The following is a 42,232-nucleotide window of genomic DNA, read 5'->3' as shown; positions in this document are numbered from 1 at the left end:
GGATCCCACCCCGCCGCAGGATCCCATCCCGCATCAGAACCCGATGGCCGGCCAGCGCTGAGGCGCGCGGCTTTCCATTGATCCCGATTGCCATCGCGCAGGAGGCCCGTTTGAACCAGTCCTTGCATACCCCGCAGGAAATACCGCCCGTCAACGAACCCAACATGCCGCCGCCAACGCTGCCCGAAGATGAACCGGTGCCGGTGGAGGATCCGCCGGCCAGTCCTGTGCCGACGGACAAGCCGCTGCGGATGTAAGCAGGTTGCGGCCCCGCAGGCTTGCCTTGCCTGATGGCTACATGCCCAGCCCATGCTGCGCGTGTAGCCATTTTCTTCATCTCTGAAAAACTGCCTTTTCTTACCGCCCGCATTTCTCGTGGCCCAGCGCCGCGCTGCCAGCTTTTTCCTTCATTTCAGCATCAAACCTGCCTTCTCCAGCGCGGGTTCGGCCGGAAAACCTCGCCCCAATCTCCTCTGCTGATTGAGACTTTTCCGGTTCAACTCCGCTTGCATTTGTGGAACCATTCGGTTTTTTTGGCCGCAGTAGGTCGATGGAGCCAGTCCCGCCCGGGCCTCCATCCCGCTGTGGTCGAACAAGGAGTGGCGCCGTGTTCCCCTATCCCCCGCAGCCTTCCGGTTTTCCGCCCGCGCGCCGTCCTGTGGTGCAGGCGGCGCTGCCTCTTTTCGTGCTGGTGCGGCATGGGGCCGGCAGCGCCTGGCCGCAGCAGGTCTTGTGCGAACCCGTGACCAGCGGGGAGGCCGCAGGCACCGATGCCATGGTGCTCTATTTTTCTCCCCTGGAAGCCAGTATCGACGCGCTCTGGCAGGACTTGCCGCCGGAGCGCTACCAGGTTCTCCCGGTCTCGGCCTTTACGCCCGATGACCTGCTGAGGCGCCACCACGGACGCCTGCCGGTCTGCCTGCACCTGGCCTGGGGCGCGCAGGACGGCTGCCTGGCGGTACGCGCGCAGGGCGGCCCGGTGCGGATTTCGTCAGCCAGCGTGGCCCAGGTGTCTGCAATGACGGACACCATCCCGCTGGCCATCAGCCACGCCGAACTGGCCGGATATGCCCGGCTCTGGGAGGATGCCGGGCTCTTCGCCCATAGCGAGACCCATGCCCGCCTGCTCGCCTTGTCCCCGCAGGAACGCCATCGCCACGCCGAGCGCGCCCTGATGCGCATACCGGGCAAGGCGCTCCCCGGGCAACAGATCAACCAGCTGGCGCTGTACGACGCCGAATCGGCGCAATGGCACTTCATCGCGCTGGATCTGCTTGCCGGGCAGGACTGACTTCCTGCCGTGCATTGAGAGTTTTCTGATATTCACGGCCTGCTCCTTCTGCAACCATGGCTGACAAGTGTGTCGCCACGCCGCCGTCCTGACCCGTCGTCCGTAGAAGGAGCTCTCCATGATTCGCTTCCTTGCCCTTGCCTCTGCCTGGAAAGCAAGCGCATTGCGCTGCCTGCCGCTGGTGCTGCTCTTTGTCTGTTTCGCGGCATTGCCGGGTTCACCCGAGCCGCCGGAAGAGGTGTTGGACAGCTGCCTGGCGGTCGACCGGATTCCCCTGAGTGCGGTCAGCATCGATCCCGTGGCGGGGCGGGTGGAGGTCATGGAAGGCGGCCCCGCTTCACCTTACCGGCTGTATCTGCCCGATGGCGACAACCGCACGCTGCGTATCGGCTATGCCAGCGGCAAGCCGCCCGGCCGTGATTACCTCTTCGTGAACTCGCACCGCGGCTACCTCGACCGTGCCATCGGGCTGGCGCCGGACGCCCCAGCCCGGCTGGAGCGCCCGCAAAAAGCCTCCTTTGCCATGCTGGGCTACTTGGGCGAGCGCTACCTCTGCCTGATGGAAATGCACGGGCAGGGCAGCCGCAATCGGAAACGCTCGGCCTATGTGGCCCGCATTCCCATGCGCATGGGCGTGGAAATGAGCCTCTACTACAAGCTGGCGACTTTGCCGGCCTCGCCACAGCTGCCTGCTTTGCCATCCCCTTCGTCCTCTTCGCCGGCGCCGGCCGCGTTGCCACGCTGAGGGCGCTTGCGGCTGACTGCCTTTCATACGTGACAATGCAGGTTGCCCAAGCCTGCCCCCGCCTTTATACTTCGCCCCTTAGCATTGCTTCTGGTATCCCGTGCGCAGCCGCGCCCGGGATTGAAACGGGAAGCCGGTGCGGCCGGTGCCACAGCATCGTGCCAAAGCCGGCGCTGCCCCCGCAACGGTAAGCGAGGAAGGACACGCACTACGCCACTGTGCCCCGCGCATGGGAAGGCGCCTGTCCCGAAGCCCAGGCTTCCCCTCGCCAGCCCGGAGACCGGCCCGAAGCAAGTTCTTGAATGCATCGCGGAGGGCGATCATGCGGAAAGCTTCCATCATTTCCCGCTGGTGTGAACCGGCGCCGTCAGCCGACGGCGGGATCGTGCTTGGGCGCTTGCCGTGTGGTTTCCTTCGTTTCATCCACCCGTCCAAGGAAATCGCATGTCCACTCCCTCCGGCCTCAATGCCCGTCACACCGCTGATTCTTCCTCTTCCAGCCACACCGGCAGCCAGGTCTGGCGCGACCGCATTGCGCCCTCGCTGCTGGCCTTCGCGCTGGGCGTGGCGCTGATCTACGGGGCCGGCTTCGCCTCCAAGGTGGAGCTGCACAATGCCGCCCATGACGGCCGCCACTCGGCCGGTTTCCCCTGCCACTGAGGAGCGGACGATGAACTGGACCGTATTCCGGCGCATGGCGTCGGCAGTGGTGGTGGCAGGCGCCTTGTCGGGCGTGCTGCTGTCGGGCGTGCAGCAATTCCAGGTCGAAAAGATCATCCTCAAGGCCGAGGAATATGAAAAGGCCGGCGAATCTGCGGCCCCGGCAGCCGATGACCATGCCCACGAGCCGGGTGCACCGGCGGCTGCACACGAGCACACCCACGCCAACGCGCATGAGCACGAACACGCGCATGACGCCAATGCCTGGGAGCCGGCTGACGGCGCCGAGCGCACCGGCTATACCGTGCTGGCCAACGTGAGCATGGCGGTCGGTTTCGCCCTGATGCTGGTGGCGGCCTTTGCCCTGAGCGGACGCCGCATCACCTGGCGCAGCGGCCTGCTGTGGGGCCTGGCCGGCTATGGTGTGTTTTTCGTCGCGCCCTCGCTGGGCCTGCCGCCGGAAGTGCCGGGTACCTTGGCCGCGCCGCTGCAGGCGCGCCAGCTGTGGTGGGTGATGACGGCGGTAGCGACGGCGGCCAGCCTGGGCTTGTTCGTCTTCACCCGTGGCTGGCCGTGGAAGCTGGTGGGCGTACTGCTGCTGGTGGCGCCGCACTTCATCGGCGCGCCCCAGCCGGAAGTCCACGGCAGCGTGGCCCCGGAAGAGCTGGCACAGGCCTTCATCCGCGCCACCGCAGCAGCCAATGCCGTGTTCTGGCTGGCCCTGGGCGGGCTGACCGGTTTCTTCTATCGCCGTTTCGCCTGATTGGCGGGTCTGGCGGGCCCAGGCGGGCCCCTGTCCGGCGTTGCGGCGCCGGGGAAAGCAAAGCATCAAAGCCATGAGAACTCATCATCGTCACGTGCTCATGTGCGTGGGTCCGCGTTGTACCGAAAACGGCGTGCTGGCCGAAGCCATGTTCGGCGTGCTGGGCGAACAGATCGACGCCCGTCCCGAGCTGCGCGTCAAGCGTACCCGCACCCACTGCATGGTGGCCTGCAAGGCGCAGGCGCCGGTGGTGGTGGTCTATCCCGAGGGCGTGTGGTATCGCTGCGCGGATGCCGCCGCCATCGAGCGCGTGGTGGTGGAGCACCTGGAAGGCGGGCGCGAAGTGAGTGACCTGGTCTTCCATCGGCTGGGGAGCGGCGACGTACTGCCGGAAGCGGAGGTCACCGATGCATGAATCCATGGCCCGTATCGTCCTGCTGACGCACGCCCCGACCGACCTGGCGCTGCTGGCCGCGGCACGCGCGCAGCTGCCGGCGGATTTTCCCACCGTGGCGGGATACGACCTGCAAGCCCTGCAATCGGGCAGCGATGAGCAGGGCCAGCCGCTGCGCACGCTGGCCACACTGCTGCGCGCGGAGCTGGCCAGCGCGCAGGTGATCGTGCTGCGGGTACTCGGACGGCTGGGGGCAGTGGCCGGTTTTCCTGAATTGCTGCGGGCCGCGCGCGCCGAAGGGCGGCACCTGATCGTGCTCTCCGGCACCGGCGAGCCCGATGCCGAACTGGCCGCGGCTTCCACTGCCGCACCGGATGTGCAACAGCAGGCGCTGGCGTATTTCAACGGCGGCGGCAGCGTCAACCTGGCGCAGCTGCTGCGCTGCCTGTCCGACCGCCTGCTGCTCAGTGGCTACGGCTACGAGCCCGCGCAAGCCTTGCCCGAACACGGCCTCTACCATCCCGACCTGGAACAGGATGCCGGCCTCGACGACTGGCTGGCCCTGCGTGCGCAGGCCCCGGCGGGCAAGCCGGCGGTGGGCATCATCTTTTACCGGGCGCACTGGCTCTCGGGCAATACCGCCTTCATCGATGCGTTGGTAGCGGCACTGGAGGCGCGCGGCATGGATGTGCTGCCGGTCTTCACGTCCTCGCTGCGCGTGTCGGCCAGCACTGGCGCGGCCTTGCCCCCGGCGCTGGCGTATTTCGCCGAGGGCCGGGTCGATCTCATCATCAACACCACCAGCTTCGCCATGGGCGAGATCACGGCTGGCGGCGTTACACCCGCAGGCTGGTCGGTCTCGGTGCTGGAGCAGCTCGACAGGCCGGTGCTGCAGGCCATCACCAGCGGCATGACGCTGGACCAGTGGCAGCATTCCACGCGCGGCATGAATCCGCTGGATGCGGCCATGAACGTGGTCCTGCCCGAATTCGACGGCCGCGTCATCGGTGTGCCGCTATCCTTCAAGCACACCAGCCAAGCCGGCGTGGTGCAGTACCAGGCCCTGCCGGACCGTGTGCGCCGCATCGCCGGGCTGGCGCAGCGCCTGGTGCGCCTGCGCTGCACGCCCAATGCGCAAAAGCGCATCGCCTTCATCTTCACCAATTCCAGCAGCAAGGCCGCACAGATCGGCAATGCCGTGGGACTGGATGCGCCCGAGTCGCTCATGGCCGTGCTGCGCGCGCTGGCGGCCGATGGCTACGGCATCGGCGACCTGCCCGACACCGGCACGGCGCTGATCCACGAGCTGGTGGATCGTTGCTCCTACGACGACATCCTGCTCACCGAAGACCAGCTGCGCCGTGCTGCCGCACGCATCCCGGCGGCGCGCTATGCGCAATGGTTCGACGCCTTGCCGGTTGCCTTGCAGGCCAGGATGCAGCGCCAGTGGGGCGCCGCACCTGGTGAGGCTTACGTGCACGACCAGCACCTGGTCATCGCCGGCCTCGACCTGGGCAACGCCTTCGTGGCGCTGCAACCGCCGCGCGGCTACGGCATGGACCCGGACGCCATCTACCACCAGCCCGACCTGCCGCCCACGCATCACTACTACGCGCTGTACCGCTGGCTGGATGAAGAATGGGGCGCGGATGCCATCGTCCACGTCGGCAAGCACGGCACCCTGGAGTGGCTGCCGGGCAAGGGCGTGGGCCTGTCTGAAGAATGCTTCCCGGATGCCTTGCTGGGCGACGTGCCGCTGTTCTATCCCTTCATCATCAACGATCCCGGCGAAGGTTCGCAGGCCAAGCGCCGCGCCCATGCCGTGGTGGTGGACCACCTGACACCGCCCATGACGACCGCCGACAGCTACGGCGCGCTGGCGCAGCTGACGCAGCTGGTGGACGAGTATTACCAGGTCGAGGTGCTCGATCCCGCCAAGCTGCCGCTGTTGCAGCAGCAGATCTGGGAGCTGGTGCGGCAGACCAATCTGGATACGGACCTGCAATACAAGCTGCTGCATCATGACCACGATCATGACCATGGGCACGGTCACGGTCACGACCACGCGCATCACCATCATCACGGCCATCATCATCACGATGACCATCATCACCATCACGGTCACGACCATGACCACGCGCACGACGACGGCGCGCTGCCGCACGCCCTGAGCGAACTGGATGGTGCCGGTGTGGCCCACCTGATCGAGGATCTCGACGGCTACCTGTGCGAACTGGGCGCAGCCCAGATCCGTGACGGCCTGCACATCCTCGGCCGCATGCCCGATACGCAGCAGCTGCCGGACATGCTGGTAGCCCTCACGCGCCTGCCCAACCAGGACCTGCCGGGCCTGCAGGAGGAAGTGGCGCGGCTCTTCGGCCTGTCGCTGGACATGCTGCTGGAGCACAAGGGCCGCCGCCTCAACATCGACGATGCGCTGTCCCGCACGGCCGGACGCGCCATCGTCACCCGCGCCGATGCGCTGGAGGCCATCGATGCGCTGTGCCTGTCGCTGATGCAGGCCCTGCAGCAGCAAGGCTTTGCGGTGCAGGCCATCGAGGGCGTCATCCAGACCTTGTTCGCCCCGCTGTTCAATGCTCCCAACGAAGAAAAGCCGCGCCTGCAACCCACGCAGCAGAAAAGCGCAGGCAGCGTTCTGGGTGGCATGCGCGCCATGGCGCGACCGGCCGCACCGCTCAAGCGCGCAGTACCGGCCGCTTCCATCAAGGCCACCGACACCAGCGCCGTGCGCCGCATCCTGGCCTTCGCCTGCGAGCAGCTGGTGCCGCGCCTGCAGCGTACCGAGGAGGAAATCAGCAACCTGCTCAACGGCCTGCGCGGTGGCTACATTCCGGCCGGACCCAGCGGATCGCCCACACGCGGCATGGCCCATATCCTGCCGACGGGACGCAATTTCTACTCGGTCGATCCGCGCAGCGTGCCCTCGCAATCGGCCTGGCGCGTGGGCCAGCAACTGGCGCGCGAAGTGCTGGAGCGCCATCACCGCGAGAGCGGTGACTATCCCGAGAGCGTGGCCATCAGCATCTGGGGCACCAGCGCCATGCGTACCCATGGCGACGATGTGGCGCAGATCCTGTCATTGATGGGCGCGCAGCCGGTCTGGCGCGAGGGCAACCGGCAGGTGGCCGGGGTCGAGCTGATCCCGCTGGATCAGCTGCAGCGTCCGCGCATTGACGTGACCACGCGCATCAGCGGCTTCTTCCGCGATGCCTTCCCGCAGTTGATCGAACTCATCGACGATGCCGTCCAGCTTGCCATCGCCGCGGATGAGCCCGAACACCTGAACTTCGTACGCAAGCACTACCTGCGCGATCTGCAGGAGGCCATGCAGGGCGGACTGGGCCAGGCCGAGGCGGCTGCACAGGCGTCTTATCGCGTCTTCGGCGCCAAGCCGGGCAGCTATGGCGCAGGCATCCTGCCCCTGATCCAGGAAAAGAACTGGCAGGACCAAGCCGACTTCGCCGAGGCCTACATCAACTGGGGCGGCTATGCCTACGGCCGCAAGGTGCAGGGTGCGGACCAGCGCGAGGCCTTCCGCCAGCGTCTCTCTGGCGTGCAGGTGGCCTTGCACAACCAGGACAACCGCGAACACGACATCTTCGACAGCGATGACTACCTGCAGTATCACGGCGGCATGATCGCCACCATTCGCGCCTTGTCGGGCCAGCAGCCGCGCCATTATTTCGGCGACAGCCACGACCCGCAGCGCGCCGCCGTGCGCGACCTGAAGGAAGAAACCCTGCGCGTCTTCCGCGCCCGCGTGGTCAATCCCAAGTGGCTGGCCAGCATCCGCCGCCACGGCTACAAGGGCGGATTGGAACTGACGGCCACCGTCGATTACCTGTTCGGCTACGATGCCACCGCGCAAGTGATGGAAGACTGGATGTACCAGCAATTGGCCGAAACCTACGGTTTCGATCCGGCCATGCGCGAGTTCCTGGAACAGGCCAACCCCTGGGCCCAGAACGCCATCGCCGAGCGCCTGCTGGAAGCCGCCAGCCGGGGCATGTGGCAGACACCTGCAGTACAGACCATCGAACAGTTGCGCTCACTGTACCTGCACAGTGAAGCCCTGCTGGAAGCGCGCGGTGAAACCGTGCGCGGCAGTGAACATACCAAGGACATGCAATGACGGCGCTCCATGCCTATCCCTTCGCGGCCATCGTCGGCCAGCCGCTGCTGAAGCAGGCGCTGCTGCTGTGTGCAGTCGATCCCGGCATCGGCGGCGTGCTGGTGCGTGGCGACAAGGGCACGGCCAAGAGTACCGCCGCCCGTGGCCTGACCCAGGTACTGCCACCGATTACCCTGAACGAGGGCTGCGCTTTCCATTGCGCGCCGGGCCAGCCAGCCAGTGCCTGTACAGTTTGCAATACAGACCCGGTACAGCGCCAGGACACCGTCCCCTTCGTGACCTTGCCACTGGGCGCCACCGAAGACCGCGTACTCGGTTCGCTCGACCTGCAGCAGGCGCTGCAAGGTGGCCAGCGCGCATTCCAGCCGGGCCTGCTGGCGGCGGCGCATCGCGGCATCCTCTACATCGATGAAGTCAACCTGTTGGCCGATCACCTGGTCGATGTGCTGCTGGACGTGGCCGCCATGGGCGTGAACTCGGTCCAGCGCGAGGGCATCTCCATCAGCCATCCCGCGCGCTTCACGCTGATCGGCACCATGAACCTGGAAGAGGGCGATCTGCGGCCGCAATTGCTGGACCGCTTCGGTCTCATGGTGGAGGTGAGCGCACCCACCGACAAGACCGTGCGCGCCGAGGTGGTCCGTCGCCGTATCGCCTTCGAGACCGATCCTGCCGCCTTCGGGCAGCGCTGGCAGCCGCAACAGGATGACTTGCGCGCGCAGGTGGCCGAGGCCCAGCGCCTGCTGCCGGAGGTGGTGCTGGACGATGCCATGCTGGAGCTGATCAGCCATCTCTGCTGCGAATTCGAGGTGGCCAGCCTGCGTGCCGACATCGTCATGCACAAGACCGCGCGCGCCATCGCCGCCTTGCAGGCGCGCACGCAGGTCACGCCGGATGATGTGCGCGAAGCGGCCTTGCTGGTGCTGCCGCATCGCCGCCGCCGCAAGCCCTTCGAGCAGACCGGCATGGATGAGGACAAGCTGGACGACCTGGTTGACCAGGCGCGCCAGCCAGAGCCGCCGCAGCCGCAAGACGCGCACGACGACGCCCCGGGTGAGCAAGCCACAGGGTCGCCATCTTCAGATGAGCCTCAGCAGGAGCAAGAGCAGGAGCACGAACAGGAAGGTGAGGGCGGGCAACAGACCTTCGCCGTTGCGGCAGCAGGTACGGCCCGCGCGATCAGCGTGGCCGCCACGCCGCAGTCTGCGCCCCATACCGCCAGCGGCCGCCGCAGTGCAGTCGCTGATGCCAACCGGGGCAGCGCCGTGCGAGCCGTCCCCGACGTGAATCCCGACCGCTTGGCCATCGGTGCCACCCTGCGCAGTGCCGCCGTGCGCGGCGCGCTGGCGGGTGAGGCTGGCGGGCCACTGACGGTTACGCGCGATGACCTGCACCGCCAGGTCCGCAGCGGGCGCGGTGCCAACCTGATCGTCTTCGTGGTCGATGCCTCCGGCTCCATGGCCGCGCAACGGCGCATGGAAGCGGTCAAGGGGGCGGTGCTCGCGCTGCTGACCGATGCTTATCAGCGCCGTGATCAACTGGCCGTGATCGCCTTCCGTGGCGAGCAGGCGCAATTGCTGCTGGCTCCCACGCGCAGTGCCGACCTGGCCGAGCAGGGCTTGCGCGAACTGCCGACCGGCGGCCGCACGCCGTTGCCGCATGCCCTGCAACTGGCAGCGCAAGTGCTGCAACAGGCGGCGCAACACACTGCGCAGCAAGCACCGCCGCTGCTGGTGATCCTCTCCGACGGCAAGGCCAACGTCAGCCTGCCCGGCAGCAGCGGCGACCCCTGGAGCGAAACCCTGCAAGCCGCACAGACGCTGGCCGCACAGGGTGTGCCGGCGCTGGTGCTTGACACCGAAGCCGGCTACCTGCGCCTGGGCCGTGCAGCCCAATTGGCCGAGGCGCTGGGTGCGCCTTGCCTGACCCTCGAACAACTGACCGGCGACGCCCTGGCGTTGACCGTGCGTGCGCAACTGGGCGCGCGCTGAACAAGGAACACACATGATCATCTGCATCGGTGCCGGACCCGGCGACCATTCCTACCTGACCCTGCGCGGCGCGGACTTGATCCGCAATGCCGACGTCGTGGCCGGCTTCAACGCTGTGGTCGATGTGGTCAAGGACCTCATCCCCGCCAGCGCCCAGGTCGTGCTGATGGGTTACCGCGACCAGGTCGCCAAGCTCGACGAAGTCGCGGCCCTGCATCACGCAGGCAAGCGCTGCGTGGTGGTGTTCATGGGCGATATCCACTTCAGTGGTTTCCAGTACCTGGAGCGCGTGGAGCGCGCCTGCGGCCATCGCGTGGAAACCCTGCCGGGCATTTCCTCGGCGCAGATCCTCGCGTCCAAGGCGCGCGTGTGCTTTGATGAAACTACCTTCATCACCTTCCACCGGCGCGGCGACCTGGAGCCCTTCAAGCGCCACCTGGTGAACGTATTGAACGATGGGCGCAATGCCATCGTCATCCCTTGTCCGTGGGATGCGGCGCGCTCCTTCATGCCGCGCCACATTGCGACTTACCTGCTGCAGCAGGGCGTCAATCCGGACCACCCCACCGAAGTCTGGGAAAACCTGACCCGGGGCGATGCCGAGTGGCACGGCAAGCTCTCCGATTGTGCCGACAAGGAATTCAGCGACATGAGCATCATGCTCATCCGCACCTTGACGCCCATGGACAGCCAGATCGAACCGCCGCCGGAGAAGCTGGCAGCGGGAGCCCCGGCATGAGCGCCGCGCGCCAATCGGCCGTCGTGATCGCCGGCCATGGCAGCCGCGATCCCGATGCCCTGCGAGAATTCGAGGCACTGGTCGCGCTGGTGCGGGAACGCGCGCAAGGCCGCATCGTGCGCCATGGCTACCTGGAATTCGCGGCGCCCACGATTTCGGAAGCGGCCGCTGCCTGCGTGGCCGATGGCGCCACCGAAGTGGCGGTCGTGCCCGGAGTGCTGCTGGGCGCGCGCCACGCCAAGAACGACATGCCGGCCGAACTGCTGGCACTGGCCCGCGATTATCCGCAGGTCGATTTCCATTTCGGCGCGCCCATGGACCTGCACCCGCTGCTGCTGCAACTGGTGCAGCAGCGCGTGGTGGAAGCCGAGGCGGGCTCCGAAGAAATCATCCATCGCCAGGATGCCTGCCTGGTGCTGGTCGGCCGTGGCACCACCGACCCGGACGCCAATGGCGAGATCGCCAAGCTGGCACGCATGGTGCAGGAGGGCATGGGCTTTGGCGGCGTCAAGGTGTGCTTCTCGGGCACGGCCACGCCGCTGGTGCGGGACGGCTTGTCCCAGGCCGCAGGCGAAGGCTGGCAGCGCCTGGTGGTGTTGCCGTTCTTCCTCTTCGATGGCGTGCTGGTCAAGCGCATCTACGCCGCTGCCGATGAACTGGCCCAGCGCGAGCCGGGCGTGGAAGTGCTGAAAGCCGCCTATCTGGGCGTGCATGCGCACGTGGCCGACGTGATGCTGGAGCGCGCCCGCGATGCCGCTGAAGGCCGTGCCGCCATGAACTGCACGCTTTGCAAGTACCGCGTGCAGATCGTCGGTTTCGAACAGCAGGTCGGCGAGCCGCAGCGTGCGCACCACCTGCAGGTGCGCGATCTTTCCGCGCGCGAGCAGCCGGCCACGGCAGGCACGGCGCCTTACGTGCCCCATCCCATCGAAGCCGAAAGCATGGAGATCATCCAGGCCGGACGCGACTGGAGCAGCTTCCCGCCCGAACACCTGACGGTCCTGCAGCGCCTGGTCCATACCAGCGGCGACTTCGCCGTGGCCGATGAAATCTATTTTTCTGCCGGTGCCGTGCAGGCCGGCATGAAGGCCTTGCTGCGTACCAAGCGGGTAGTCACGGATGTGACCATGGTACAGACCGGCCTCAAGCGCGCGGTTCTGGAACAGCTGGGTGTGGAGACCTGGTGCGGCGTGCACGATCCCGAATCGCACCTGATGGCGCAGAACCTGGGCATGACGCGTTCGGCCGCCGGTATCCGCCGCGCCTGGCAGAAGTTCGGCAATGACATGGTGCTGGCCATCGGTGATGCGCCAACGGCCATCACCGAGGCGGTACGCCTGATCCGCGAACATGGCTGGCGGCCGCAGCTGGTGATCGGCTTGCCGGTCGGTTTTGTCGGTACGCGCGAGAGCAAGGACGAACTGCGCCGCTGCCTGCAGGTGCCGCGCATCACCAACAGCGGCACGCGCGGCGGGTCGCCTTGGGCGGCCAGCGTGGTCAATGCACTGATGATCGATGCCATCGCCTGGCTGGTCGCGCAGGAAGCGCAGAGCGAAGGCGTGCAGTGATGGAGACCGGCGGCGAGCTGCGGCGTGCCGAGTACGACCTGTCCGTGCTCGCGCCCAATGGCCTGCGGCGCGGACGCAGTACCGGCAGCTGCGCCACGGCTGCGGTGCGTGCGGCCTTGTATCGTTTGCTGGCCGGCGTGACGGTGCAGCAGACCGAAGTGAGCCTGCCGGATGGCCTGCATTATCTGTGCGTGCCGATCCGGTCCGTGAGCATGATCGATGACGATACCGCGCAGGCGGAAGTGCTCAAGGACGGCGGCGATGATCCCGACAACACGCATGGCGCCACGATCTTCGCCCAGGTCCGGCGCAATGGCACGGGCGAGATCCGCTTCTTCGCCGGGGAGGGGGTAGGCACGGCGACCATGCCGGGCCTGCGCGTAGCGGTTGGCGAGCCGGCCATCAACCCGGTGCCGCGCGCCATGATGCGGGCGGCCGTGGCCGAGGTGCTGGCGGAGGTGCAGCCGGAGGCAAGCGCTGGTGGATTCGACCTCACCATCGGTTGTCGTGAAGGCCTCGCCATCGCGCCCAAGACCTTCAACCCCAAGCTGGGCATCGTCGGCGGCATTTCCATCCTGGGGACCTCGGGCATTGTGGAGCCGATGTCGATGGCGTCCTGGATCGCCTCCATCGAGGTCTACATCCGCGTGGCCCTGGCGGCCTGTGCGCCGGGCGATGCGGTGGCCTACCTGCCGGGCAAGATCGGCCGCGTGTTCGTGGCACAGACGCTGGGCCTGCCCGACAAGCGCAGCGTGCAGATCGCCAATTTCCTCGGGGATGCGCTGGACTTCACGCAACAGGCACTGGCCGAGGAAGCCCGCACGCTGCCGCTGCTGTGGCTGGCGGGGCATCCGGGCAAACTGGCCAAGGTGCTGGATGGGGTGTGGGATACGCACTCCAGCAAGAGCAACATGGCCATGCAGGGCGTGGCCCGCGTGGCCGAAGAGATGAACGCGGCCGGGCAGGGCGTCTTGTTTGACGCCGCCCTGCTGCAGCAGATGAAGGAAGCCAATACGGTGGAAGCAATCATAGAACTGGTGCGCCAGCAGGATGCCGCGTTGTCGCGCCGCCTCTGGTGCGAGATCGAAGCCCGCATTGCGGCGCTCACCCATGCGCGCGTGCCGGCGGTCCAACGCATTGCAGTACGCTTGTTCGACCTGGACGGACAGCAGCTGGGAGAGGGTGCATGAGCGGACGTCTCACGGGCATCGGCGTAGGCCCCGGTCCGGCCGGCTACCTGCCGCTGGTGGCGCTGGCTGCGCTGCGCTCGGCCGATGTGATCTACATTCCGCGTGCGCGCGGCGCCGAGCTGTCGGTGGCCCTGCAATGCCTGGAGGGCGTGGAGTTCGATCGCAGCCGCCTGTGCGAGATCGAGTTCAACATGGACCCGGACCGCCAGGTCCTGCAGGAACATTACGCGCAACTGGGCCAGCAGTTGGCGGCGCAATTGCGTGAAGGCCTGCAGGTGGTGTATCTCACCATCGGTGATGCGCTGACCTATTCGACCTACGGCTATGTGCTGGCGGCCGTGCGTGACCTGTATCCCGAGTGCGACTGCGTGACGCTGCCCGGCATCACCAGCTATGCCGCTGCGGCCGCCGCCCTGGAGTGGCCGCTGGGCGTGGGCAAGGAGCGCACGCTGATCCTGCCCTGTCCCGAAGACGCCGCCACGCTGCGCGCCGAGATCGAAGGGCATGACATCGTCGTATTGATGAAGGTCGGCGCACGCCTGCCCTGGGTGCTGGCCTTGCTGCGGGAGATGGGCATTGCGCAGCACTGCGGCTTTGCGCGCCGCATCGGGCTGGAAGGCGAAGTGCTGGCCAGTGACCTGACCGCATTGGATGCGGCAGAAGCCAGTGGCTACCTGGCCGTGCTGCTGATCCGCAAGACGGCCCAGGCACAGCGCCATCGCGCGCCCCACGAGAATTCGAAAGGAAATGCATGAAAGTTTATTTCGTCGGTGCCGGCCCCGGTGCGGCCGACCTCATCACCCTGCGCGGTGCGCGCCTGCTGGGCCAGGTGCGCATGGTGCTGTATGCCGGCTCGCTGGTGCCGACCGCCTTGCTGGAACATTGCCACCCCGAGGCCGAGATCATCGATACGGCGGCGCTCGATCTGGAGCAGCAGCAAGCTTGCTACGTGCGTGCGCACGAAGCGGGCATCGACGTGGTGCGCCTGCATTCGGGCGACCCGGCCATCTACGGTGCGACGGCCGAACAGATGCGCCGGCTCGATGCACTGGGCATTGCCTATGAAGTGGTGCCGGGCGTATCCTCCTTCACCGCCGCGGCAGCGGCAGTCTCGGCCGAACTGACCAAGCCCGAAGTGTCGCAGAGCGTGATCCTGACGCGGGTGTCGGGACGAGCGTCGGCGGTGCCGGAATCGGAATCGATCGCCTCGCTGGCGGCGCATCGCGCCACCATGTGCATCTTCCTCTCCGGCCCGCACTTGAAGAAGATCGTCAACGACCTGCTGCTGCACTATCCGTCGGACACGCCCGTGACCCTGGTCTATCGTGCGACATGGCCGGAGCAGCGCATTTACCAGGGCTCGCTCGACAAGGTGCTGGAAGAGAACAAGCGTGGTGAGTGGAACCTGACCACCATGATGCTGGTCGGTGCCGCCCTGGACAAGGAGCAGGTCGCCGAGTCCAGTCTTTATTCCAAGGACTTCACGCACCTCTTCCGCGTGGTCAAGAAGAACAAGGACGCCGCATGAACCCGCCCGTCGCCCCGGCTGAACTTGGCCTGTGGCCGGTGCGCGTCGAGGCGGCGGCGCTGGCCCTGCACCTGCAGGACCAGTTGGGCGGCGAGCTGTATCAGCCGTGGCTGCAGGCCGAGGGCGGGTTGTCGCAGCGCCAGCAGTTTGCGCTGGCCTATCGCCGTCATCGTCAATGGATCATGATCGGCGCCAGCGGCATCGCCGTGCGCTTCCTGGACGGCCTGCCGCAGGACAAGCACAGCGATCCGGCGCTGGTGGTGGTCGATGAGGCGGCGCGCTTTGCCATCGCCTTGCTGGCCGGTCATGAGGGCGGGGCCAACGGCCTGGCCTATCGCGTGGCCCAGGTGAGCGGGGCGCAGCCGGTGGTGACGACTGCCACTGAAACGGTCAAGCCGCTGGTGCTGGGCATCGGATGCCGCAAGCTGGCCTCGGCGCAGCAGATCTCCCATGCGGTGACACAGGCGCTGGACCTGTGCCCCGGCACGTCACTGGCAAAGGTGCGGGAAGTAGCCACCATCGACATCAAGGCGCAAGAGCCGGGCCTGCTGGCGTTTTGCGCCACCCACGATCTGCCGCTGCGCGTGATTGCCCGCGAGCAGATCGCCCAGCGTGCCTGGGTCGGCAAGCCCTCGGCGTGGGTGCGCCAGAATGTCGGCGTGGATGGCGTCTGCGAACCGGCGGCCTTGATCGCCAGTCCGCGTGGCCGGCTGTTGCTGGGCAAGACGGCACTGGATGGGGTGACCGTGGCCGTGGTGGACGATGCCGATGCCTGGCGGATATTCAAAGACAAGCAGTAAAACATGGAAAGTATGCAGATGGAAGCCGTCAAGAAAAAAGGCGTATTGAACCTGGTCTCGGTCGGACCCGGTTTCGAAGAAATGATCATCCCGCGCGCCATCGAGGCCTTGCGCGACAGCGAGGTCATCGTCGCCTACGAGTTGTACCTGCGCTGGATCGCCTCGCACATCGAGGGCAAGGAAATCCACACGCCGCCGCTGACGCAAGAACGCGAGCGCGCCTTGCTGGCCATCGAGCAGGCCCGTGCCGGACGGCGCGTGGCGCTCATCTCCAGCGGCGACATCGGCATCTACGCCATGGCCGCGCTGGCCTTCGACGACATGTGCGAGGACGATACCTATGAGGTCAACGTCATTCCCGGCGTGACCTCGGCCAATGCCTGCGCTTCACTGTTGGGGTCGCCGCTGTCGCATGACTTCGCCACGCTGTCGCTGTCGAACCTGCTGTGCCCGTGGTCATGGATCGAGCAGCGCGCCAGCCACATCGCCCAGGCCGACCTGGCCTGCGTGCTCTACAACGTGCAGAGCGCCGGACGGCAGGAGGGCGTCTATCGCATCCTGCAGCTGATGCTGCAACACAAGGCCCCGCACACCCTGTGCGGCGTGGTGCGCAACGCCTATCGGCCGGGCCAGCAGGTCTCCATTCATCGCCTGGATGAATTGCCGGGCCTGCAGTTCGACATGCTGACCTCGATCGTCATCGGCAACCGCTTTACCCAGCGCAAGCGCGACTGGATCTTTACGCCGCGCGGCTACAACGACTGGAGCGAGGAATCGCAAGCCGCCGAAGCGGTGCAACTGCCGCGACAGGCAGTGTGGGTCTTTGCCGGCACCAGCGATGGCAATCGGGTGGCACGTGAGCTGGCCACGCAAGGTGAGCAGGTGGTGATCTCCACGGCGACCGCCTATGGCGGCGAACTGGCCAGCCAGGATTGCCCGGGTGCCCACGTCTGGTCCGGCCGACAAGGCGCGGAAGCGCGTCGCCAGGCCCTGCGCGAGAGCCAGGCGCGCATGCTGGTGGATGCAACGCATCCGTTTGCGGTGCAGATGTCGCAGCAGCTCATGATGCTGGCCAAAGAGTTGGCGATTCCGTATCTGCGCTACGAACGTCCGAGCGACCTGGCTGCCGATGATCCGCACGCCTGCGCCGACATGGAAGACGCCGCCACGCGCGCCATCGCCATGGGCCGCCGCATCTTCCTGGCCACCGGCTCCAAGGACCTGGGCAGCTTCCTGCAGGCACCCGGTGCAGGGGGCAGGCAATGGTTCGCACGCGTCACCGCCGATCCGGATTTCATCCAGCGCGCACTGGAGCTGGGCTTGCCGCGCGCGCATCTGTGCGCCATGCAGGGACCGTTCTCTCAGGCCTTCAACGAAGCGCTGTGGCGGGATTGGGGCATCGACTGCGTGGTCACCAAGGATTCGGGCGAGGCTGGTGGCTATCGGGCCAAGGTAGAGGCGGCGCGCGCCCTGGGCATCCCGCTGTTGACGGTGCGCCGGCCAGTACTGGCCTATCCGCAGGTGGCCCATGACGTGCCGGCCCTGCAGGCGCAACTGGCGGCACTGGCCGGGGGCTGAGCATGGCCAGCGTCGCACCCTCCCTGCCGCCGCCCTTGCCGCCGATACCGGTCACGGTGGTGACCGGTTTCCTCGGTGCCGGCAAGACGACCTTGCTGCGCGGCCTGGTCCAGCGTCGCCAGTCGCGCCGCCTGGCCTTGCTCATCAATGAATTCGGCGAGGTCGCCATCGATGGCGACCTGCTGCGTGCCGAAGGGGATGCGCAGGGTCACGTGCAGATCCAGGATTTCGCCCATGGCCTCATCGCCTACGGTGACGATGAACATTTCGTGCCGGCCATGCTGGCCCTGGCCGCGCGGCGGGCGCAGATCGATCACGTGCTCATCGAGACCTCAGGCCTGGCCTTGCCCAGCGCCGTCATGGAAGTACTGCAATCGCCGGAACTGGCCCCGCATTTCGTATTGGACGCCACGCTGGCCGTGGTCGATACGCCGCTGCTGCTGGAGGAAGCCTTCGCCAGCGGGGACGCCGTGCGCGACGCGACGGCACAGCTGTTCCGCCAGCAGCTCGAGTGCGCCGACGTGGTGGTGTTGAACAAGATCGATGGCATGGAAGAAGCGCCGCTGCTGCAGGCCGAAGAAACCGTGCGCGCGCTGGCCCCCAATGTGCGCTTCCTGGAGCTGGCCTATGGGGCGAGGCTGGACATCCGCCTCGCACTGGGCCTGCGCCTGCACCAGGCGGGCAGCACCGTGCATCACCATTACACGCCGGTGGCCATGCCCGGCGAACGCGCCACCGTGGCAGCGGACCAGTGGCGCTTCAATGGGCATGCGCACTCCGGGCTGGGGGCGCACAGCCATGGCTTGTCCACCCACAAGCATTTCCACGAGCAGGACCCCGGCTGGCAATCCTTCACGCTGCGCAGCCAGACAGCGCAAGAGCCCGAGGCCCTGCGCCGTGCCGTCGTGGCCGTGGCGCTGGACCAGCCGATCCTGCGGACCAAGGGTTTCATCGCCACCGGCGAGGGCAGCACGCAATTGCTGCAAGCCGTGCGTGCGCGTGCCGTCGTGGCCGGTGCGCAGGGCGGCACGAGCGCAGGACGGTCGGAACTGGTCTTCATCGGCTACCACCCCAGTCGTGCGCGTGTGGCGCAGTTGCTGTCGTCGTTGACCGGCACCGACTGGATTTGATTTTTTTGCAGTATCAGGAAACTACCTCACCATGAAAACCGATCCCGAATCGCACAAGCGCATGACCCAGCGTCACAAGGAGGGCTTCGAGAAGAAGAAGGCCGCCGCCCAGAAAGAAAAGGGACTCTTGATCGTCAACACCGGTACCGGCAAGGGCAAATCCAGTGCCGCCTTTGGCATGGGCATGCGCATCCTCGGCCACGGCATGAAGCTGGGGGTGGTGCAGTTCATCAAGGGCGCGCTCTACAGCGCCGAGCGAGACTTCCTGGGCGGACATGCCAACTGCGACTTCCACGTCGTCGGCGCAGGCTACACCTGGGATACCCAGGACCGTGACGCCGACATGCGTACCGCTGCTCGCGGCTGGGCCGAGGCCGTGCGCATGATCGAGGATCCGAGCTACGACATGGTGATCCTCGATGAACTCAACATCGTCCTGAAATACCAGTACCTCGACCTGGAGGAAGTGCTGCGGGTCTTTGCGGCACGCCGCGAGATGCTGCACATCGTCGTCACCGGCCGCCATGCGCCGGAAGCCTTGATCGAACAGGCCGACCTGGTCAGCGAGATGCGGCCCCTGAAACATCCCTACAAGGAGCAGGGCGTGAAGGCGCAGAAGGGCGTGGAGTTCTGATGTCATCCCAGGATCACCGCTGTCCCGCCCTGTTCATCTCGGCACCTGCTTCCGGCCACGGCAAGACCACCATTACCGCGGCCCTGGCGCGCCTGTACCGGCGCCAGGGCAAGCGGGTGCGCGTGTTCAAGACCGGCCCCGATTTCCTCGATCCCATGGTGCTGGAGCAGGCCAGCGGCCAGCCGGTCGTCAACCTCGACTTGTGGCTGGGCGGCGAGGATCATTGCCGCCGCCAGGTGGCGCTGGCGGCCGCCGAATCGGACGTGCTGCTGGTCGAAGGCGTGATGGGCCTCTTCGATGGGGAACCCAGCAGCGCCGATCTGGCGCAGTTGCTGGGCATTCCCATCGTGGCCGTCATCAATGCGCGCGGCATGGGGCAGACCATCGGCGCGCTCGCGCAAGGCATGCTGGCCTACCGTCCCGAGCTGCAATTTGCCGGCGTGCTCGCCAATGGCGTGGCCAGTCCGCGCCACGCGCAGATGCTGCGCCAGGGCTTGCAGAATGCGCGGCCCTCGGTACCGCTGCTGACCGGCCTGCAACGCGACATGCAATTTGCCTTGCCGGAGCGCCATCTCGGCCTGGTGGCCGCGCCCGAGATTGCCGACCTGGACGCGCGCCTGGATGCCGTGGCCGAGAGAATGTCATCGACTTCACTGGCCAATTTGCCGGCCCAGGTGGACTTCGGCACGCCCCCGCCGGAACGCGCGTTCCCGCGCCTGTTGGAAGGCAAGACCATTGCCGTGGCGCGGGACCTGGCGTTTTCCTTCATTTACACCGCCAACCTCGACCTGCTGGCGCAGATGGGGGCTGCCGTCGCCTTCTTCTCGCCACTGGCCGATGAGCCCTTGCCGGAGTGCGATGCCGTCTGGCTGCCCGGCGGCTATCCCGAGTTGCACCTGCCTGCGCTGCAAGCGGCGCAGCGAACCCGGTCCAGCCTGTGTGCCCATGCCGAGGCGGGCAAGCCGCTCTATGCCGAATGTGGCGGCATGCTGTTCCTGCTGGAGACGGTGATTGCCGGTGACGGCAGCAGCGGCCAGCTGTGCGGCATCCTGCCCGGCCAGGCCACGGTGCAGCCGCGCCTGCAGGGACTGGGTTACCAGACGCTGAAACTGAACCTGCCCGGCGCAGTCGGCGAGCATCTGCGCTGCCACACCTTCCACTATTCGCGTGCGGTGGTCGGGGCGGAGTTCATCGCGCGTGGCGAGCGTCTGTTCGATTCGTCCGAAGGGGAGGTGGTCTATCGCCGTGGCCAGGTCACGGCCAGTTACCTGCACGCGTATTTCCGCTCGGCGCCGCGCACGGTGGCGGCGCTCTTCGGAGGGGCAAGGGCATGAGTACTTCTTCCCCTCATCGTTATCCGCAGGAGCAGGTCGACGCGGTCTACCGGGTCATTGGCGAGCGGCGCGACATGCGCCATTTCCTGCCCGACCCGGTCGCGCCAGCACTGCTGGAACGCCTGCTGCAGGCGGCCCATCAAGGCCCCAGCGTGGGCTTCATGCAGCCGTGGCGGTTCATTCGCATCCGCAGCGATGCCTTGCGCCAGCAGATCCATGCCCTGGTGGAACAGGAGCGCATCGCCACCGCTCGCGCACTGGATCAGCGCGAGGACGAATTCATGCGCCTGAAGGTGGAAGGCATTCGCGAGTGTGGCGAGCTGCTGGTGGCCGCCCTGATGGACCGGCGCGAGGCCCACGTCTTCGGCCGCCGCACCTTGCCGCAGATGGACCTGGCCTCGTTGTCCTGCGCGTTGCAGAACATGTGGCTGGCCGCCCGTGCCGAAGGGCTGGGGATGGGCTGGGTGTCGCTCTTCGACCCGGCCGCGCTGGCCCCATTGCTGCACTTGCCGCAGGGCGCCGAACCGGTGGCCGTACTGTGCCTGGGCCACGTGCCCGCTTTCTATGACAAGCCCATGCTGGAGCAGGAGCAATGGGCGCCCCGCCAACGTTTGCAAGACCTGGTCTTTGAAGACCGCTGGCCCGCGCAAGGAGCATCACAAGCATGACTTCCCCAATCTCATCCCGGCATCGCAGCCTCATCTTCGGCGGCGCCCGCAGCGGCAAGAGCGCCCACGCGGAACGCCTGGCGCTGGCAGCAGCGCAGTCCGGTCCTCACGAGATCGTCTATCTGGCCACCGCCAATCGCGCCGCCAGCCGCGACGATGCCGAGATGCAGGAACGCATTGCCCATCACCAGCAGCGCCGCCGCGCGCTGGGTGGTCACTGGAGCACCGTGGAAGAACCGCTGGCACTGGGACAGGCGCTACGCAGCCTGTGCCGGCCCGAGTCCGTGGTGCTGGTCGATTGCCTCACCGTCTGGCTGGCCAACCTGCTGTTTGCCGAGGGCGTGGATTATCCGGAGATGGGGCCGATCACGCCGCCGCTGGCCTTCACGCAGCAGCGCGTTGACTTCCTGCTGGCCTTGCAGGAAGTGCAGGGCACCGTGATCCTGGTCTCCAATGAAGTGGGCATGGGCATCGTGCCGCAAGGGGCGGTCTCGCGCTGGTTCGTCGATGAGGCAGGGCGCCTGAACCAGGCTGTGGCGGCGCTGTGCGAACGCGTGCAATGGGTCGCGGCCGGCCTGCCGCTGACCTTCAAGGACAACCCATGTTGAGCGGACTGTCGTGGCCCTCGCTGGCTGTGCTGATGGCGCTGGGCATCGCCCTGGACCTGCTGCTGGGCGAGGCGCGGCGCTGGCATCCGCTGGTGGGCTTCGGCAACCTGGCCAAGCGCATCGAGGGTGCACTCAATCACGCGCCTGCGCTACGCCTGCGCGGGGTGCTGGCCTGGTGCCTGGCGGTAGTGCCGCCGGTGCTGGCCTGCGCCTGGCTGATCGCGCTGTTGCCGGGATGGCTGGGCGCGCTGGTGCACGCGGCGTTGCTGTATTTCTGCATCGGCCTGCGCAGCCTGCGCGAGCATACCCTGCCGATTGCCCGGGCGCTGGCGCAAGGCGATCTGCCATTGGCGCGGCGGCTGACCTCGTACATCGTCAGCCGGGATACCCGTGAGTCCGGTGAGGGCGAGCTCGCCAAGGCGGGCGTTGAATCCCTGCTGGAGAATGGCAACGATGCCGTCTTCGGCACCCTGTTCTGGTTCCTGGTGGCCGGTGGTCCCGGGGCCTTGCTGTTCCGGTTGGCCAACACGCTGGATGCGATGTGGGGCTATCGCAATGCGCGTTTCCTGTATTTCGGCTGGTCTGCGGCGCGCATCGATGATGTCCTCAACTGGCTGCCCGCCCGCCTGACCGCCTTTTCCTATGCGTGGCTGGGCCAGCGGCGCCAGGCCCTGGACTGCTGGAAGGCACAGGCGCCCGCGTGGAGCAGTCCCAACGCCGGCCCCGTGATGGCTGCCGGCGCCGGTGCATTGGGCCTGGCCTTGGGCGGCCCTGCCATCTATGACGGCGAAGTGGAAGAGCGCCCGCCGCTGGGCCGTGGCCTGCCTGCGCAAGGGCCGGACATCGTGCGGGTCTGGCGCCTGGTAGCGATGAGCACGGCACTGTGGCTGGCGGTCGTTTGCGCGGTGGCGCTGCTGGGCCTGGCCATCGGAGCGGGAGCGCCTCATGCTTGAACACGGCGGCAATCTCAACGAGGCGGCGCGCCATTACGGCCGCCCGCGCAGTGAGTGGCTGGACCTCTCCACCGGCATCAATCCGCGTCCTTATCCGGCCCCCGTGCCTTCGCCCGATGCATGGCATCGCCTGCCCGAGCCCTCGCAAGCGCTGCAACAGGCGGCCTGCGGGTATTACGGCGCCCCGCGCCTGCTGGCCGTGGCGGGGACGCAGGCGGCGATACAGGCATTGCCGCAATTGCGCCTGCAACAACAAGCCCGGCCGTCACAGGTGGTGGTCGCGGCCCCCATCTATGCCGAGCACGCCCACTGCTGGCGGCGTGCAGGGCATACCGTGCGGGAAGTGCCGTATGACCATCTGGATGAGGCGGTCCGTGAGTCGGATTGCGAGGTACTGGTCCTGTGCAATCCCAACAACCCGACCGGCGCCATGGTGGCACCAGGGGATGTATTGCGCTGGGCAGCGCTGCTGGCGCGACGCGGTGGCTGGCTGGTGGTCGATGAAGCCTTTGGCGATACCGTGCAGGCCCACAGCGTGGCCGCCCACTGCGACCAGCCGGGCCTGATCGTACTGCGCTCGGTCGGCAAGTTTTTCGGGCTGGCCGGGTTGCGGCTGGGTTTCGTGGGCGCAGCGCCCGCCGTGCTGGATGCACTGGCCGACTGGCTCGGTCCCTGGTCCATCAGCGGCCCGGCGCAACAGATCGGCGGCGCCGCACTGGGCGATCGTCCGTGGCAGGCCGCCACGCTGCAGACCTTGCTGGCGGAAGGAGCGCGCCTGCACGCGCTGCTGGCGCAGCACGGCATTCGTGCCAGCGGAACGGCACTGTTCCAGTGGTGGCCCGAGCCCGAGGCGCAGGCGTTTCATGAAGCGATGGCCCGTGCCGGCATCTGGGTGCGCCTCTTCACGCGCGGCGCCGGAGGCATCCGTCTGGGCCTGCCGCCGGATGAGGCGGGCTGGTCGCGCCTGCAAGAGGCCTTGAACACATGGAGCCAACGTGGCTGAGTTTCCCTTCCATACATTGATGATCCAGGGCACCACGTCGGATGCCGGCAAGAGCACCCTGGCCGCTGCACTGTGCCGCCTGCTGAAGAAGGATGGCATCGGTGTCGCTCCCTTCAAGCCGCAGAACATGGCCTTGAACAGCGCCGTCACCAGCGATGGCGGCGAGATCGGGCGGGCCCAGGCCCTGCAGGCCCAGGCCGCAGGCATCGCGCCCCACACCGATATGAACCCGGTACTGCTGAAACCCTCCAGCGATACCGGCGCCCAGGTCATCGTGCATGGCAAGGTGCGTGCCGACATGAACGCCCGCGACTACCACCGCTACAAGACCGAGGCCATGCAGGCGGTGCTGCAATCCTACGAGCGCCTGCGCACGCAGTACGCCTGCGTGATCGTGGAAGGGGCGGGCAGTCCGGCCGAGATCAACCTGCGTGCGCGCGACATCGCCAACATGGGCTTTGCGGAAGCGGTCGATTGCCCGGTCATCATCGTGGCCGACATCGACCGGGGCGGCGTCTTCGCCCATCTGACCGGCACCCTCGACTGTCTTTCGGAGAGTGAGCGCGAGCGCGTGATCGGCTTCGTCATCAATCGTTTTCGGGGCGACATCAGTCTCTTGCAGGGCGGCCTGGATTGGCTCGAAGCGCGCACCGGCAAGCCCGTGCTGGCGGTGCTGCCTTACCTGCATGGCTTGCACCTGGATGCCGAGGATGCGGTGGCGGCCACGCAGGAGAGCAAGGGCGATTTCCGCATCGTGGTGCCGGTCTTCCCGCGCATCAGCAACCACACCGACTTCGATGCGCTGCGCGCCCATCCCGGTGTGGACCTGCGTTTCATCGGGCCGGGTCAGCCGGTGCCACCCGCCGATCTCATCATCCTGCCTGGCAGCAAGAACACGCGCGGTGACCTGCGCTGGCTGCGCGAACATGGCTGGGACACGGCCATCGCGCGGCACCTGCGCTATGGCGGCAAGCTCATCGGCATCTGTGGCGGCTTCCAGATGCTGGGGGAGAGCGTGGACGATCCGCACGGTGTGGAAGGTGCGCCCGGCAGCAGTGCCGGCCTCGGTTTGCTGCCGATGCGTACCGAGCTGACGCGTGAGAAGAAACTGCTGCAGGTCGCCGGCCAATGCGCCTTCGGTGACGTGGCTGCCACGGTGAGCGGCTATGAAATTCACATGGGCGTCTCCTGCGGACCGGCACTGGAGCGTCCTGCGTTCGTCATCGACGGGCGCGGCGAGGGGGCGCAATCTGAGGACGGGCAGATATTGGGCAGCTACCTGCACGGCATGTTCGATACGCCGCAAGCCTTTGGCGCCCTGCTGGCCTGGGCCGGACTGGCGGGAACGGAGCCGGTGGACCTGGATGCGCTGCGCGAGGCCAGCCTGGAGCGGCTGGCCCAATCCTGCCGGCCTTTGTATGAGGCCTTGCAGCGGGTGCCGACGCGGTTTGCGCCGAAGTAATACGGCGTGACACCAAAGAAAATCCCGGCCTTGCGGGCCGGGATGCGGTTGGGGGAGTGGCGGATGGGAATCAGGCCAGGGCTTCCTTGGCGGCTTCTTCCGGGGTGAGGCCATCGTAGTAGAGGTCAGTGAACCATTCGACCTGTTCCTCGATGTGCTCTTGTGCCTGGTCCAGCGTGGCACCGCCCTTGACCAGGAACTGCTCGACTTCGGTACACCATTGGATCAGGGCTTCGGTTTCCGGGTCCAGTTTCTCTTTCTTGGGCATGTTGACTCCTTTGCTTCGGTGATGATGGGCGTGAGTGCCCTGTGCAAGGATAGGCCAAACCGGCCATGCGTGCGCGCTTTTATTGGGCAGGATTCATTGCAGCAACTGGCTGCCGCTGCTGGCAACGCTGGCCGCCGCCAGGCTGCTGGCCAGCACCGCCGCCGCAGAACGCGTCTCCACCCCCAGCTTCACGAAGATATGTTCCAGGTGCTTGTTGACCGTGCGCGGGCTCATGCCGAGGATTTCGGCGATGTCGCGGTTGGTCTTGCCCTTGCCCAGCCAGAGCAGGACGTCGCTTTCGCGCGGCGTCAGGCGCGCGCCTTCCAGGGTGGCCGGCAGGGTCATGGCTTCTTCGCCGCGAGGTGTCGCGCCCGCGATCTTCTCCTCCAGCACCAGGCTCACGCCATGCCCCTGGCCCGGACCGGAGAGCGTGATGTGCAATTCGTCCTGTTGCTGGCGCACGATCAACGGCGGCACGTGATCCAGGCTCTCGCCCTGGCGCTGCCGTACCAGCTGCTCGTTGAGCCAGACCTGCAAGGGGCCCGGCAGCTTGTGGCTGGCCGGTGCCGCCGGACCATAGTATTTTTCCAGCCACTGTGAGGCCTTGCTGGTCTGCCACATCGGCAAGCCATTGCCGCCCAGCACGATCACGGCATGCGCCGCATGTTCCAGCATCCCGCGCGTTTGCGTCATCATGCGCGCGGTGCGGATATGCGCACCGATGCGTGCCACCACTTCCTGCGGACGGATCGGCTTGGTCACGTAGTCGATGCCGCCGACCTCGAAGCCGCGCACCACGTGTTCGGTCTCCGACAAGCCGGTCATGAACACCACCGGCACATGCGCCACCCGCTTGACCTGCTTGATGCGGCGGCAGGTTTCGAAACCGTCGATGCCGGGCATCATCGCATCCAGCAGGATCAGGTCCGGCGTGATGTGGTCCAGCCGCTGCAGCGCCGCCAGGCCGTCGGTGGCGACCAGCACGATATGGCCGCTTTCATCGAGCGCGTCGGACAACATGGCCAGGTTGTCGGGCATGTCATCGACGATCAGCACCACGTGTCTATCGAACGTCGTTGAGATCATGTCGGATCAGCTCCTTGATGCGGGTGACATATTCATTCAATCGGAATTGCTTGACCAGCTGCCGCAACTCGGTGGTGAAGGGCAGGTAGGCCGGCTGCTGGCGCTCCATGGCGTCGAGCTGGCGCAGGATTTCCTTGGCGTAGCCGATGCTGCCCAGTTCCAGCAGGGTGGCCAGCTTGTCATGGGGCGGTACCAGCATCAGCGGTTGCGCCGTCGCTTGCGCATTCGCCGGCACAAGCGACGGCGGCACTTCCGGTGTCGCCTGGGCTACCCAGTCCAGTTTCAGGTGCTGCCGGATCTTGGCGAGCAATTCGTTGTACGAGACCGGCTTGACGACGAAGTCATTGACCAGCGGCGGCTCGTTGCGCTCGTGCAGGTTCTCGAAGGCATTGGCCGAGACCAGCAGGATGGGCAAGTGCGCCAGCCCGCGTGCGCGGATGGCACGGGCGACCGTCCAGCCATCCATCTGCGGCATGGCGATATCCAGCAGGATCAGGTCCGGGACTTCGCGTCCCAATCGTTCCATGCAGGCCAGTCCGCTGTCGGCTTCGCTCACCACGAATCCCAGGGGCATGAGCATGTCCCTGAGCAGCCGGCGCTGCGAGGCCTGGTCGTCGACCACCAGGATATGGCGGGAAGGCCCGGCGTAGCCCGACATCTGGTCTTCCAGCTTCAGGCGCGGGCGCGGCACGTGGACTTCAGGCAGGTAGATCTTGAGATGGAAACTGCTGCCCTGGCCGACCCGGCTCTGCACGCTCAGTTCACCGCCCATGATGTGCACCAGCATGCGGCTGATGGCCAGCCCCAGGCCGGTGCCGATGTCTTCCCGCAGATTGGCGGCGCTGCTGCGCTCGAAGGGCAGGAAGATGCGTTCCAGGTCCTCGTCGGCAATGCCGATACCGGTGTCGATCACATCGAAATAGGCGATCTCGCGGGCGTATCGCAGCTTGAGCGTGACGCCACCGTGGTCGGTGAATTTCACGGCATTGCCCAGCAGGTTGATCAGGATCTGGCGCAGCCGTTTCTGGTCGGCGTGCACGATCTGCGGCAGGCGGCCCGATTTCTCGAAGCGGAAGTGCAGGCCCTTCTGCTCGGCCTGTGGCGCGAACATGCCCACGATCTGTTCCAGGAAGGCTTCCAGTGCCAGTTCGTCCGAGGCCAGGCGCATCTTGCCGGCCTCGATCTTGGCGATGTCGAGCAGGCCATCGATGAGACTCAACAGGTGTTCGCCACTGCGGCGGATGATGGCGATGGCTTCCTTGCGGGCCGGCGGGATGGTGGCATCGACGTGCAGGATTTGTGCGTAGCCGAGCATGCTGTTCAAGGGCGTGCGCAATTCGTGGCTCATCCCGGCCACGAAGCGGCTCTTGGCCAGGTTGGCCGATTCGGCGGCTTCCTTGGCGCGTTGCAGTTCGGCATCGGTCTGCTTGTGGGCCTCGATTTCCTGCAGCAGCAGGTTGGTCTGGCGCTCCGATTCTTCCTGGGCCACGGCGCGGCTTTCATTGGTCAGCACCAACCACCATGCACCGACACCGACCACCACCAGCAGCAGGCAGAACAGCTTGATGAAGACGCCCCGCAATGAATCCGGTGCAGACAAGCTGAGCCCGGAGAGATCGGCCATCTGCTGGAAATACAGCATCCACAGCACGATGGCCAGCCCGCCGGCGAGTAGGCCGAAGACGCTCAGGTAATGCCCGATGCGCGTATTGAGCTTGAGCGCGAAGCGCGCCGGGATCAACTGGTGCAGGGTATGCAGGATCTGGTTGGGCAGGCGCGCGCGGGGCGTCTTGCAGCGATCCTTGCAGCGCGCATCCAGTGAACAGCACAGCGAACAGATGGCCCCCTGGTAGGCAGGACAGTGCGCCATGTCCGGCGTCTCGAACGCGTTGCCACAGATCACGCAATCCAGCACCGAATGCGCTTGGCCCGGCGTGACCGGACGATAGTTCTGTTCGGACAGCGTATCGCGCCGCGCGATGTAGTAGCGGCTGCCGGTGGCCAGCGCGATCAGGGGCGCCGTCACCAGCGCCGTGCCCAGTGCGATGAAGGGAGCCATCGCGGCGATCGTCTTGCCCATCACGCCCGACATGGCCAGTGTGGAGAGCAGGGTGGCAATGGCCATCGAACCCACGCCGACCGGGTTCACGTCATACAGGTGGGCGCGCTTGAATTCAATGTGCGCCGGGCTCAGCCGCAGCGGCTTGTTGATGACGAGATCGGCCACCACGGCGCCGATCCAGGAGATGGCCACCAGGCTGTAGAGCGCCAGCACGTGTTCCAGTGCATTGAACACGCCCAGCTCCATGAGCAGGACTGCGATCAGCACATTGAACACCAGCCACACCACACGCCCCGGATGGCTGTGCGTGAGGCGCGCAAAGAAGTTGGACCAGGCCAGCGAGCCGGCATAGGCATTGGTGACGTTGATCTTGATCTGCGAGACCACCACGAAGAGCACCACCGCCCCCAGCGCAAAGGCCGGATTGCCGAACACGTACTGGTAGCCGATCAGGTACATCTGGGTCGGCTCCACGGCGCGCGCCATGGGCACTTCATGCTGGATGGCGAGGAAGGCCAGCAGCGTGCCGCCCAGCATCTTGGCCCCGCCCAGCAGGATCCAGCCGGGACCGGCCAGCAGCAGGGCGCTCCACCAGCGACCGCGATTGGCAGCGGTTTTCTGCGGCAGGAAGCGCAGGAAGTCCACCTGTTCGCCCACCTGCGCAATGAGCGAGAAGGCCACCGTGGCAGCGGCCCCGAAGAGCGTGAGGTTGAAGGAACTGCCTTCCTCTGCACGGCCGGCGAAGCTCATCAGGTTCAACAGCGCTTCCGGCTCCTTGTACAGCACGCAGGCATAGGGCAGCACCAGCAGCACCAGCCACAGTGGCTGGGTCCACATCTGCAGCCGGTTGATGAGGGTGATGCCGTAGGCCACCATGGGGATGATGATCAAGGAACAGAGCACATAGCCATACACCAGCGGCAGGCCGAAATAGATCTCGATGGCCTGCGCCATGATGGCCGCTTCCAGCGCGAAGAAGATGAAGGTGAAGCTGGCATAGATCAGCGAGGTGATGGTCGAACCGATGTAGCCGAAGCCGGCACCACGCGTGAGCAGGTCCATGTCCACCCCGTAGCGTGCCGCGTAATAGCTGATGGGCAGGCCGGTGGCGAAGAACAGCACCATCACGCAGACGATGGCCCAGAAGGCATTGGTGAAGCCATAGCTCAGGGTGATGGCACCGCTGATGGCTTCCAGCGCCAGGAAAGAGGTGGCCCCCAGCGCCGTATTGGCCAGGCGGAATTCCGACCATCGGCGAAACGACAGCGGCGTGTAGCGCAGCGCGTAGTCTTCCAGCGTCTCGTTGGCGACCCAGGTGTTGTAGTCGCGCCGGACCTTGACGATGCGTTGAGTGGCGGGATGGGTCACGGTGGCTCTTGGTGAGGTCAGGGATCCGGAGGGTTGTCGTCGTCAGTGTCTTGTCAGGCTCGTTGCAGCGCACACGATCAGGTTCGCTCGTGTTTATGTCCAAGCAATTTTCAAACCATTCCGGGTAGGAGGGCATACGTCAAATGACGTAGATGCCTGTCTGCACACCATGAGAATTCACCAACAAATGGCAGGCTGCGTGGATGCCGCCGCCGCATCCCGACGCCACGCACGCAAAGTGCGCACCAACAGCAGGCAAGCCATGGTCAAAAGCTGTGCAGGCCGCCGGGCCGCACCAGCAGGGGGCTTACGTCAAACAACGTATTGTTGCGCTGCATCGGCAACCCTATTCTGCGCCTCAGAACGAAGCGCCGGACCCGTGTGTTGCAAGGGGTTCCCCGGGCTGTGCCGCTGCCGGGGCAGTGCGTTGTCCGGTCTTCGTTTTATTGCTTGCATGACGCCACGATGGCCCAGACCGAGTCCAACAACAACGCCCGAAAGGAGTACCGCATGTCGCATTCCTCGTCTTCCAATCCTCCCTCGCTCCCGCGCCGCAAGATTCTGATGGGCCTGGCCGCCGGGGCAGCAGCAGCGGCCCTGCCGGGCATGGCCTCGGCCCAGCAGTATCCGACCGCCAAGGTCAACACCACCAAACTGGCCATCACCGATACCGAAGTGACGGTCGGCCAGCTGCACTCGGCCACCGGCACCATGGCCATCAGCGAGACCGGTTCGATCCAGGCCGAGCGCCTGGCCATCGACCAGATCAATGCCATGGGCGGCATCCTCGGCCGCAAGATCAAGATCATCCAGGAAGACGGTGCCAGCGACTGGCCGACCTTCGCCGAAAAGGCCAAGAAGCTGCTGGAAAACGACCGCGTGGCGGCGGTCTTCGGCTGCTGGACATCGGCCTCGCGCAAGGCGGTGCTGCCGGTGTTCGAGAAGGATAACGGCCTGCTGTACTACCCGACCTTCTATGAAGGCCTGGAGCAATCCAAGAACGTGTTCTATACCGGGCAGGAGGCGACGCAACAGGTGCTGGCGGGCCTGAACTGGGTGGCCAAGGAAAAGAAGGCCAAGACCTTCTTCCTGGTCGGCTCGGACTACATCTGGCCGCGTACCTCCAATAAGATCGCCCGCAAGCACATCGAGAACGTGCTCAAGGGCTCGGTGGTGGGCGAGGAATACTACCCGCTGGGCAACACGCAATTCGGTTCGCTCATCAACAAGATCAAGCTGAAGAAGCCGGACGTGATCTTCGCCGACGTGGTCGGCGGCTCCAACGTCGCCTTCTACAAGCAGCTGAAGGCCGCGGGCGTGACCGCCAAGACCCAGAACCTGCTGACCATCTCGGTGACCGAGGATGAAATGCTGGGCATCGGCGGCGAGAACGTGGAAGGCTTCTTTGCTTCGATGAAGTATTTCCAGAGTCTCGACAACGCCAACAACAAGAAATTCGTGGCCGAGTTCAAGGCCAAGTTCGGCGCCAATTCGGTCATTGGCGACGTCACGCAAGCAGCCTATCTCGGCCCCTGGCTGTGGAAGGCCGCCGTGGAAAAGGCCGGCAGCTTCGATGTCGACAAGGTGGTGGCCGCCTCGCCCGGCATCGAACTCAAGACCGCGCCCGAAGGTTACGTCAAGGTCCACGAAAACCATCACCTCTGGAGCAAGACCCGCATCGGCGAGGCGCAGAAGGATGGCCAGTTCAAGGTGGTCTACGAGTCCGAGCTGATCGAGCCCAATCCCTTCCCCAAGGGCTACCAGTAAGGCGGCCTGGCCGGTACCGCACCGGCCCTTCGTGCAGCAAAGCGGTGGCGCCTGTAGTGACATGCGGGTGCCGCCGCCCTTCCTCCAATCTGCAACTCTGCCCCGTCGGGAGTCATCATGGTTTCTCTATCCGAATTCGGCGCGATCTTCGCCATGCAGGGCTTCAACGGCCTCTCGGTTTTCTGCGTGCTGCTGCTGATGGCGCTGGGCCTGGCCATCATCTTCGGGCAGATGGGCGTGATCAACATGGCCCACGGTGAATTCCTCACCATCGGTGCCTACATCACTTACCTGCTGTCGCACCTGACCACCACCTATGCCCCGGCTTTGCAGCCGTTCTATTTCTTCGTGGCCATCGTGCTCTCCTTCGCCGTGGCCTTTGGCGTGGGCTATCTCACCGAGCTGCTGCTCATCAGCCGCCTCTACAAGCGTCCGCTCGATACGCTCCTGGCCACCTGGGGACTGTCGCTGGCGATGCAGCAGACCTTCCGTTCCATCTTCGGCGCCAAGGAAGTCAGCGCCACCTTGCCGGACTGGCTCATGGGCTCCTTCAAGCCTACCGATGCCATCGACATCCCGTTGAACGGTCTCTTCATGATGGGGCTCACGGTCTTGCTGACCGGTGCCATCTTCGTGTTGCTGTTCCGCTCCCGCTGGGGCTTGCAGGTGCGGGCCACGATGCAGAACCGGATCATGAGCGGGGCCGTGGGCATCAACACCCGCAAGGTCGACCGCACTACCTTTGCACTCGGTTGCGGCGTGGCCGGCGTGGCCGGGGCGGCCTTCACCACCATCGGTTCCACCGGCCCGACCAGCGGATCGCTCTACATCGTCGATACCTTCCTTGTGGTGGTCTTCGGCGGCGCGCAAAGCCTCATCGGCACCATCGCCTCGGCGTTCTCGATTGCGCAGACGCAATCCACGGCGGAATTCTTCCTGACCGGCTCCATGGCCAAGGTGCTGACCTTGTCGGCGGTGATCCTGATCCTGATGCTGCGTCCGCAAGGCCTGTTCTCGGCGAAGGTGCGCAAATGAATGTCAAGCATGGCCACTCCCGATCCAACTACATGAGCGAGGTCCGATGATGAATGCAGCCTATGAAAAACTGCTGGGCGGGCGCTCCGGTGCGCTTGGCCTCTTGGTGATGGCAGCGCTGCTGCTGGTGGTGTTCCCGCTGACGCTGGACATGTTCCGACTCAACCTGGTGGGCAAGTACCTGTCCTATGCTTTCGTAGCCGTGGGCCTGGTGCTGTGCTGGGGCTACGGCGGCATCCTCAGCCTGGGGCAAGGCGTGTTCTTCGGCCTGGGCGGCTATTGCATGGCCATGTTCCTCAAGCTCGAAGCCTCGGACCCCATCAGCACCAAGATCCAGTCCACCCCGGGCATCCCCGACTTCATGGACTGGAACCAGATCACCGCCTTGCCGGCGATGTGGGAGCCCTTCCACAGTTTCGCCTTCACGATCCTTGCGGTGCTGGTGGTGCCGACCGTGCTGGCCATGCTGATCGGGCTGGCGATGTTCAAGCGGCGCGTGGGGGATGTGTATTTCTCCATCGTCACGCAAGCCATCGCCGCCATCCTGTCCATCCTCATCATCGGCCAGCAGGGCCTCACCGGCGGTGTGAACGGCATCACCGACCTCAAGACCCTGATGGGCTGGGACATCCGTACCGACCACGCCAAGCTGGTGCTGTATTTCGTCAATGCGGGATTGCTGTTCGGCTGCATCCTGTTCGGCCGCTACGTGCTCGGCTCCAAGCTGGGGCGGCTGCTGGTGGCCATGCGCGACAAGGAAGAACGGGTGCGCTTCTCCGGCTATGACGTGGCCAGCTTCAAGGTCTTCGTCTTCTGCGCGGCGGCCATGTTCTCGGCCATCGGCGGGGCCATGTTCACGCTGCAGGTGGGCTTCATGTCGCCGTCCTTCGTCGGTATCGTGCCCTCCATCGAAATGGTGATCTTTGCTGCAGTGGGAGGCCGTATGTCGCTCTTGGGCGCGGTGTATGGAACGCTGCTGGTGAACTTTGGCAAAACCTACTTCTCCGAAACCTTCCCCGAATTGTGGCTGTTCCTGATGGGCGGTCTCTTCATCGCGGTGGTGATGTATTTCCCCAATGGCCTGGCCGGGCTCTGGCAGTCCCAAGGCAAGCGCCTGATGACCAAGCTGCGCGGTGAATCCAAACCGGTAGCCCCCGTCGCTGCAGAAGTCCCCAAGCCGGTCTCCCGACCATCCACCCCTGAACCCAAGCGTGATGGCATCGAGCCAGGCGCGACCCTGGAGGCCAGCAAATGAGCGAACACGCCATCGGTTTCGAATCGGATGCCCATCCGGTCCTGGCCATCGAAGACCTGACCGTGTCTTTCGATGGGTTCAAGGCAGTCGACAAGCTCAATCTCTACGTGCAGCGCAATGAGGTGCGCGTCGTGATCGGACCCAACGGCGCCGGCAAGACCACGGTGCTGGACCTGATCTGCGGCAAGACCCGCGCCACTTCCGGCAGCATCAAGTTCAACAATCACGAACTGACCAAGATGAGCGAGCACGCCATCGTGCGGGTGGGTGTCGGGCGCAAGTTCCAGACCCCGTCCATCTACGAGAACCTTTCCGTGTTCGAGAACCTGGAGATGTCCTTCCCGCGTGGCCGCAAGGTGTTCGGCGCGCTGACCTTCAAGCGTTCGCCGGATGTGGTGGCGCGGGTGGAGGCGGTGGCGGCGGAGATTTTCCTGGAAGCGCAATTGCACACCCAGGCTGACCTGCTCTCGCATGGCCAGAAGCAGTGGCTGGAAATCGGCATGCTGCTGATGCAGGAGCCGGAGCTGCTGATGCTGGATGAACCGGTGGCCGGCATGAGCGTCTCCGAACGCGAAAAGACGGCCGAGCTGCTGGGCCGCATCAGCCAGGGCCGTTCGGTGGTGGTGATCGAGCACGACATGGATTTCGTCAAGAGCATCGCCCACAAGGTCACCGTGCTGCACCAGGGCAAGATCCTGGCCGAAGGCAGCATGGAGAAGGTGCAGTCCGATCCCAAGGTGATCGATGTCTATCTCGGTCACTGAACTTTCCTCATCCCCGGAGCCTGCCATGTTCAAAGTCTCGCAACTCGCCTCCGGCTACGGCCAGAGCAAGGTCATCCACGATGTCGACCTGTCGGTGGCCAAGGAAGAAATCGTCGCCGTCATGGGCCGCAACGGCATGGGCAAGACCACGCTGTTCAAGACCCTGATGGGCATCCTGCCGCTGCGCGGCGGCAGCATCAGCATCGATGGCGTGGAACTGGGCGGCCTGGAAAGCCACCAGCGCGTCGAGCGCGGCGTGGCCTACGTGCCGCAGGGGCGCATGATCTTCTCGCACATGACGGTGCTGGAAAACATCCAGACCGGCCTGCCCGCGTCGGCCAAGGGCAAGGTGCCCGACGAGCTGTACTCGCTGTTCCCGGTGCTCTATGACATGCGCACCCGCAAGGGCGGCAACCTGTCCGGCGGACAGCAGCAGCAACTGGCCATTGCGCGCGCGCTGGCCACCAATCCGCGCGTGCTGCTGCTGGATGAGCCGACCGAAGGCATCCAGCCTTCCATCATCAAGGACATCGCCAGGAGCCTCAAGGAAATCCGCAAGATCCGTGCGCTCACCATCGTGGTCTCGGAGCAGGTACTGAGCTTCACGCTGGAGATTGCCGATCGCTTCCTGGTCATCGACAAGGGCCGCTTCGTCTACGAAGACACGCGCGAGAACGTCGATGCGCCCACCATCAGCAAGTATCTGTCGGTCTGATCCGACCGTCTTTTCAGAGGAGCAAGCCCATGCGACACGGAGACATTTCAGCCAGCCGCGACGCCGTCGGCGTGGCCGTGGTGAACTACAAGATGCCGCGCCTGCATACGCGCGGCGAGGTGCTGGAGAACGCCAGGAAAATCGCCGCCATGCTGGTCGGCATGAAGCAGGGATTGCCGGGGCTGGACCTGGTGGTGTTCCCCGAGTATTCCACCCACGGCATCATGTATGACCGTGAAGAAATGTTCGAGACCGCCGCCACCATTCCCGGCGACGAGACGGCCATCTTTTCCGTAGCTTGCCGCATCGCCGGCGTGTGGGGGGTGTTTTCGCTGACCGGCGAGCGCCATGAAGAGCATCCGCGCAAGGTCCCTTACAACACGCTGATCCTCATCAACGACCAGGGCGAGATCGTGCAGAAGTACCGCAAGATCATGCCGTGGACGCCCATCGAGGGCTGGTATCCGGGCGATACCACCTATGTCTGCGATGGCCCCAAGGGCTTGAAGATCAGCCTCATCATCTGTGATGACGGCAACTATCCCGAGATCTGGCGCGACTGCGCCATGAAGGGCGCGGAACTGGTGGTGCGCTGCCAGGGCTACATGTATCCGGCCAAGGAACAGCAGATCATGGTCTCCAAGGCCATGGCCTGGATGAACAACCTTTATGTGGCCGTGGCCAATGCCGCCGGGTTCGATGGCGTCTATTCCTATTTCGGCCATTCGGCCATCGTCGGTTTCGATGGCCGCACGCTGGGCGAATGCGGCACCGAGGAGATGGGCATCCAGTATGCCGAACTGTCGGTCTCGGCCATCCGCGATGCGCGCCGCAACTGGCAATCGCAGAACCACCTCTACAAGCTGCTGCATCGCGGCTACACCGGCAAGATCAATTCGGGCGAATCGCCGGCGGGCGTGGCCGAGTGTCCCTTCGACTTCTATCGCACCTGGGTCAACGACCCGCAGGCTGCACGCGCCCACGTCGAGGCATTGACGCGCAACAGTGCCGGTACGTCCGAATGCCCGATGCCCGGGATCCCTACCGAGCCGGCAGCCTGAGGCCGAAGGCGCAAGGCCTCATCACACACCCACCACCAAGGAGATCGCATGCAACACTTCAAGATCAAGCCCGGCGTCCCGCTGGCAGAGCAGGCTGAACTGGGCCACAACCGCTGGCACCCGGACCTGCCATTCCTGGCCTCGGTCAAGCCGGGCGAATCCATCCTGATCGAGTCGCTGGACTTCCTGGACGCGCAGATCCAGGACACCGACGATGTCTCCGACGTCAAGAACGTCGACCTGACCCGCGCCCATCCGCTGACCGGTCCCTTCCACGTGGAAGGGGCCGAGCCGGGCGACCTGCTGGTGATCGACCTGCTGGACATCAAGCCGGTGACCCCGGTCGGTTTCTCCGGCGTGTTTGCCAAGGAAAACGGTGGCGGCTTCCTGGCCGATTACTTCCCCGAAGCCGACAAGGCCATCTGGGACCTGAAGGGCTTGTATGCCACCTCGCGCCATATCCCGGGCGTGCGCATCGCCGGCCTGACCCACCCCGGTCTGATGGGTTGCCTGCCTTCCCACGATCTGCTGGCCGAGTGGAATCGCAGAGAAGCGCCGCTGGCCGCCAAGGGCCTGGCCCAGCCGCCCAACCCCAGCACCGCCGTGCTGCGCGGCCTGACCGGTGCCAAGTTCGATGAAATGGCCAAGGTCGCCGCCCGCACCGTGCCGCCACGCGAGCATGGCGGCAATACCGACATCAAGGACTTGTCGGCGGGCACCCGCATCTTCTTCCCGGTGTACGTGAAGGGCGCGGGCTTCTCGATGGGGGACCTGCACTTCTCGCAGGGGGACGGCGAGATCGGCTTCTGCGGTGCCATCGAGATGGATGGCGTGAGCCACGTCGGCTTCGACCTCATCAAGGGCGGCATGGCCAAGTACAACATCACCTCGCCCATCTTCATGCCCAGCATCGTCAAGCCGCATTACGAGCAGTGGCTGACCTTCGAAGGCATCAGCGTGGAAAACGGCGTGAACTACTACCTCGATGCCACCGTGGCCTATCGCCAGGCCTGCCTGAAGGCCATCGACTACCTGACCCACTTCGGCTATACCGGCAGCCAGGCCTACATGCTGCTGACCGCCGCACCGGTGGAAGGGCGCATCGGCGGCATCGTCGACATCCCCAACTGCGCCTGCACGGTGGCCTTGCCGACCTCCATCTTTGATCAGGACATCACGCCCAAGGGCATGCTCAATGACAAATCGTATTGGGGCCGCAAGGGCTAGCGATCAACGCAGTGACGTGTGTGTTCCCGGCCGGGCGCAGGCCTGGCCGGGTTTTTTCGAGACACAGGATTGATGAAGGAGGCGCCATGCCCTTGTACGACATTCGTTGCAGCCATTGCGAAGGCATCTTCGAGCGCCTGATTCCCTTGCAGGGATTGCACGGCCAGACCTGCTGTCCCTACTGCAAGCAGGAAACGGCGGCCTCGCCCATGCCCACGGGCGGCCATGTGGGCTTGCAGGTCAAGCATCGCTGGCAGCCCCGCAACGGTGCCGAGCAGCTAGCCGGGCAGGGTGCGACCGGGCCGGGGACGCATGCAGGCGCCGGCCGCAGCAGCGTGCTGCACAACTGCAAGGGACACAGCTGCAGTATTTGCGCGACCTGAGGCCAGATAAGGCCGGCTACTCCAGCATCGCGTCCAGCCCCGCCGCCAGTTCCGTGAGCGAGGGCATGGCGCGTTCGGCCTTGTCAGGGGCGTGCTTGACCAGCACCGGCATCCACGCCGGGTCCACCCCCAGCTTCTTGCCCACGGCTGCCGGGTAGATGGCCAGTGCGGCCTCGTCCTCCAGCGACAGCACGGTCGCGCGCGCAGCCCACGCACCCAGGTGCACCCAGGCGGCGGCACGATCGAGGCGGCCTGCGCCCAGCGGATCGGGAACCGAGCGCAGTGCGGTCACCAGCGCATCCGGGAAGTGCCAGATCGTCGCCAGTTCGGCCGATACATCGGCGTAGTGGAAGCCCCAGGCTGCCTTTTCCTGTTCGGCGCGGCCGGCGTCGAGCACATTGCATTGCTTGTCCAGCGCGGCGACAGCGGCCGGGGCCACGGCATGCAATTGCAACTGGCCGATGCCGTGCATCATCCCTACCGTGAAGACGGCATCCCCGTTGTCTTCGCCGTTGATCCCGGCATGCATCGCCAGCCAGCGCGCCGCCACGGCGGTATAGAGGGTGTGCCGCCAGAACTGCTGCAAGTCCATGCCGCGGCTGCTCTTGAAGGCCGCCACCATGCCATTGCCCAGCACCAGGTTGCGCACCATGATGAAGCCCAGCATGCGCAGCGCATCGTCGACTGTCCCGATGGTGCGCGAGGCATGGAAAAACGCCGAGTTGGCCAGCCGCAGCACCTTGGCGGTCAGCGCCGGGTCGGCGGCGATCTGCTGGGCGATCTCGTGGGCGGACACTTCCTCGCTGTTGAAGCTGGCCATCAGTTGCTGGACCACCTTGGGAATGGTCGGCAACTTTCCGGGTTGGTCCACCAGGCTCTTGAGCTCCATGAAAGTTCCTCCGTGCAATGGTTTTAGTGATTTTTACGTCCAATTCCGTGAATTGCGGTTCCATTGTCGCAGAGATCGGACGATTTGCTGACGATCCAGGTCAGTATGATGGAACTCTTACTTGACCGGAGTGCACCCATGGCAAGCCGCAAGACGTCCGACCTCCATCCCCCCCTGCAGCCCGCCACGCCCGCTGCGGCCTGGGGCGATGTCCCGAACTATGTACAGGATTGCGTACAGCGCAGTTTCCTCTTCCTCGATACCTTGCTCGACCGTGGCAATGACTATCTGGAGCATCTGGAGCAGGGTACGCCACCGCTGTTGAAATTCGACCATGAGCTGGTGCTGGATGGCCACGACCTGCCCGAGCCCTGCAATTACGCCTTGTTGCGCCTGCAGCCGCCACCGGGGCTGCCGGTCGATGCGCAGGCGCGTCCCGTGGTGGTGGTGGATCCGCGTGCCGGGCACGGCCCCGGCATTGGCGGCTTCAAGTTCGATTCGGAAGTGGGCATGGCGATGAAGGCCGGGCATACCGTGTATTTCGTCACCTTCCGTCCCGAGCCCGAGGATGGCCAGACGCTGGTCACCGTCATGGATGCCGAGGCGCGCTTCCTCGAAGAAGTGATCCGCCGCCATCCGCAATGCCCGGCCAAGCCGGTGGTGATCGGCAATTGCCAGGCCGGCTGGGCCATGATGACGCTCGATGCCGTGCGGCCGGAGCTGTTTGGTCCGCTGATGATGGTCGGCGCGCCGGCGTCCTATTGGGCTGGCAGTTCCACGCTGAACCCGATGCGTTACAGCGGTGCCAACCTCGGCGGGACCTGGCTGGCCTCGCTGGCTGCCGACCTCGGGGCCGACCGTTTCGATGGCGCCTACCTGGTCGAGAATTTCGAGAAACTCAATCCGGCCAACACCTTCTGGAGCAAGTATTACAACCTGTGGGCCGGGGTTGACCAGGAAGCGCCGCGCTTTTTGGAATTCGAACGCTGGTGGGGCGGTTTCTTCCGCATGACCGGGGCCGAGATCGAGGCCATCACCGAGAATCTGTTCGTGGGCAACAAGCTGGCGCGCGGGGAGCTGGAGGTCAAGGGCAGGCCGGTCAATCTGCGCGACATCACCGCACCCATCGTGGTCTTCGCCTCATGGGGAGACAACATCACGCCACCGCCGCAGGCACTGAACTGGATCATCGATGTGTGGGGCGACGAGCGCGCCATCGCGGCGGCCGGACGCACCATCATCTACGTGCTGCACGAGAGCGTGGGCCACCTGGGCATCTTCGTGGGCGGATCGGTGGCGTTGAAGGAGCACGACCAGCTGGTGAGTTCGCTGGACGTCATCGAGAGCCTGCCACCAGGGCTCTACGAGATGAAGCTGGAACGCAAGGACGGTCGCGCGAGCCAGCGCTGGGATGCGCTGGAGCCGGGTGACTACACGGTGCATTACCAGCACCGCACCATGGAAGACCTGCGCAAGCTCAATCCCGAAGGCCGCGAGGAGGAGTCGCTCTTCTCGACCATCAGCCAGTGGTCGCAACTCAATGCGCAGTGGTACAAGACCTGGGTGCGCCCGTGGGTGCGCATGAGCGCCACCCGCGAAAGCGCCAACGCGTTGATGCGCATGAATCCGCTGCGCATGCAGCGGCAACTGTTCTCCGACAAGCATCCGGCGGCCGCCTTCATCCGCCAGCAGGCTGCTGCGGCGCGCGCCCATCGGGTCGAGCTCGACCCGGACCATCCGCTGAAGCAATACGAGCGCCGCATGGCGCAGAAGATCACCGACGAACTCAACGCCTGGCGCGACCAGCGCGATGCCCGCACGGTGCGCATGACGCGCCGCCTGTTCGGCCCCAACGGCCTGGGTGCCTGGCTGCCGCCGCGCGAGCCCGATGCCGAGCTGGCCCAGCGCTGGGCGCAGCAGGAACTGGGCCGCTACCGGGATACCGTCATCGGCCAGATCGCCGACGGCGGCTTCGTCGAAGCGGTATGCCGCATCGTCATTGCCGGCATGGTGTCCATCGGCGCCTTCGAACGGCGCAGCCTGCGCCTGGCCCGGCTGCTGGCGCAACTGCCGAACATGCATGCCAGCGTCTCCCCGCAGACCAATTGGGTGCAGCTGTTGAAGGAGCAGGCCCGCATCACTGCGGTGGCGCCCGTCGAGGCGCTCAACGCGCTGGGGCAGATGCTGCCGGACAAGGCCAGCCGCGAGCGTGCCTTGGCCCTGGCCGCAGCGGTGATGATGATTGAACCGACCCTGGCCAACCCGCGCTCGGAAATCATTGAGCTGCTCATGGGCACGCTGGATGCCGAGCCTGATCGCGTGATTGCGCTGGCGCGCAAGCTCACCACGGCCATTGGCGAAGACGGCGAGGCGCTGCCGACGGTCCAGCCAGATCCGGCGCCAGCGGTAGCGCGCAAGCGTGCGCCCCGCAAAGCCGTGGCGGCCAAGGCGGCCGCCAAGCCCGCAGCCAAGCCCAAGAAAGCGGCGGCCGCCGACCAGCCAGCGAAGGCCGCCAAGCCCCGTCCCCGCCGCCCCTGAGCCCGTGCTCAAGGTGCGCCCAGCGCACCGGCAGGCAGCTTCCACAAGTGCTGCTCGCTGGTGGAGAGCGCGATCGCGCCTGCGGCCAGTGCGGCGCGCGCCTCCTTCTCATTGCAGACAAAGCCGGCCGCCACGATGGGCGGCAGCTGTTCGCGGTCGGCTGCACCCAGGCGCGGCAGCATCGGCGCCGGCATCAGCTGCACCAGGTTCGGCGCGCTTTGTTCCAGCGCCTTGAGACTGCGCGGCCAGGTGGTGCGATCGGTCACGAATACCTTCTGCATGGTGATCATGCCGGCACGACTGCCGCGCAACAGCGTAGCCACCCGGGTGGACACCAGCCCCGCCACGCCGATTCCGGCCAGGTAATCGATGGCGGCCTTGTCGTGCGCCAGTCCTTCACAGGTGTCCATGTTGAGGAGAATGAATTTGCCTGCGCTGTGCAGGGTGGTCATGACGGCCTGCAATTCGCTCAGCTCCACATGCGCCAGGATGCCGACTTCGGCGGCACTGTCGAGGAAGACGGGAAGAGGCGCCGTGCCATAGAGCGCGGCGATGACGGGGTGGCGCCTGAGCCTGGATTGCAGGGACAGGTCGGGGGGCAGTGCAGAAGAAGCGACGTCGG

At 65.6% G+C, this 42,232-nt stretch carries 37 protein-coding genes and 1 riboswitch; of the genes, 32 read left to right on the top strand and 5 right to left on the bottom strand.

From position 1 onward, the window contains the following. The 23 genes from FYB76_RS26940 to FYB76_RS25440 form a co-directional block, all read left to right on the top strand. Positions 1-257, top strand: a 257-nt coding sequence (locus tag FYB76_RS26940) for a hypothetical protein (RefSeq protein WP_229297103.1), incomplete at its 5' end; no start/stop codon positions are given. Positions 258-607: 350 nt separating this feature from the next. Next, positions 608-1,291 (top strand): hypothetical protein, encoded by a 684-nt coding sequence (locus FYB76_RS25545; RefSeq protein WP_284075860.1) that lies wholly within the window; start codon positions 608-610, stop codon positions 1,289-1,291. A gap of 118 nt (positions 1,292-1,409) precedes the next feature. Then, positions 1,410-2,036, top strand: coding sequence for a hypothetical protein (locus FYB76_RS25540; protein WP_154135478.1), 627 nt, complete (start codon positions 1,410-1,412; stop codon positions 2,034-2,036). A gap of 74 nt (positions 2,037-2,110) precedes the next feature. Continuing rightward, positions 2,111-2,340, top strand: a riboswitch (cobalamin riboswitch). Between the two features lie 140 nt (positions 2,341-2,480). Next, positions 2,481-2,696: a CbtB domain-containing protein gene (locus FYB76_RS25535; RefSeq protein ID WP_088753555.1), complete on the top strand. Its 216-nt coding sequence runs from the start codon at positions 2,481-2,483 to the stop codon at positions 2,694-2,696. 10 nt (positions 2,697-2,706) lie between these two features. Further along, complete coding sequence (locus FYB76_RS25530) at positions 2,707-3,459, top strand: CbtA family protein (protein WP_154135477.1); 753 nt, start codon at positions 2,707-2,709, stop codon at positions 3,457-3,459. Between the two features lie 73 nt (positions 3,460-3,532). Further along, complete coding sequence (locus tag FYB76_RS25525) at positions 3,533-3,874, top strand: ferredoxin (protein WP_195724721.1); 342 nt, start codon at positions 3,533-3,535, stop codon at positions 3,872-3,874. Positions 3,875-3,878: 4 nt separating this feature from the next. Further along, entirely contained in the window at positions 3,879-8,006 is a 4,128-nt protein-coding gene (locus FYB76_RS25520) for a cobaltochelatase subunit CobN (RefSeq protein WP_370516422.1), read from the top strand. Then, entirely contained in the window at positions 8,003-9,997 is a 1,995-nt protein-coding gene (locus FYB76_RS25515; RefSeq protein ID WP_154135475.1) for a putative cobaltochelatase, read from the top strand. Before FYB76_RS25520 ends, FYB76_RS25515 begins: the two co-directional genes overlap by 4 nt. Before the next feature lie 13 nt (positions 9,998-10,010). Then, positions 10,011-10,736, top strand: a complete 726-nt coding sequence (locus tag FYB76_RS25510; protein ID WP_154135474.1) for a cobalt-precorrin-7 (C(5))-methyltransferase — start codon at positions 10,011-10,013, stop codon at positions 10,734-10,736. Continuing rightward, the gene (locus tag FYB76_RS25505) at positions 10,733-12,304 is read left to right on the top strand and encodes a precorrin-8X methylmutase (RefSeq protein WP_154135473.1); all 1,572 of its coding nucleotides are present in this window, start codon (positions 10,733-10,735) and stop codon (positions 12,302-12,304) included. Before FYB76_RS25510 ends, FYB76_RS25505 begins: the two co-directional genes overlap by 4 nt. Continuing rightward, positions 12,304-13,494 carry a cobalt-precorrin-5B (C(1))-methyltransferase CbiD gene (cbiD, locus tag FYB76_RS25500; RefSeq protein ID WP_154135472.1) on the top strand — a complete coding sequence of 397 codons (1,191 nt, stop codon included), beginning with the start codon at positions 12,304-12,306 and terminating at the stop codon, positions 13,492-13,494. The genes FYB76_RS25505 and cbiD overlap by 1 nt, the downstream gene beginning before the upstream one ends. After that, complete coding sequence (cobI, locus tag FYB76_RS25495; protein WP_154135471.1) at positions 13,491-14,249, top strand: precorrin-2 C(20)-methyltransferase; 759 nt, start codon at positions 13,491-13,493, stop codon at positions 14,247-14,249. The genes cbiD and cobI overlap by 4 nt, the downstream gene beginning before the upstream one ends. Beyond that, positions 14,246-15,022 carry a precorrin-4 C(11)-methyltransferase gene (cobM, locus tag FYB76_RS25490; protein WP_154135470.1) on the top strand — a complete coding sequence of 259 codons (777 nt, stop codon included), beginning with the start codon at positions 14,246-14,248 and terminating at the stop codon, positions 15,020-15,022. The genes cobI and cobM overlap by 4 nt, the downstream gene beginning before the upstream one ends. After that, the gene (locus FYB76_RS25485; protein WP_154135469.1) at positions 15,019-15,822 is read left to right on the top strand and encodes a cobalamin biosynthesis protein; all 804 of its coding nucleotides are present in this window, start codon (positions 15,019-15,021) and stop codon (positions 15,820-15,822) included. The genes cobM and FYB76_RS25485 overlap by 4 nt, the downstream gene beginning before the upstream one ends. Before the next feature lie 18 nt (positions 15,823-15,840). After that, positions 15,841-17,400: a precorrin-3B C(17)-methyltransferase gene (gene cobJ, locus FYB76_RS25480; RefSeq protein WP_154135482.1), complete on the top strand. Its 1,560-nt coding sequence runs from the start codon at positions 15,841-15,843 to the stop codon at positions 17,398-17,400. A 2-nt stretch (positions 17,401-17,402) separates the two neighbouring features. Continuing rightward, a complete protein-coding gene (locus FYB76_RS25475) occupies positions 17,403-18,530 on the top strand; it encodes a GTP-binding protein (protein WP_154135468.1) in 1,128 nt (375 codons plus the stop codon). A gap of 31 nt (positions 18,531-18,561) precedes the next feature. Then, the gene (gene cobO, locus FYB76_RS25470) at positions 18,562-19,164 is read left to right on the top strand and encodes a cob(I)yrinic acid a,c-diamide adenosyltransferase (RefSeq protein ID WP_088753567.1); all 603 of its coding nucleotides are present in this window, start codon (positions 18,562-18,564) and stop codon (positions 19,162-19,164) included. Next, positions 19,164-20,498 (top strand): cobyrinate a,c-diamide synthase, encoded by a 1,335-nt coding sequence (locus tag FYB76_RS25465; protein ID WP_154135467.1) that lies wholly within the window; start codon positions 19,164-19,166, stop codon positions 20,496-20,498. Before cobO ends, FYB76_RS25465 begins: the two co-directional genes overlap by 1 nt. Continuing rightward, on the top strand, positions 20,495-21,166 hold the full coding sequence (bluB, locus tag FYB76_RS25460; protein ID WP_154135466.1) for a 5,6-dimethylbenzimidazole synthase: 672 nt from the start codon (positions 20,495-20,497) through the stop codon (positions 21,164-21,166). The genes FYB76_RS25465 and bluB overlap by 4 nt, the downstream gene beginning before the upstream one ends. Then, on the top strand, positions 21,163-21,774 hold the full coding sequence (cobU, locus tag FYB76_RS25455) for a bifunctional adenosylcobinamide kinase/adenosylcobinamide-phosphate guanylyltransferase (RefSeq protein ID WP_154135465.1): 612 nt from the start codon (positions 21,163-21,165) through the stop codon (positions 21,772-21,774). The genes bluB and cobU overlap by 4 nt, the downstream gene beginning before the upstream one ends. Beyond that, positions 21,768-22,727 carry an adenosylcobinamide-phosphate synthase CbiB gene (gene cbiB / locus FYB76_RS25450; RefSeq protein ID WP_154135464.1) on the top strand — a complete coding sequence of 320 codons (960 nt, stop codon included), beginning with the start codon at positions 21,768-21,770 and terminating at the stop codon, positions 22,725-22,727. The genes cobU and cbiB overlap by 7 nt, the downstream gene beginning before the upstream one ends. Beyond that, positions 22,720-23,730 (top strand): threonine-phosphate decarboxylase CobD, encoded by a 1,011-nt coding sequence (cobD, locus tag FYB76_RS25445; protein ID WP_154135463.1) that lies wholly within the window; start codon positions 22,720-22,722, stop codon positions 23,728-23,730. The genes cbiB and cobD overlap by 8 nt, the downstream gene beginning before the upstream one ends. After that, positions 23,723-25,192 (top strand): cobyric acid synthase, encoded by a 1,470-nt coding sequence (locus tag FYB76_RS25440; RefSeq protein ID WP_370516421.1) that lies wholly within the window; start codon positions 23,723-23,725, stop codon positions 25,190-25,192. The genes cobD and FYB76_RS25440 overlap by 8 nt, the downstream gene beginning before the upstream one ends. 70 nt (positions 25,193-25,262) lie before the next feature. Here the strand turns inward: FYB76_RS25440 and FYB76_RS25435 are convergent, their stop codons facing one another. From FYB76_RS25435 to FYB76_RS25425, 3 genes are all read right to left on the bottom strand, one after another. Continuing rightward, entirely contained in the window at positions 25,263-25,460 is a 198-nt protein-coding gene (locus FYB76_RS25435; protein ID WP_008329502.1) for a hypothetical protein, read from the bottom strand. Positions 25,461-25,553: 93 nt separating this feature from the next. Further along, positions 25,554-26,546, bottom strand: a complete 993-nt coding sequence (locus tag FYB76_RS25430; RefSeq protein WP_154135462.1) for a response regulator transcription factor — start codon at positions 26,544-26,546, stop codon at positions 25,554-25,556. Next, entirely contained in the window at positions 26,524-29,976 is a 3,453-nt protein-coding gene (locus FYB76_RS25425; RefSeq protein WP_370516420.1) for an ATP-binding protein, read from the bottom strand. Before FYB76_RS25425 ends, FYB76_RS25430 begins: the two co-directional genes overlap by 23 nt. Before the next feature lie 510 nt (positions 29,977-30,486). Here FYB76_RS25425 and urtA point away from each other — a divergent pair. The 8 genes from urtA (at position 30,487) to FYB76_RS25385 (ending at position 38,183) form a co-directional block, all read left to right on the top strand. Next, the gene (gene urtA / locus FYB76_RS25420) at positions 30,487-31,743 is read left to right on the top strand and encodes an urea ABC transporter substrate-binding protein (RefSeq protein ID WP_039788032.1); all 1,257 of its coding nucleotides are present in this window, start codon (positions 30,487-30,489) and stop codon (positions 31,741-31,743) included. A 117-nt stretch (positions 31,744-31,860) separates the two neighbouring features. Further along, positions 31,861-32,778: an urea ABC transporter permease subunit UrtB gene (gene urtB / locus FYB76_RS25415; protein WP_154135460.1), complete on the top strand. Its 918-nt coding sequence runs from the start codon at positions 31,861-31,863 to the stop codon at positions 32,776-32,778. Between the two features lie 49 nt (positions 32,779-32,827). Next, positions 32,828-34,033, top strand: a complete 1,206-nt coding sequence (urtC, locus tag FYB76_RS25410; RefSeq protein ID WP_088753633.1) for an urea ABC transporter permease subunit UrtC — start codon at positions 32,828-32,830, stop codon at positions 34,031-34,033. Beyond that, positions 34,030-34,797 (top strand): urea ABC transporter ATP-binding protein UrtD, encoded by a 768-nt coding sequence (urtD, locus tag FYB76_RS25405; protein WP_088753576.1) that lies wholly within the window; start codon positions 34,030-34,032, stop codon positions 34,795-34,797. Before urtC ends, urtD begins: the two co-directional genes overlap by 4 nt. A 25-nt stretch (positions 34,798-34,822) precedes the next feature. Continuing rightward, a complete protein-coding gene (gene urtE, locus FYB76_RS25400; protein ID WP_008329487.1) occupies positions 34,823-35,512 on the top strand; it encodes an urea ABC transporter ATP-binding subunit UrtE in 690 nt (229 codons plus the stop codon). A 29-nt stretch (positions 35,513-35,541) separates the two neighbouring features. Continuing rightward, on the top strand, positions 35,542-36,573 hold the full coding sequence (locus FYB76_RS25395) for an aliphatic amidase (protein ID WP_154135459.1): 1,032 nt from the start codon (positions 35,542-35,544) through the stop codon (positions 36,571-36,573). Positions 36,574-36,621: 48 nt separating this feature from the next. After that, positions 36,622-37,800, top strand: a complete 1,179-nt coding sequence (gene fmdA, locus FYB76_RS25390; protein ID WP_013234603.1) for a formamidase — start codon at positions 36,622-36,624, stop codon at positions 37,798-37,800. 86 nt (positions 37,801-37,886) lie between these two features. Continuing rightward, on the top strand, positions 37,887-38,183 hold the full coding sequence (locus FYB76_RS25385; protein WP_088753578.1) for a zinc ribbon domain-containing protein: 297 nt from the start codon (positions 37,887-37,889) through the stop codon (positions 38,181-38,183). A 16-nt stretch (positions 38,184-38,199) separates the two neighbouring features. On the opposite strand, the gene FYB76_RS25380 is transcribed toward FYB76_RS25385, so the two are convergent. After that, entirely contained in the window at positions 38,200-39,072 is an 873-nt protein-coding gene (locus tag FYB76_RS25380; RefSeq protein ID WP_154135458.1) for an HDOD domain-containing protein, read from the bottom strand. Positions 39,073-39,210: 138 nt separating this feature from the next. Here FYB76_RS25380 and FYB76_RS25375 point away from each other — a divergent pair, with 138 nt between their 5' ends. Continuing rightward, positions 39,211-41,610: a DUF3141 domain-containing protein gene (locus FYB76_RS25375; protein WP_154135457.1), complete on the top strand. Its 2,400-nt coding sequence runs from the start codon at positions 39,211-39,213 to the stop codon at positions 41,608-41,610. 8 nt (positions 41,611-41,618) lie between these two features. Here FYB76_RS25375 and FYB76_RS25370 read toward each other — a convergent pair whose 3' ends face one another. Next, complete coding sequence (locus FYB76_RS25370) at positions 41,619-42,164, bottom strand: glycerol-3-phosphate responsive antiterminator (RefSeq protein ID WP_370516423.1); 546 nt, start codon at positions 42,162-42,164, stop codon at positions 41,619-41,621. Between the last annotated feature and the right edge of the window lie 68 nt (positions 42,165-42,232).

It is taken from the genome of Herbaspirillum sp. CAH-3, from assembly GCF_009668275.1.
Classification (GTDB): Bacteria; Pseudomonadota; Gammaproteobacteria; order Burkholderiales; family Burkholderiaceae_D; genus Herbaspirillum; species Herbaspirillum aquaticum.
Note: the sequence above shows the minus strand (reverse complement) of the source record. Positions and strands in the feature narration are given on the sequence as shown.

Excerpts from the sequence above, each read along its gene's own strand:
- FYB76_RS25485 (WP_154135469.1), top strand. The coding sequence starts at position 15,019 with ATGAACCCGCCCGTCGCCCCGGCTGAACTTGGCCTGTGGCCGGTGCGC.
- cobU (WP_154135465.1), top strand. The coding sequence starts at position 21,163 with ATGACTTCCCCAATCTCATCCCGGCATCGCAGCCTCATCTTCGGCGGC.
- cobO (WP_088753567.1), top strand. The coding sequence starts at position 18,562 with ATGAAAACCGATCCCGAATCGCACAAGCGCATGACCCAGCGTCACAAG.
- cbiD (WP_154135472.1), top strand. The coding sequence starts at position 12,304 with ATGGAGACCGGCGGCGAGCTGCGGCGTGCCGAGTACGACCTGTCCGTG.
- urtB (WP_154135460.1), top strand. The coding sequence starts at position 31,861 with ATGGTTTCTCTATCCGAATTCGGCGCGATCTTCGCCATGCAGGGCTTC.
- FYB76_RS25475 (WP_154135468.1), top strand. The coding sequence starts at position 17,403 with ATGGCCAGCGTCGCACCCTCCCTGCCGCCGCCCTTGCCGCCGATACCG.
- FYB76_RS25530 (WP_154135477.1), top strand. The coding sequence starts at position 2,707 with ATGAACTGGACCGTATTCCGGCGCATGGCGTCGGCAGTGGTGGTGGCA.
- FYB76_RS25540 (WP_154135478.1), top strand. The coding sequence starts at position 1,410 with ATGATTCGCTTCCTTGCCCTTGCCTCTGCCTGGAAAGCAAGCGCATTG.
- cobJ (WP_154135482.1), top strand. The coding sequence starts at position 15,841 with ATGGAAGCCGTCAAGAAAAAAGGCGTATTGAACCTGGTCTCGGTCGGA.
- urtA (WP_039788032.1), top strand. The coding sequence starts at position 30,487 with ATGTCGCATTCCTCGTCTTCCAATCCTCCCTCGCTCCCGCGCCGCAAG.
- cobI (WP_154135471.1), top strand. The coding sequence starts at position 13,491 with ATGAGCGGACGTCTCACGGGCATCGGCGTAGGCCCCGGTCCGGCCGGC.
- FYB76_RS25510 (WP_154135474.1), top strand. The coding sequence starts at position 10,011 with ATGATCATCTGCATCGGTGCCGGACCCGGCGACCATTCCTACCTGACC.
- FYB76_RS25375 (WP_154135457.1), top strand. The coding sequence starts at position 39,211 with ATGGCAAGCCGCAAGACGTCCGACCTCCATCCCCCCCTGCAGCCCGCC.
- urtC (WP_088753633.1), top strand. The coding sequence starts at position 32,828 with ATGAATGCAGCCTATGAAAAACTGCTGGGCGGGCGCTCCGGTGCGCTT.
- FYB76_RS25505 (WP_154135473.1), top strand. The coding sequence starts at position 10,733 with ATGAGCGCCGCGCGCCAATCGGCCGTCGTGATCGCCGGCCATGGCAGC.
- FYB76_RS25520 (WP_370516422.1), top strand. The coding sequence starts at position 3,879 with ATGGCCCGTATCGTCCTGCTGACGCACGCCCCGACCGACCTGGCGCTG.
- cbiB (WP_154135464.1), top strand. The coding sequence starts at position 21,768 with ATGTTGAGCGGACTGTCGTGGCCCTCGCTGGCTGTGCTGATGGCGCTG.
- cobM (WP_154135470.1), top strand. The coding sequence starts at position 14,246 with ATGAAAGTTTATTTCGTCGGTGCCGGCCCCGGTGCGGCCGACCTCATC.
- cobD (WP_154135463.1), top strand. The coding sequence starts at position 22,720 with ATGCTTGAACACGGCGGCAATCTCAACGAGGCGGCGCGCCATTACGGC.
- FYB76_RS25515 (WP_154135475.1), top strand. The coding sequence starts at position 8,003 with ATGACGGCGCTCCATGCCTATCCCTTCGCGGCCATCGTCGGCCAGCCG.
- FYB76_RS25430 (WP_154135462.1), bottom strand. The coding sequence starts at position 26,546 with ATGATCTCAACGACGTTCGATAGACACGTGGTGCTGATCGTCGATGAC.
- FYB76_RS25465 (WP_154135467.1), top strand. The coding sequence starts at position 19,164 with ATGTCATCCCAGGATCACCGCTGTCCCGCCCTGTTCATCTCGGCACCT.
- urtE (WP_008329487.1), top strand. The coding sequence starts at position 34,823 with ATGTTCAAAGTCTCGCAACTCGCCTCCGGCTACGGCCAGAGCAAGGTC.
- fmdA (WP_013234603.1), top strand. The coding sequence starts at position 36,622 with ATGCAACACTTCAAGATCAAGCCCGGCGTCCCGCTGGCAGAGCAGGCT.
- FYB76_RS25385 (WP_088753578.1), top strand. The coding sequence starts at position 37,887 with ATGCCCTTGTACGACATTCGTTGCAGCCATTGCGAAGGCATCTTCGAG.
- FYB76_RS25435 (WP_008329502.1), bottom strand. The coding sequence starts at position 25,460 with ATGCCCAAGAAAGAGAAACTGGACCCGGAAACCGAAGCCCTGATCCAA.
- urtD (WP_088753576.1), top strand. The coding sequence starts at position 34,030 with ATGAGCGAACACGCCATCGGTTTCGAATCGGATGCCCATCCGGTCCTG.
- FYB76_RS25380 (WP_154135458.1), bottom strand. The coding sequence starts at position 39,072 with ATGGAGCTCAAGAGCCTGGTGGACCAACCCGGAAAGTTGCCGACCATT.
- FYB76_RS25525 (WP_195724721.1), top strand. The coding sequence starts at position 3,533 with ATGAGAACTCATCATCGTCACGTGCTCATGTGCGTGGGTCCGCGTTGT.
- bluB (WP_154135466.1), top strand. The coding sequence starts at position 20,495 with ATGAGTACTTCTTCCCCTCATCGTTATCCGCAGGAGCAGGTCGACGCG.
- FYB76_RS25395 (WP_154135459.1), top strand. The coding sequence starts at position 35,542 with ATGCGACACGGAGACATTTCAGCCAGCCGCGACGCCGTCGGCGTGGCC.
- FYB76_RS25535 (WP_088753555.1), top strand. The coding sequence starts at position 2,481 with ATGTCCACTCCCTCCGGCCTCAATGCCCGTCACACCGCTGATTCTTCC.